This window comes from Paenibacillus sp. N3/727 (assembly GCF_022637315.1).
GTDB classification, from domain to species: Bacteria; Bacillota; Bacilli; order Paenibacillales; family Paenibacillaceae; genus Paenibacillus_AQ; species Paenibacillus_AQ uliginis.
On sequence record NZ_CP093336.1, the window covers coordinates 5,477,501 to 5,535,171 of the forward strand.

57 protein-coding genes, 1 pseudogene and 1 riboswitch (1 of these 59 cut by a window edge) are annotated in these 57,671 nt (G+C 46.5%); of the genes and pseudogenes, 11 read left to right on the forward strand and 47 right to left on the reverse strand.

What is annotated here, in order from left to right:
- Positions 1 to 272: 272 nt before the first annotated feature.
- Positions 273 to 1,151, reverse strand: a complete 879-nt coding sequence (locus MNQ98_RS25580) for a nucleotidyltransferase-like protein (RefSeq protein WP_241930727.1) — start codon at positions 1,149 to 1,151, stop codon at positions 273 to 275.
- A gap of 120 nt (positions 1,152 to 1,271) precedes the next feature.
- On the opposite strand from MNQ98_RS25580, the gene MNQ98_RS25585 reads away from it, so the two are divergent.
- Positions 1,272 to 1,706, forward strand: a complete 435-nt coding sequence (locus MNQ98_RS25585; protein ID WP_241930728.1) for a YgzB family protein — start codon at positions 1,272 to 1,274, stop codon at positions 1,704 to 1,706.
- Between the two features lie 107 nt (positions 1,707 to 1,813).
- On the opposite strand, the gene MNQ98_RS25590 is transcribed toward MNQ98_RS25585, so the two are convergent.
- The 19 genes from MNQ98_RS25590 to uptA all read right to left on the reverse strand — a co-directional run bounded on the left by MNQ98_RS25590 (position 1,814) and on the right by uptA (position 17,542).
- Positions 1,814 to 3,526, reverse strand: a complete 1,713-nt coding sequence (locus MNQ98_RS25590; protein WP_241930729.1) for a glycosyl hydrolase family 18 protein — start codon at positions 3,524 to 3,526, stop codon at positions 1,814 to 1,816.
- 110 nt (positions 3,527 to 3,636) lie between these two features.
- Complete coding sequence (perR, locus tag MNQ98_RS25595; RefSeq protein WP_208917791.1) at positions 3,637 to 4,056, reverse strand: Fur family transcriptional regulator; 420 nt, start codon at positions 4,054 to 4,056, stop codon at positions 3,637 to 3,639.
- 89 nt (positions 4,057 to 4,145) lie between these two features.
- Positions 4,146 to 6,035 carry a DUF4097 family beta strand repeat-containing protein gene (locus tag MNQ98_RS25600; RefSeq protein ID WP_241930730.1) on the reverse strand — a complete coding sequence of 630 codons (1,890 nt, stop codon included), beginning with the start codon at positions 6,033 to 6,035 and terminating at the stop codon, positions 4,146 to 4,148.
- Positions 6,036 to 6,225: 190 nt separating this feature from the next.
- Positions 6,226 to 6,939 (reverse strand): MgtC/SapB family protein, encoded by a 714-nt coding sequence (locus tag MNQ98_RS25605; RefSeq protein WP_241930731.1) that lies wholly within the window; start codon positions 6,937 to 6,939, stop codon positions 6,226 to 6,228.
- Between the two features lie 52 nt (positions 6,940 to 6,991).
- The gene (locus tag MNQ98_RS25610) at positions 6,992 to 7,450 is read right to left on the reverse strand and encodes a GNAT family N-acetyltransferase (RefSeq protein ID WP_241930732.1); all 459 of its coding nucleotides are present in this window, start codon (positions 7,448 to 7,450) and stop codon (positions 6,992 to 6,994) included.
- Between the two features lie 177 nt (positions 7,451 to 7,627).
- The gene (gatB, locus tag MNQ98_RS25615; RefSeq protein WP_241930733.1) at positions 7,628 to 9,067 is read right to left on the reverse strand and encodes an Asp-tRNA(Asn)/Glu-tRNA(Gln) amidotransferase subunit GatB; all 1,440 of its coding nucleotides are present in this window, start codon (positions 9,065 to 9,067) and stop codon (positions 7,628 to 7,630) included.
- 29 nt (positions 9,068 to 9,096) lie between these two features.
- Positions 9,097 to 10,551 (reverse strand): Asp-tRNA(Asn)/Glu-tRNA(Gln) amidotransferase subunit GatA, encoded by a 1,455-nt coding sequence (gene gatA, locus MNQ98_RS25620; RefSeq protein ID WP_241930734.1) that lies wholly within the window; start codon positions 10,549 to 10,551, stop codon positions 9,097 to 9,099.
- Between the two features lie 23 nt (positions 10,552 to 10,574).
- Positions 10,575 to 10,862: an Asp-tRNA(Asn)/Glu-tRNA(Gln) amidotransferase subunit GatC gene (gene gatC, locus MNQ98_RS25625; RefSeq protein ID WP_241930735.1), complete on the reverse strand. Its 288-nt coding sequence runs from the start codon at positions 10,860 to 10,862 to the stop codon at positions 10,575 to 10,577.
- A 238-nt stretch (positions 10,863 to 11,100) separates the two neighbouring features.
- On the reverse strand, positions 11,101 to 11,484 hold the full coding sequence (locus tag MNQ98_RS25630; RefSeq protein WP_208917785.1) for an ATPase: 384 nt from the start codon (positions 11,482 to 11,484) through the stop codon (positions 11,101 to 11,103).
- A 145-nt stretch (positions 11,485 to 11,629) separates the two neighbouring features.
- Positions 11,630 to 12,400 carry an ABC transporter permease gene (locus MNQ98_RS25635; RefSeq protein WP_241930736.1) on the reverse strand — a complete coding sequence of 257 codons (771 nt, stop codon included), beginning with the start codon at positions 12,398 to 12,400 and terminating at the stop codon, positions 11,630 to 11,632.
- Positions 12,397 to 13,320, reverse strand: coding sequence for an ABC transporter ATP-binding protein (locus tag MNQ98_RS25640; protein ID WP_241930737.1), 924 nt, complete (start codon positions 13,318 to 13,320; stop codon positions 12,397 to 12,399). The genes MNQ98_RS25635 and MNQ98_RS25640 overlap by 4 nt, the downstream gene beginning before the upstream one ends.
- Positions 13,317 to 13,511, reverse strand: coding sequence for a PLDc N-terminal domain-containing protein (locus tag MNQ98_RS25645; RefSeq protein WP_208917782.1), 195 nt, complete (start codon positions 13,509 to 13,511; stop codon positions 13,317 to 13,319). Before MNQ98_RS25645 ends, MNQ98_RS25640 begins: the two co-directional genes overlap by 4 nt.
- A gap of 33 nt (positions 13,512 to 13,544) precedes the next feature.
- Complete coding sequence (locus MNQ98_RS25650) at positions 13,545 to 13,751, reverse strand: hypothetical protein (protein WP_208917781.1); 207 nt, start codon at positions 13,749 to 13,751, stop codon at positions 13,545 to 13,547.
- Positions 13,744 to 14,076 (reverse strand): YxlC family protein, encoded by a 333-nt coding sequence (locus MNQ98_RS25655; protein ID WP_241930738.1) that lies wholly within the window; start codon positions 14,074 to 14,076, stop codon positions 13,744 to 13,746. Before MNQ98_RS25655 ends, MNQ98_RS25650 begins: the two co-directional genes overlap by 8 nt.
- Positions 14,069 to 14,605 carry an RNA polymerase sigma factor SigY gene (gene sigY / locus MNQ98_RS25660; RefSeq protein ID WP_241930739.1) on the reverse strand — a complete coding sequence of 179 codons (537 nt, stop codon included), beginning with the start codon at positions 14,603 to 14,605 and terminating at the stop codon, positions 14,069 to 14,071. The genes MNQ98_RS25655 and sigY overlap by 8 nt, the downstream gene beginning before the upstream one ends.
- 746 nt (positions 14,606 to 15,351) lie before the next feature.
- Positions 15,352 to 15,543, reverse strand: a complete 192-nt coding sequence (locus tag MNQ98_RS25665; RefSeq protein ID WP_241930740.1) for a hypothetical protein — start codon at positions 15,541 to 15,543, stop codon at positions 15,352 to 15,354.
- Between the two features lie 188 nt (positions 15,544 to 15,731).
- Positions 15,732 to 16,358, reverse strand: coding sequence for an MBL fold metallo-hydrolase (locus MNQ98_RS25670; protein WP_208917777.1), 627 nt, complete (start codon positions 16,356 to 16,358; stop codon positions 15,732 to 15,734).
- A gap of 6 nt (positions 16,359 to 16,364) precedes the next feature.
- Positions 16,365 to 16,931, reverse strand: coding sequence for a thioredoxin family protein (locus MNQ98_RS25675; protein WP_241930741.1), 567 nt, complete (start codon positions 16,929 to 16,931; stop codon positions 16,365 to 16,367).
- 2 nt (positions 16,932 to 16,933) lie between these two features.
- A complete protein-coding gene (uptA, locus tag MNQ98_RS25680; RefSeq protein WP_241930742.1) occupies positions 16,934 to 17,542 on the reverse strand; it encodes an undecaprenyl phosphate transporter UptA in 609 nt (202 codons plus the stop codon).
- Positions 17,543 to 17,697: 155 nt separating this feature from the next.
- On the opposite strand from uptA, the gene MNQ98_RS25685 reads away from it, so the two are divergent.
- Positions 17,698 to 18,012 carry a hypothetical protein gene (locus tag MNQ98_RS25685; RefSeq protein WP_241930743.1) on the forward strand — a complete coding sequence of 105 codons (315 nt, stop codon included), beginning with the start codon at positions 17,698 to 17,700 and terminating at the stop codon, positions 18,010 to 18,012.
- Between the two features lie 13 nt (positions 18,013 to 18,025).
- Here MNQ98_RS25685 and MNQ98_RS25690 read toward each other — a convergent pair whose 3' ends face one another.
- From MNQ98_RS25690 to yyaC, 5 genes are all read right to left on the reverse strand, one after another.
- On the reverse strand, positions 18,026 to 20,371 hold the full coding sequence (locus MNQ98_RS25690; RefSeq protein WP_241930744.1) for an O-antigen ligase family protein: 2,346 nt from the start codon (positions 20,369 to 20,371) through the stop codon (positions 18,026 to 18,028).
- Between the two features lie 388 nt (positions 20,372 to 20,759).
- Positions 20,760 to 21,935, reverse strand: a complete 1,176-nt coding sequence (locus MNQ98_RS25695) for a class I SAM-dependent methyltransferase (protein ID WP_241934042.1) — start codon at positions 21,933 to 21,935, stop codon at positions 20,760 to 20,762.
- 100 nt (positions 21,936 to 22,035) lie between these two features.
- A complete protein-coding gene (locus tag MNQ98_RS25700) occupies positions 22,036 to 22,713 on the reverse strand; it encodes a DUF6483 family protein (protein WP_241930745.1) in 678 nt (225 codons plus the stop codon).
- A 162-nt stretch (positions 22,714 to 22,875) separates the two neighbouring features.
- The gene (locus MNQ98_RS25705; RefSeq protein WP_241930746.1) at positions 22,876 to 23,667 is read right to left on the reverse strand and encodes an alpha/beta fold hydrolase; all 792 of its coding nucleotides are present in this window, start codon (positions 23,665 to 23,667) and stop codon (positions 22,876 to 22,878) included.
- Positions 23,668 to 23,724: 57 nt separating this feature from the next.
- Positions 23,725 to 24,264 (reverse strand): spore protease YyaC, encoded by a 540-nt coding sequence (gene yyaC, locus MNQ98_RS25710; RefSeq protein WP_241930747.1) that lies wholly within the window; start codon positions 24,262 to 24,264, stop codon positions 23,725 to 23,727.
- Between the two features lie 184 nt (positions 24,265 to 24,448).
- Between yyaC and MNQ98_RS25715 the strand changes: the two genes are divergently transcribed.
- Positions 24,449 to 24,673 carry a DUF1128 domain-containing protein gene (locus MNQ98_RS25715; RefSeq protein WP_208917768.1) on the forward strand — a complete coding sequence of 75 codons (225 nt, stop codon included), beginning with the start codon at positions 24,449 to 24,451 and terminating at the stop codon, positions 24,671 to 24,673.
- Positions 24,674 to 24,822: 149 nt separating this feature from the next.
- On the opposite strand, the gene MNQ98_RS25720 is transcribed toward MNQ98_RS25715, so the two are convergent.
- Complete coding sequence (locus MNQ98_RS25720; RefSeq protein ID WP_241930748.1) at positions 24,823 to 25,827, reverse strand: asparaginase; 1,005 nt, start codon at positions 25,825 to 25,827, stop codon at positions 24,823 to 24,825.
- 265 nt (positions 25,828 to 26,092) lie between these two features.
- Between MNQ98_RS25720 and MNQ98_RS25725 the strand changes: the two genes are divergently transcribed.
- Both MNQ98_RS25725 and MNQ98_RS25730 read left to right on the forward strand, forming a co-directional pair.
- A complete protein-coding gene (locus MNQ98_RS25725) occupies positions 26,093 to 26,476 on the forward strand; it encodes a YtxH domain-containing protein (protein WP_241930749.1) in 384 nt (127 codons plus the stop codon).
- A 159-nt stretch (positions 26,477 to 26,635) separates the two neighbouring features.
- Positions 26,636 to 27,097, forward strand: a complete 462-nt coding sequence (locus MNQ98_RS25730) for a DUF5665 domain-containing protein (protein ID WP_241930750.1) — start codon at positions 26,636 to 26,638, stop codon at positions 27,095 to 27,097.
- Positions 27,098 to 27,367: 270 nt separating this feature from the next.
- On the opposite strand, the gene MNQ98_RS25735 is transcribed toward MNQ98_RS25730, so the two are convergent.
- The 10 genes and pseudogenes from MNQ98_RS25735 to MNQ98_RS25780 all read right to left on the reverse strand — a co-directional run bounded on the left by MNQ98_RS25735 (position 27,368) and on the right by MNQ98_RS25780 (position 37,807).
- Positions 27,368 to 28,138, reverse strand: coding sequence for a sigma-70 family RNA polymerase sigma factor (locus MNQ98_RS25735; RefSeq protein ID WP_241930751.1), 771 nt, complete (start codon positions 28,136 to 28,138; stop codon positions 27,368 to 27,370).
- Complete coding sequence (rsbW, locus tag MNQ98_RS25740) at positions 28,135 to 28,587, reverse strand: anti-sigma B factor RsbW (RefSeq protein ID WP_241930752.1); 453 nt, start codon at positions 28,585 to 28,587, stop codon at positions 28,135 to 28,137. Before rsbW ends, MNQ98_RS25735 begins: the two co-directional genes overlap by 4 nt.
- Positions 28,588 to 28,603: 16 nt before the next feature.
- Positions 28,604 to 28,942, reverse strand: a complete 339-nt coding sequence (locus MNQ98_RS25745) for an STAS domain-containing protein (RefSeq protein ID WP_241930753.1) — start codon at positions 28,940 to 28,942, stop codon at positions 28,604 to 28,606.
- Between the two features lie 167 nt (positions 28,943 to 29,109).
- Positions 29,110 to 30,333, reverse strand: a pseudogene (locus tag MNQ98_RS25750) (ATP-binding response regulator); the annotation flags it as partial.
- Between the two features lie 18 nt (positions 30,334 to 30,351).
- Positions 30,352 to 31,221 (reverse strand): CheR family methyltransferase, encoded by an 870-nt coding sequence (locus tag MNQ98_RS25755; RefSeq protein WP_241930754.1) that lies wholly within the window; start codon positions 31,219 to 31,221, stop codon positions 30,352 to 30,354.
- A gap of 64 nt (positions 31,222 to 31,285) precedes the next feature.
- The gene (locus tag MNQ98_RS25760) at positions 31,286 to 34,939 is read right to left on the reverse strand and encodes a response regulator (RefSeq protein WP_241930755.1); all 3,654 of its coding nucleotides are present in this window, start codon (positions 34,937 to 34,939) and stop codon (positions 31,286 to 31,288) included.
- On the reverse strand, positions 34,929 to 36,110 hold the full coding sequence (locus MNQ98_RS25765; RefSeq protein WP_241930756.1) for a PP2C family protein-serine/threonine phosphatase: 1,182 nt from the start codon (positions 36,108 to 36,110) through the stop codon (positions 34,929 to 34,931). Before MNQ98_RS25765 ends, MNQ98_RS25760 begins: the two co-directional genes overlap by 11 nt.
- Positions 36,111 to 36,276: 166 nt before the next feature.
- Positions 36,277 to 36,624, reverse strand: a complete 348-nt coding sequence (locus MNQ98_RS25770; RefSeq protein ID WP_241930757.1) for a YflT domain-containing protein — start codon at positions 36,622 to 36,624, stop codon at positions 36,277 to 36,279.
- 76 nt (positions 36,625 to 36,700) lie between these two features.
- On the reverse strand, positions 36,701 to 37,234 hold the full coding sequence (locus MNQ98_RS25775; protein WP_241930758.1) for a hypothetical protein: 534 nt from the start codon (positions 37,232 to 37,234) through the stop codon (positions 36,701 to 36,703).
- A gap of 60 nt (positions 37,235 to 37,294) precedes the next feature.
- Positions 37,295 to 37,807: a DUF948 domain-containing protein gene (locus MNQ98_RS25780; protein WP_241934043.1), complete on the reverse strand. Its 513-nt coding sequence runs from the start codon at positions 37,805 to 37,807 to the stop codon at positions 37,295 to 37,297.
- 230 nt (positions 37,808 to 38,037) lie between these two features.
- Here MNQ98_RS25780 and MNQ98_RS25785 point away from each other — a divergent pair, with 230 nt between their 5' ends.
- Together MNQ98_RS25785 and MNQ98_RS29960 are read left to right on the forward strand one after the other, a co-directional pair.
- Positions 38,038 to 38,202: a DUF1328 domain-containing protein gene (locus MNQ98_RS25785; RefSeq protein ID WP_208917756.1), complete on the forward strand. Its 165-nt coding sequence runs from the start codon at positions 38,038 to 38,040 to the stop codon at positions 38,200 to 38,202.
- Positions 38,203 to 38,695: 493 nt separating this feature from the next.
- Positions 38,696 to 38,902: an IS3 family transposase gene (locus MNQ98_RS29960; protein ID WP_481856678.1), complete on the forward strand. Its 207-nt coding sequence runs from the start codon at positions 38,696 to 38,698 to the stop codon at positions 38,900 to 38,902.
- 198 nt (positions 38,903 to 39,100) lie between these two features.
- Here the strand turns inward: MNQ98_RS29960 and MNQ98_RS25790 are convergent, their stop codons facing one another.
- Positions 39,101 to 39,676, reverse strand: coding sequence for a hypothetical protein (locus MNQ98_RS25790; RefSeq protein ID WP_241930759.1), 576 nt, complete (start codon positions 39,674 to 39,676; stop codon positions 39,101 to 39,103).
- Positions 39,677 to 39,910: 234 nt separating this feature from the next.
- Between MNQ98_RS25790 and MNQ98_RS25795 the strand changes: the two genes are divergently transcribed.
- Positions 39,911 to 40,315, forward strand: coding sequence for a hypothetical protein (locus MNQ98_RS25795; RefSeq protein WP_241930760.1), 405 nt, complete (start codon positions 39,911 to 39,913; stop codon positions 40,313 to 40,315).
- A 56-nt stretch (positions 40,316 to 40,371) separates the two neighbouring features.
- Here MNQ98_RS25795 and MNQ98_RS25800 read toward each other — a convergent pair whose 3' ends face one another.
- Positions 40,372 to 41,241, reverse strand: a complete 870-nt coding sequence (locus MNQ98_RS25800) for a cation diffusion facilitator family transporter (RefSeq protein ID WP_241930761.1) — start codon at positions 41,239 to 41,241, stop codon at positions 40,372 to 40,374.
- 254 nt (positions 41,242 to 41,495) lie between these two features.
- Between MNQ98_RS25800 and MNQ98_RS25805 the strand changes: the two genes are divergently transcribed.
- Complete coding sequence (locus tag MNQ98_RS25805; protein WP_208917752.1) at positions 41,496 to 41,681, forward strand: hypothetical protein; 186 nt, start codon at positions 41,496 to 41,498, stop codon at positions 41,679 to 41,681.
- Positions 41,682 to 41,852: 171 nt separating this feature from the next.
- On the opposite strand, the gene MNQ98_RS25810 is transcribed toward MNQ98_RS25805, so the two are convergent.
- The 5 genes from MNQ98_RS25810 to MNQ98_RS25825 form a co-directional block, all read right to left on the reverse strand.
- Complete coding sequence (locus MNQ98_RS25810) at positions 41,853 to 43,478, reverse strand: ABC-F family ATP-binding cassette domain-containing protein (RefSeq protein ID WP_241930762.1); 1,626 nt, start codon at positions 43,476 to 43,478, stop codon at positions 41,853 to 41,855.
- 208 nt (positions 43,479 to 43,686) lie between these two features.
- Entirely contained in the window at positions 43,687 to 44,694 is a 1,008-nt protein-coding gene (locus MNQ98_RS25815) for an MBL fold metallo-hydrolase (protein ID WP_241930763.1), read from the reverse strand.
- Positions 44,695 to 44,801: 107 nt separating this feature from the next.
- On the reverse strand, positions 44,802 to 44,903 hold the full coding sequence (gene cydS / locus MNQ98_RS29965; protein ID WP_481856679.1) for a cytochrome bd oxidase small subunit CydS family protein: 102 nt from the start codon (positions 44,901 to 44,903) through the stop codon (positions 44,802 to 44,804).
- Positions 44,904 to 44,908: 5 nt separating this feature from the next.
- Entirely contained in the window at positions 44,909 to 45,940 is a 1,032-nt protein-coding gene (locus tag MNQ98_RS25820) for a cytochrome d ubiquinol oxidase subunit II (protein WP_241930764.1), read from the reverse strand.
- Positions 45,937 to 47,289, reverse strand: coding sequence for a cytochrome ubiquinol oxidase subunit I (locus MNQ98_RS25825; RefSeq protein WP_241930765.1), 1,353 nt, complete (start codon positions 47,287 to 47,289; stop codon positions 45,937 to 45,939). The genes MNQ98_RS25820 and MNQ98_RS25825 overlap by 4 nt, the downstream gene beginning before the upstream one ends.
- Before the next feature lie 355 nt (positions 47,290 to 47,644).
- Between MNQ98_RS25825 and MNQ98_RS25830 the strand changes: the two genes are divergently transcribed.
- On the forward strand, positions 47,645 to 48,778 hold the full coding sequence (locus MNQ98_RS25830) for a virulence factor (RefSeq protein ID WP_241930766.1): 1,134 nt from the start codon (positions 47,645 to 47,647) through the stop codon (positions 48,776 to 48,778).
- A 93-nt stretch (positions 48,779 to 48,871) separates the two neighbouring features.
- A riboswitch (Lysine riboswitch) is annotated at positions 48,872 to 49,063 on the forward strand.
- A 109-nt stretch (positions 49,064 to 49,172) separates the two neighbouring features.
- Positions 49,173 to 50,621 carry an amino acid permease gene (locus tag MNQ98_RS25835; RefSeq protein ID WP_241930767.1) on the forward strand — a complete coding sequence of 483 codons (1,449 nt, stop codon included), beginning with the start codon at positions 49,173 to 49,175 and terminating at the stop codon, positions 50,619 to 50,621.
- A gap of 55 nt (positions 50,622 to 50,676) precedes the next feature.
- On the opposite strand, the gene MNQ98_RS25840 is transcribed toward MNQ98_RS25835, so the two are convergent.
- The 4 genes from MNQ98_RS25840 to xylA all read right to left on the reverse strand — a co-directional run.
- Positions 50,677 to 51,819, reverse strand: coding sequence for a transglutaminase domain-containing protein (locus tag MNQ98_RS25840; RefSeq protein WP_241930768.1), 1,143 nt, complete (start codon positions 51,817 to 51,819; stop codon positions 50,677 to 50,679).
- Positions 51,820 to 51,957: 138 nt separating this feature from the next.
- Complete coding sequence (locus MNQ98_RS25845) at positions 51,958 to 54,294, reverse strand: YcdB/YcdC domain-containing protein (protein WP_241930769.1); 2,337 nt, start codon at positions 54,292 to 54,294, stop codon at positions 51,958 to 51,960.
- Between the two features lie 635 nt (positions 54,295 to 54,929).
- A complete protein-coding gene (xylB, locus tag MNQ98_RS25850) occupies positions 54,930 to 56,426 on the reverse strand; it encodes a xylulokinase (RefSeq protein ID WP_241930770.1) in 1,497 nt (498 codons plus the stop codon).
- Positions 56,427 to 56,551: 125 nt separating this feature from the next.
- On the reverse strand, positions 56,552 to 57,671 hold the 3' portion of the coding sequence (gene xylA, locus MNQ98_RS25855) for a xylose isomerase (protein ID WP_241930771.1). Its footprint extends 197 nt past the window's final position; 1,120 of the gene's 1,317 nt are visible here — the last part of the coding sequence; the start codon falls outside the window, past its right edge; the stop codon is at positions 56,552 to 56,554.

A 57,671-nucleotide genomic window follows, 5' to 3' on the forward strand; every position in this document is an offset into this window, starting at 1 on the left:
GACATTTTCTCAGGTAACATTGTTATAATGCCTCTCGAAAGGGGCGTTTATTAAATTACCATAAATAATAGTTAGTCGTCAACCTAATTTTATAACTTTTTTTAAAACATCTCTTAACAAAAACATCTATCGGCGTACTTCATAAGAAGACAGACCACACTTAGCGGAAGTTTTTCTTGCGAGATAAGGATGCACACTACTCCGAAGTTTATTCTTTCTTATCTCTTAAACAAACAAAAGAAGGGCCTTCCGCCCTTCTAATGTCATTTATACTACTCTGCTAAATAACGGATGTGTTCGTATCCATACAGAATTGTTTCTTTCCAAGCCGACACTTCTTTAACTAGCGAATAATAAACAAGTTTACGCAGAATTAGCGGCAGCTCGCTGCTAACAGGTTCAAGTTCCGGGTGCTGCATTAGTTCCTGGACCGTCCATGGTGTTCGTCTATTTCGCAGTATTCGGAGAAGAATGGCTGAACAATCTGCCATTTTTGAAATTATACAAAACTCACAAGCCAGCATCACAAGCTCAATCCGCTGTCCGAGTGTCTCTGTGCTCACCGTTAGCTCTTCATACAATTTACGGACGGGAGTATTCAAACCCGACATCTGCTCCCATACCGCAGACTCCGGATGAATTCCCCGCTCAATCAACTCAATCTCGGCCCAGTGGTACAGCCCCCCGAGAATACTCTGATAAGCATCTAAGACCCGCCCGTCTTTTATATGTACTTTTGCGTCGACGTATTTTTGAAGAAAACGGGCAAATCCAATAAATAGCTGCTGCTCCCGCTTCGAACCGGCAAACCGTAAAAAATCACGCCTTAAAACAGCTAATTGTCCATCCGTGTCGCTAATGATATCCCCTTCCAGGAAACACTTTAACAACACATTATCTTCTCCAGATAGAAGACTCTGCTGTAATTCGTCTATTCCAACACTCAGCACCTGACAGTGTTCTCCGCGCAGAATAGTATGCTGAACGGCAGGTTCATCGAACTTACCTACATAAACAACGACGACACTGATATCAAAATCATGAATCAGTGAACCGTGAAACGTATTATCCAAGTTACGATAAGCGATTGCTCCTACTGCTTCCTCGTCAACCGAATTGCTATAGTAAAAAGAAAAGTTGGTTAGTTCCACGATTCCCTCCATACATTCCTTGGCGAATTTAGGTCAATTCAGTTATAATGTAATTCTACATGTCCATGTAAGTTCCTTCTTTTATAGAATAACTATTTGAATGACAGGAGCACTTAATCCATGATCTTTAAAACCGCAAAGATTAACGCTTTTCGCACCTGGGGTTTGCTGCTGACTATGATCGGCATGGGGCTGATGGTGCTAGGGACAGCCGGTATCGTCTTTTGGGGACAAGCCGGTAAAGTGGTAGCTGGTATAGGTCTTGTGCTAGGTCTGATTACGATGATGGGCAGCCTCGGCATTTACTTCTGGGCAGGCATGCTTTCTACAAGCGCTGTACAAATCCAGTGCCCAGATTGCGCGAAGCAGACGAAAATGCTAGGAAAAACCGACCGCTGTATGTTTTGTAGAACGATGCTCACGCTGGATCCTAACATAGCAAATGTGACTGCAGAGGAGCTTGAAGCTCAGCATGCTACAGCTAAATCGTCCGATGCATCCGAAACTACAGTGATTGGCACTGAATCTGGCAACGGGAGCACACAGAAAGTTTAAGAACAAAACACCTTGATGGCAACTAACAGTAATTCTGAAATAACAAAGAACCGACTCACCAAATGGTGGCCGGTTCTTTTCATATACATTTATAATGATTATTGAGTTTACTTATGAAGCCCATTTAAAACTTCCCATGCTTCCGGAACAGCAAGATTTCGGTTCCAAGAGGCCAGCCCACTCAGTTGTAATGATTTTGCCAGTTCTACTCGGGCTTTGAGCGAGGTCTCATCCTCAATCCAAATCTTCTTTAATGTTTTTCCTTCTTTATACTCTACATAATTCTGTCCCGTAGCCTCATCGAACCGAGGTTTTAGCTTCTTCTCTTGAATTAAATTCCGGATCTTGTCCATACCGACGGCTTTCGAGGACACCTTGCCCCCTCCGTTCTCACCCTCTTCCGTCCATATTCGAGTATATAATGGAACAGCGAGAATCAACTGGGAAGACGGTACATCATCTTCTTCAATTATTCGCTGTATTGTACCTTCTGACCAAGACAGTGAAGAAACCGATCCTGCTTTAGGACTGGAAGCCCAATGTTCGTCGTAAGACATCACAATCATATAATCCACAGCCTGAGCAAGCTCACGGCGATCCAGGAAAGCGGACCACATCTCACTGCTGGACTTTGGAGTCACATCAATAGATATAATTAGTCCTTTAGCATGTGCAAGAGGCTTCATTTCCCTTATAAACTGAACCAGATTTTCTTTATCTTTGGTATATACATTTTCAAAATCAATATTGACTCCGTCCAGCTTGTACTTCTCGGCATATTGCAGCATTTGACCGATAGCACGAGACCGGCTGTCAAATGTAGATAGGACCGTTGTGGTGATATCCGGGTCAAAGCTGTTGCTTAGGAGTCCCCAGACCTCCATATTTTGCCCATGAGCCCATGTTACATATTCCGGGTCCGCCTTCGACTCAACTTCCCCTTCCCCATCCACAATGCTGAACCAAGTGGGACTAACTACATTAATACCAGGAAGCTTGCCGATCGCTTTCGGATCGGGTTTTCTTGAATAAACAGCTTCCCACACCAAATTAACAGGCTTCCCCTTCCAATCCGTATCCGCCCTTGAGGAAGGAACAGCTACATCTGCAATCTTTTTCTCACCATCCAACTCGGTTTCGTCTATCTTCACATAACCCGTAAAACCATTATCCGTCTGTGCAAAATACCAACCCTGCTCTTGGCTCCACACACGGATCCGCTCTGCCTCAGGCATATCCATGAGAATCGGAGCTTTAATGGTAGGACTCTCCCGCAGAGCAACTGTTTCTCCGCTCTTGTCTGGCTGTGCTTTTGCAAGCGATATTTGGTCTCCGGCATTCATAAGAATAACCGCGCCTGTCTCCGCATCCTGATGTACAGCAATACCGTAAGCCTCTTTCAGAGGGGTGATCGGGACATAGACCACTCCATCAGTTTGTTCAGGAGCTTCGGAAAAAGATACGGTTTTGCCATTCTTCTTCCCCTCCTTATTGTCCAGCTTCATTTGTACAACAGACGAAGCGGTCGTTATAATGACCGTTTTCGTTGCTTTTTCGTATCGTATATGTGAATCAACCGCTTCTTGCAATACAGGCAGAGGCAGCTTCAAATCCTCTCCCGAGCCTATGGCCGAATAATCCATCAGGTTGCCCTGTACAAAAATAGGTTGATTTATGCCGCGCCAGTCTGGCTCCGTATGACTTGAGTTCGGAAGCAGATCTGTTACCACCCACCAAAGTCCGGCCGCGATCAGAATTACGCCAAAAAATAACGACTTCCTTCCGCTGCGGCGCCTCCTGGGTCTTCTTCTACCTGTCAATGAATGTTCCCTCCAATACTTTACCCAATACTCTTAGTTACTACAATTTCTACATTAAAACAAAAACGTGTGGAATCTGTCATTCCGCACGTTTTATTGAGAACAGATATTTATTTGCAGGACTTGCAGATCCCATACAGTTCCATTCGAAGTCCTTTAACCTGAAATCCTGTGCTCTTCTCAGCCTGATGTTCCACATCCGCTAGAGAAGGATAACTAAAGTCCTCTATTTTGCCGCATTCTTCGCAAATCACATGATAATGGTCAGAAACATTGGCATCAAATCGGCTGGAGTTATCGCCGTAGGTAAGTTCACGTACCATGCCCGCTTCGATAAACATTTTTAAGTTGTTATATACAGTAGCTACACTCATACTTGGAAATTTCGGTTCCAGAGCGCGATATATATCATCAGCCGTCGGATGACCCATTGATTCCACTAGATAAGCTAAAATCGCATGACGTTGCGGTGTAATGCGGACACCAGTAGTTTTCAATTGCTCCAGTGCGTGCTGCACGGATGTTGCCATGTATGTCCACCGCCTTAAGTTAATCTAGGTTCTCAAAAGAAAGCTGATACGCAGCTTTTTTTCATTGTACGGCTACCATCTGAATTTTGTCAATGCGGAAGCGGAGTCAATCCCCGTTCAGTATGTCTGTTTTCCACTGTGGGATAAGTCTTATAAATATTAAGATCACTATTCCCTTCAATCTTTATACTGTACTCACCGGTTCCCGCCGTACCTATAATGGACTTTTGCTCTACCGTGAGGTTAGGTAGTTCCGTCTGAATGCTTCCGTAGCTGATAACACCTTCCAGTTCATAGTCCCCTTCTACAGGAATCCGTACATTCATCACACCGACAGCACTGTAAACACTCCAATCCCCGCCGATTGTCCCTGATCGCACATCAATACTTCCGTTGAGTGACTCGGCTGTTAGATTCTCTTCTGCACCATAAACCATAATATTTCCATTTCGGGTCTTTACATCGATCTCCTTCGCAAACCTCTTAACAATAATGTTACCTACTTGCGTGGTTAGGGAGCCTTTTCCTGAAACGTCATATGCCTTCACACCTCCACGGTTGGTGGACAGCTTGATGTCACCGGTGACCCCTCGCACATTAATATCACCGTTTAGCGTTTTTCCGGTAACGTCACCATAAACACGGCTTAAAGTTATTTGCCCATTTCCACTCTCCAACGATATATTGTCAATTGCCTCTACATTCAGCAAGGACAAATCACCGTTCATCGTCCTGAGCTCCAGATTAAACCGCCGATCATCAGGGATTGCAATTTCCATGTTCATTTTCGGTTGTCTTTTTCCGGATTGACCATAGGCCTTTCCCTTAGCCCGAATAATGACGGTATTGCCTTCGTCCGCTTCAACCGTTGACTGTTCTGCAATCGCCTCGGCCAGCCCCTTCTCCTCCTGATCTACCCAAACCTCTGTATTTACAACAATATGCTCAACATCTGACCGGTACATCGTTATGTCTCCGTTTAAGTGATCCACAATAATCTTACCGGTGTTTAGCGCTACCGGAATTTCCAGCGTTTCCTTCTGAAACTTGTTGTCTGCCGCTTCACTATAATCCACCCCAGCCGCCGTCAAATTGAGACTAACCCGGTTCCAAAGATGCAGAAAGTGCTCCTGTTGTGATATGACGAAAACAGAAGCCACGAGACATACGGATAGGATAACTCCCCGAAAGTCAGGACGTAAACGAATATTACCCTGGCGTCCTAATGCACGGGATATCGTGTATCGCAGCAAATATTCGATTCCCCATATGATGAACAGTAACGGCCACCATTTTAACAGCAAAAAAATATGATCTGTCCCATTCCATTCATCTGCGAGCAAAAGGGCTCCTGTAAAGATGAGCAGCACGGCAGCTGTATATCGTCCGACTCTGATTTTGTGCTTCATCGCGATCACAATGCCACATATAATGAGCAGCACAGCTGAAATCATTGTACCGTAATCACGAATTCCGATTTGCAGCCACTGTGGTTTTTGGTGAAACAGAATAAGAAGCACCCCACCGCCAACGAGCATCAGTCCAAATGATAGCCCCCGTTCTCCATGAAACGGATTTCTTCCTCTCGTCACTTCAGCATCATGAGTTGATAAGGTCGCGGTTTCCCCCCGGCGACGCCGGGACAGTATATAATCCGCTGCCTGAAGTACATCAAAAACATTATAGAAATATCCCAGAGGAATCAGCAGACCTAGCAAAATAAGCAAAGGTACATTAATCTGCATACCAATGGAGGAGAAGTACAGCAAGGCCGATATATCGAGCATCAGCAGCATGATAAATGTAATTCCCTTACGATACAAACCAAGGTAGACATGTCCCATCCCCGGAAAGAGCGCGGCAAGCAGCAGAGCAGGGAATTTCCGCCTTCTTCGCAGCAGCCCAGGATGCCTTTCCACAGTCATCCTTCTGCCCGGCTTCTTTTTGTTCATTGGTGCTTGATGTTCTGGCACACTCATGAGACTTCTCCTTCCCGCTCATTGGCAAGCATTCTTTTCTTGATAGTACCCCATTCTGAGTCATGAGTAACTGTAAAAAACTGGTTACTCTATACAAAACAAATCATTCGTCCTATCAAGGTTCATTATTGGTTATGACAAAAAAAACGCCACTGCCCTTGTTAATCAGGGGGTGGCGTTTCTTTGTGATCTATTCTGCGGTCACCATCGTCACTCCGCCGATATCACGGACCTGCTTCGTCAGTTCTACGGGATCGAAATTCCGGTCTGTCAGCACCTGAATTGAAATTTCCACACCTAGAACAGCCGGTTGAATCTCGCCATAGGGGACTGCGCTTCTTTCGTTCACAATCAGTTTCTTAATAATGAAGCCCTCATCTTTAAGCATGGCTGATAAACCATCAAGAAGTCCTGGGGCATTCGCTGCGTGTATCGTAATCAGATGCAGTTTACTGCCCCGGATATAACGCTGCTCCAGTTTATTAAATACGATCAGGTTAAGTAGAATAAGTAACGTGGAGACGATCGCTGCAAAATAAAAGCCCGCTCCTATAGCCAACCCAATAGCACCAACCACCCAAATAGACGCAGCCGTGGTGAGGCCGGTTATTGATTTACCGGTAAACAAAATCGTTCCCGCTCCGAGGAAACCGATTCCTGTAATGACAGCTGTAGCCAGACGCGCCGGGTCAATCCGGACATTCACTTCATCTATAAAATCAACAAAACCATAAATCGAGAGCAGCATGATGAGCGTTGAGCCCAGACATACTAAGATATGTGTCCGCAAACCCGCCGCATGATTGGAGCGTTCGCGTTCCCATCCAATCAATCCACCCATCAGCATGGAGAGCAGCAGACGCAGCAGGATGTTTAAATTATCAATAACCCAAGGATTACTCAAAAATAATGCCTCCTTTCCCCCGATGTTAACTCTCCTCTTCTGAGCAGAAGCTTCACTTCAATAAAAGATGAAACTCCGTTAATTCTACCCCAGGCGCCACCTCAAAAGCGTCTTTTGGCTGAAATCCGAACCTCTCATACAAACGAACGGCTGGGGTGTTCTTTGTACCGGTCGATACAATAAAGAGTGGGGCATCACAATACGTGTCCAGTACATGCTGAATAAGGCCTCCGGCAATCCCTTTTCGGAAGTGGCCAGGGTGCACCATCATTCTTGAAATGGTTACCTGATCTTTTTCAAGTTCCACCGCGATAGCACCGATTAATTCTCCATCATCACTTACATTTCCATAAAAAACTTCGCCAGAGGAAGAAATCGTTTCGAATGTGTCCAGCAGCGGCGGTAGATCTGTAAAACCGATCAATTCTGCCTCTAGTGGATAAGCCATATGCTGCAAAGCCCATATTTGCTGAACCGTGTCACGATGTTCCAGTGATAAAGTACGTATCATTTCCTCTTCCCTCCTACAGTACGTCGACTCCTTTTGAAGTAGGCCAGTACTTAATATATAGTCCCATTGAAGACAAATCATTTCTCTAAAATAAAAGACTTTAAAGTCTGCAATCATCTTTGTTCAGAAAAAAGAACTCGCCTGATGACAGGCAAGCTCCTTTTTCACATAAAATCATCAGCTGTTCAGCACATCAGCCAACAGCTTATTGACGAGTGCTGGATTCGCTTTACCTTTACTTTCTTTCATAACTTGACCGACCAGGAAGCCGATGGCTTTCTGTTTACCGGCTTTATAATCCTCTACCGACTGCGGATTAGATGACACCACCTGCTCAACAATGGCCTTGATGGCACCTTCATCACTGATCTGAACAAGTCCTTGTTCTTCCACGATCTGCCCAGGGAGCTTACCTGTCTCCAGCATCGCTTTAAAGACGGTCTTTGCAATCTTGCTGCTGATTGTCCCTTTCTCAATAAGACCGATCATTTCACCCAGACCTTGTCCGGTGATTTTCACCTGCACCAGCTCAAGGTTGTTAGCATTGAGGTAACCCATCAGTTCACCCATGATCCAGTTGGATACGGCTTTTGCGTCCTGTGTGTAGTTCAAGCTATCTTCAAAAAAATCAGCCAAAGGTTTAGAAGAAGTAATAACTCCTGCATCATAGTCAGGCAGCCCGTATTCCGATGTATACCGAGCCTTACGGGCATCCGGCAATTCTGGAATAGTCGCTCGGATCTCTTCCTTCCACTCTTCGCTAATGTGTACAGTCACCAGATCCGGATCCGGGAAATAACGATAGTCATGAGCCTGCTCCTTGCCGCGCATCGACAGCGTTTTGCCCTGTGCTTCGTCCCAGCGGCGGGTTTCCTGAACGATGACTCCTCCTTCGTTGAGAGTCTCGGCCTGACGATATTGTTCATATTCCAATCCGCGCTGAACGCCACGGAATGAGTTCATATTCTTAAGCTCGGCCTTCGTGCCCAATTCTTTCTGTCCCCATGGACGCAGACTGATATTGGCGTCACAGCGTAGCGAGCCTTCCTCCATTTTGACATCAGATACGTCACAGTACTGCATAATCGCTCGTATCTTCTCAAGATAAGCTTTTGCTTCTTCCGGTGAAGTGATCTCCGGTTCAGATACGATCTCCACAAGCGGGGTTCCCACCCGGTTGAAATCGACAAGCGATGCATATCCTCCGTCAACATGCGTCAACTTGCCCGCATCTTCCTCCAAATGGAGGCGTGTGATGCCGATCCGTTTTGTTTTGCCGTCCACTTCGATATCAACCCAGCCGTTCAAACCAATAGGCTGATCGTACTGCGAGATCTGGTAAGCTTTTGGTGAATCCGGATAAAAGTAGTTCTTACGGTCAAACTTGCTGATATCTCCGATCGTGCAGTTGAGTGCCATCGCCGCTTTCATGGCATATTCGACAGCCTGTCGGTTCAGTACCGGCAGTACACCGGGATGCCCCAGACAGATCGGACAAGTATGTGTGTTTGGCGGGGCGCCGAATTCCGTGGAGCAACCGCAAAAGATTTTGGAATTCGTATGCAGCTCAACGTGCACCTCAAGCCCAATCACCGTTTCATATTTAGATGTAGACATGTCTCGTTCCCTCCTTCTCTGCCGTCACTTTACAGCGCAGGCCGCTGTTTGTGGTGTTCTGTATTTTGTTCATAGGCGTGTGCAAAACGCAGTACGGTGGACTCGTCAAAGGCTTTACCGATCACCTGCATTCCTACAGGCATTCCTCCAGCAAAACCACACGGCACACTAACAGCCGGAACGCCAGCAAGACTGACCGGAATTGTCAAAATATCATTTAAATACATCGTCAATGGATCATCTACCTGCGCACCCAACTTAAAGGCGGTCGTAGGTGCTGTTGGTCCAATGATGACGTCATATTGTTCAAACACTTGGTCGAAATCCTGTTTAATCAGAGTACGGGCTTTTTGGGCCTTCAAATAATACGCATCATAGTAGCCTGAGCTCAGCGCGTATGTTCCCAGCATAATCCGACGTTTTACCTCATCGCCAAAGCCCTGGCTGCGGGATTCGTGGTACAGATCCAGTAAATTCCCCGTATCCACACGCTGACCGTAGCGTACTCCATCAAAACGGGCCAAGTTTGAGGAAGCTTCTGAGGAAGCGAGCAAATAATAGGTCGCTACAGCGTATTCTGTGTGAGGCAGGGATACCTCTTCCCAAACCGCACCCAATCCCTCAAGAACCTTCAGTGCATTTAGCACAGTTTCTTTCACTTCGGCATCAACGCCTTCACCCAAGTACTCCTTAGGTACCGCGATTCGCAGGCCGGAGATATCTCCAGTCAAAGCGCTCGAATAATCCGGAATGTCGACTTTTGCCGAGGTCGAATCCATAGAGTCATACCCTGCAATCGCCTGAAGCACATAAGCGGAGTCTTCCACATTTTTAGTGATAGGTCCGATCTGATCAAGCGACGATGCAAAAGCGACCAAACCGAAACGTGATACAAGGCCATAGGTCGGCTTCAAGCCAACAACACCGCAATAGGAAGCAGGCTGGCGGATCGATCCGCCGGTATCCGATCCTAACGTAAAGTAAGCTTCGCCCGCAGCAACAGCAGCTGCAGATCCGCCGCTTGAGCCTCCAGGCACGCGCTCCAGATTCCACGGGTTACGAACCGGATAAAAGCTTGAGTTCTCGTTGGATCCGCCCATGGCGAATTCATCCATGTTCAGCTTGCCGATCGTTACCGTATCAGCCGCACGCAGCTTAGAGGTAACCGTTGCATCGTAAACCGGGTTAAAGTTGGATAGAAACTGGCTTGCGCACGTCGTGCGGAGCCCTTCTGTCACAATGTTATCCTTAATGCCAACCGGCAAGCCGAACAGCGGACCACGGGCTTCTCCCGAGGCCAGCTTGTCATCAAGCTGCTTCGCTGCGGAGCGAGCTCCGTCCTCATTCAGGGTAATGTAGGCTTTCACACGGTCTTCGCGTTCTTGTATATTCTGAAATGCCTGGTCCACCAAATCGCTAACCGACAGTTCCTTCTCTTGCAGCTTGTTATGTATCTCCGATAATTTATAATCAAACAGACTCAAGTTGAGCATCCTCCCTTCAGGTTCTATTCCAATACCGCCGGTACTTTAAACTGTCCATCTTCCTCATCCGGCGCATTGAGCAGTACCTTCTCAATCGGCAGGCTTTCACGGACCTTGTCCTCACGCATCACATTGTTGAGATGCAGAACATGAGTTGTTGGCTCCACGCCATTGGTGTCCAATTCTTTTAACTTCTCGGCATATTGTAAAATCGCGTTCAGCTGGCCGGTGAACATTTGCTCTTCTTCCGGCGTCAAATTCAGGCGGGCCAGCTTGGCCACATGCTGAACGTCTTTCGGTGTAATACTCATGAAATTCACTCCTCTTTCTTCCCCTTACAAATTAAAGGGATAAAGTCTGCGGATAACTTTTCTCATTATATTGTAGAAGCATGGACAATTCAATCATCAGGGGGAGATTCAAGTAGAAACGACTTCGGCGTCCTTTTCAAAGGTCGACGACGTTTCTGCGAGTAATATAAGCCAAGTATAAAATTCAATTTTATACTGGCTTATATTTCAAAAAAGAGCCGGCCCTAGGCCGACTCTCTTAAATCCAAGCTCGAAGATTTACTTGTTTGATAAAGTCTGCCTGTGACAGAGTTTCTTTAGTCTCTTCCTCTTCCTCTTCAGCCGATTCCAACTCGCCGTTCATCACTTGATAAAACAACTTTTCATTATATGTCGACAGAGCGAAATCGATGAGCGCTTCCCGCTCGATCCGCTCGGCTTCCTGCTTCAACACGACGGATTCCAGTTCGATATCCTCAGCTGGAACGAAAAAATTACGGTTGAGAAACGGAATCCTAATCACGTAATCGAACACGTTGTCCGGATTTCGGTCGTATGCAATTATATAAGCATGCTCACCGATCGGAAGATTCTGCTCAAAGGTGTCCTCGACGATTGTAATCTTTTCCCCTAAACGCAGCATCGTCTTACCTCCTGAGATGTCATTCTTTTATCTCAATAGTCTACTAAAAAGTGATAGAAAAGTCCATGTTGTTATAAAAGAATATACAACCCGAAAGACCCAGATGGTAAGACAGATCAGTCCCAAGTCTAAAAAGTAAGCTTAACTATCCGGGAAGAGTGTTTCTTCTGAGCAGTAAAGCGGCTACAGCTATCGATAACAGCATAATCATGATAGCAAATGCTGCTGGTACATAAGCGGATCCCGCTCCTCCGATAAGCCACTCGGCCGCGAGGCTGCTGAGACGTCCAGGACTCCATTTCATCTGAGATGGGAATAATCCGGAAAGGAGCGATAAAAGAGCTGCCACCGCCAAGCTGATAAACGCTGCTGCCGGTCCTTTCAAGACAGCGCCAAGCGGAAGAACGAGACTGAGTATCCCGCCAAGCCACAGTGTATACAGTCCGCCTGAAGCTGCGATGCGGCTCCATTCCAGCGGACCTATCAACTCGGCAGTATAATAAGCCGATCCGGCTAAACCAAGTCCGAAGGAGATCACAAGCAATGTCATCAATGCTCCCCATTTGGCGGTAATCATAGCTGCTGGAGATATGGAACGGGCCAGCAGCAGCTCCCCGGTCCCAGAAATTCGTTCGCCGGCTACGGTATTCATACCAGCCAGTACAAGCACAAGCAGACCGATCAAGCTGTACTGACTGAGTGTCTGTACCACAACTTCACTTGGCGCTGGCATCTTAAACAAAGCCAAGGCTTCTTCCGGCATATTTGCCGACATCGACAATATTTCGGGCATATAATAAGTAGAAATCGGCTGCATGATGCCGAGGAGCAGGAATACAACCGGAACCCAGATGAATTTATAACTGCGAATAATTTCGAGCATCTCTTTTTTATAACATATCCATAAACCTCTCACCCGCTCACCACCTTCATGAACATATCCTCTAGTGATGACGTTCCCGCTTCAAAACGCACAAGAGGGAGAGCCTTCGTTGAAATCTCTTCCATCAACGTACTTCTAGCAGCTGTTACATCATCCACAGTCAGTTTCGCCCAATCTCTACCGATCTCGGCATCTGTCACAAAGCTTCTTGTTGTAAGAGATTTCAGCCACTGTGTTCCATTACCTTCAGGCTCAATGGCGACATAAATAACCGGCTGACGGTATTTGGCACGCAACTCATTCAATGATCCCTGTTCCGCAATCATACCGTCAACCATGAACACCATCTCATCACAGATTTCTTCAGCATCATGCAGGACATGGGTGGAAAATAAGATGGTTATCTTGTCGCCACTCAGTTCACGGATCATATCCATCACTTCCCTGCGACCAAGCGGATCGAGAGCTGAGACCGGTTCATCGAGCAAAAGAAGTTCCGGCTCATGTACGAGAGCCTGTGCAAGTCCGAGCCGCTGCTTCATTCCACCGGAATAACCAGATATCCGCCGCTTGGCAGCATCTTTCAAACCTACTAGCGCAAGGACCTCATCCGTCCTCTCCGATGCCTTTCTTCCTCGGAGACCTGATATTTCCGCGCTGAAAATGATATACTCTCGTCCTGTCATCCATCCGTAAAATTTAGGATATTGCGGTAAATAACCGATCCGGTTCCGCCAGCTGTCCGTCTGCTGGTTTCCCGCATATTCTACCGATCCGCTGCTCGGCTCCATCAAACCAGCCAACATACGAAGCGTCGTCGTTTTACCCGCTCCATTCGGTCCAAGGAGTGCTGTGCATGAGCCCCGCTCAATTTGAAATGATATTCCCTTCACTGGCGAAATGCTTCCGAAATTCTTTTTCAAATTTCGTACTTTTAACAGACTGCCGTTCATGTATTCTTCCTCCCAGCAACAAAATACGCAACACTTCCGAAAATACTAATCAACAAAATAATAAACACCCACATCAGCTTGCTACCTCTTATATCTTCCGGCTCCGCTTTGTACAATGAGATTAATGCCGTCACCGCAAGAATGATCTGAAGTCCAATAAGAGGCCATATCAATCCCCAGTTGATATCCATGTTAAATCCTCCTTTTTTCAAATCATGAGATCTCTATTTCTTTCGTCTTGGCCTAATGACAATGAACCAGTAAAGAACAAGCGGCAGCGGCATTGTCGTGGAACCCCATATTCCCCAGAACCAGGCCATTTTTCCCAGCCCACGTTTCCTTGCATCCGTAAAAAGGCATAGCCCCTGTGAAAGAACAAGGATTGTCATTCCAACCAGAACCCATACAGGTACCTCACTTACATCATTCATGAAAATCCCTGCTTCCTCTGGAAGTAAGCGATACCATTAAGATCACAGCACCAATCAGCATACTACTTCCGTGGATCAACAACAGCACAACAGGATCCCACCATGCTGCAACAAAAATAGCGCTGACGATAAATAAAGCTACCAACAGAAAAATAAAAAACTCTTTTCTCCATCTCCGCTTCTGATTCGCCAGTGTATGGACAGCCAATTCATTAAAATCAGCTAACGAAGGTGTAGGCTCATCAAAAGCAGAGTCCATACGGTTCAGTTCTACCTTCAAGTTCGCAATAAATTGTTCATCTTCTTGATCCGGTATTTTAGACATCCGAGTTCATCTCCTTCCGCAATGATTTGATGCCGTAGGCTGTTCGTGATTTTATCGTTCCCGCGGGAACACCTAGCATATCCCCAATCTCCTCATAGCTGTAACCGTAATAATGCTTCAGTAAAATGGCTATCCGATGGTCATCAGATAATCGGGATAGTGACTCCAGCAGATCGTTCCACTCTTCGTCGCGGCTTTTAAGCTGCCAGCGCATCCTGCGGATTCCCTGTTCCCGTTCATTCAGTAGCCACTTTTGTTCCCGCTTCTTCCGCCTAACTTTATCCACATAAATACGGGTAGCAATCGTAATCATCCATGAGGAAAAGGAAGATGAGCCATTGTAACGCCCTATATTCTCCATGCAGCGGATAATCGTATCCTGTGCTGTATCCTCAGCAACTGACGGATTCATGGTGACTTTAAGCAAATATTTATATAAAAAGGAATAATGCTGCTGAAACAGCTGCGCCATAGCTGTGGTGTCGCCCTTTTTCGCCAGACGGATTACTTCCTCATCTTCACCTTTCATACGAACTTGATCACCTCTTTCGCATTCCTATGGTAATACGATTAGCACCCTGAAAACGTTCAATGCGTGAGAGAAAAAAATAGGGGTCACGTTCTCATGAATACCACCATCGTAAAATAATCAGTATAAAAGGCACACCCTCTGTTTGTGAGACGCTACGAATACAAATCGTTCCTACAATCGCTCTTGCCCCCGAATTTCTTGAACTATTTCATACCGGAAGAATTTCGGGGACAAGAGCGTATACTTCCGAAGCAGCTTTCCTTTGGAAAGCTTTTAGCCGAACACTCCGTTTTTCCGAAATCGCTTCGTCCTCTCCGCTGCTGTGTGCATATAATCTACCTTCAAGAACAAAAAGAAACCTTTACTTAGGGTGTAAGTCAACAGTCCAGCACCCTTCGTTATTTTATCCCTTTCATGGAGGTCGGTGTTCTACATCATTCTGCTTTGATACGATACCTTTTCCGTAACCTTCGGATGAATGAGGTTGGAATCATGTTTCGACAACAATAAACCGTAAAGGATTATGTCGCTTCCTGCTTCGAGGGCTAATTAATGTTAACCTAATAAGTAAGCTGGCTGTTCGCGTCCACTCATGTTGCGTAAGAAACAAACCAAGTATTACAAAACCAAAGCAGGCCACCCCAGAATAAATATCCTGAGGTAGCCCGCTTTTTTTCTAAGAGATGTCCCTGTAACTAATTTTAAAATCCCATTTCCGGACAATCCCGTTTACTGTATGTATTTCACTTATTCTGACGAAGCTTCTCCAATCTATCCTGCCATGGCTGAGACCCAGATTCATTCCCCCGGAACAATCTGTGCCATACCACAGATTTCGTCAACTGAATGTCAGGACTGTTTACAGCTGAGCTTTCATTTTCGACATGCCTTATAGCACTAATCTCCACAAGCTGCAGTAACCTATTATCCTTCATTCCTAATCCCCCTAATGGTAGACCACACCCCAAAAATGGCCACAAAAATAAAAGAACGCAAACCGGGATTATAATTCCACAGTCTGCGTGCTTCGCAAAGGTAACATTTAGTTAACATTATTGTATCAATCTTGTCTTACCTTGTCCAGACAATTCTCTCGAATTTTGTCGTTTGAGTTCATATAACATCAATTGACGTATGGATTTTGTTGTTTTTCGAATCCTATCGTCGTCCGGGGGCCATGGCCTGGATACACAATTACATCATCTGGAAATTTGTATAGCGTATTCTGGATAGAATCCAGCAGATCCCGCTCTCTCCCGCCAGGCAAGTCTGTACGCCCTACTCCCATACGGAACAGAACATCACCGGAAAACAGATGATTCCCATTTAGAAAGCTGACGCTTCCCGGCGAGTGTCCCGGAGTATGGTACACCGTAAAGGTGTGACCGATCAGGTTCAGCTTCTGTCCGGCAGCCAGATCATATTCTGCAGGATCTGTAGATAACGGCGGGCTTACTTGCGGCCACATTAATGAACCGTTCAGCTTCGGACTGCCCAGCCAGTCCCTTTCCAGATCGTGGAGATAAACCGGACAACCCTTCAGCTTCCGAATTTCCTCCACACCGGCCATGTGATCAAAATGAGCATGGGTCAGCAAAATTGCTTCAATCTCGAGATTCGCAATCCGCTTAAGCAACGGTCCCGGATTCATGCCTGGATCAATGATCACAGCTTTACCTTCCTCCGAGCCAGTTAAAAGATATGCGTTCGTCTGCAGGGGTCCAAGGTTGAATGTTTCAATCTTCAGCATGTCTTCTTAAAACCCTGAAATCAGCTCGCGCAGTTCGGCTATGATAACCGCATGAGCTTCATTTCCTTCCCCATAAGCCTTAATAATATCTTGACGGACAGCCCCAAGCTTCTCTTGGTAGTCCGGAGCCTCACGATCACTGTTGTCCTTCTTGAATTCAATCATAAACCGCTGCACGTGCTCAGGCCGGGGCCCCCACTGACCAAGAACATGTCCTCCGGTATCGGCAAAAATGACAACGGGAACAGAACGTCCACCCATGATAAGAAACTGGTCCATCACATCCAGATGCTGCTCCATAACGAGTACTTCCGTCTCCATCCCAGCCGTTTCTAGCGCCTGGAAAACAACCGGCACATTACGAACGACATCACCGCACCAATCGGCTGCAAGAATGAGTACTCGAAGATCATCCCTGAAATTCAGACTTTCAAAAAATTCCCGGTCCTCTTCGCTGTTCCAGGTGAATTGGTCATACCCTGCTTGAAAAGCTTCCTTGTTCTTCTCCATACCTTCCATAAACTGCTTTGGTGAAATGCCGGTACCGAATTTATGAGCCAGATTAACTGCCATGTTTATGACCTCCTTTTTTTTGATTTAAACCACTTGATCACAAAATAAATTATCATTAATGCCAAGGCACCGAGCAGGAACTCACGTACAAACGGAGATGCTTTTTCGTCGATATGCTCCCATTGGTCACCCAGCAGCAGCCCTAGATATAAAAATAACGCTGTCCAAGGGATGACTGCAAGTGTTGTCAGTAACGTAAAGCGCCATACATTCATTTTGGAAATACCCGCCGGAATGGATATCGCATGCCGAACGACAGGAACAAAGCGCGCTGTAAATATAACACCTGTACCGTATTTCTTAAACCACTCTTCGGCATAATCGATATGTTTCTTCTTAATTAATATGTACTTCCCGTATTTCTCCAAAACAGGCCTACCGCCGTAGCGTCCGATCCAATAAACAAACAGCTGTGCAATGACTCCCCCAACCGTACCGAATAACATAGCCCCAAAGAAGTTAATTTCTCCAATGGAAACCAGATATCCACCGTATGCGAGCACTATTTCGCTAGGGATGACTTCCATCATTAGACCAAGCATAATGCCGAAGTAACCCAAGCTCTGGATCCAATCAAACAAACGGCCAACCAAATCGTAAACAAACTCCACGATTTCCCCCTCTTCCTAAAGCACCTTTATCCTTACCTTAATAATAGCCTATTCTAACATAGCCTTGGACATGCGTTCCAGTCCGCCCAATTGATCTGACGCCTGTGACTTTCGCCCGGACTTTCACATATGGTGAAGTAAAAGGAGTGAGCAACATGCATTCATCGCACGCCAAGCAGGTTGGTAGTCGCCCTCCGACACCGAGGGGTATACGCCGTGCTTGCAGCAAAGAATTGTATCGTACAACTAAGCGGCTGAAGCAATATATTTCACCGGAGTTGTTGAAGCAGGGCGAAGATCTTTATTACCGGAAAGTGATAGGCAATCTGATCTGGATCCACGATAACTATAGTAATAAAAAAGTTCTATGTGACTGGTGGGAAAAAGAGGTTTGCGGTGAGCTTGCCGAGCTCTGGCAAATACCTGAAAAACCACTCGCATCCGCCTTTAGGGATGCTTTTGGCGGATAACTAACGGTTTTTATCATCTCGTATTGGGCGTGAGCAGTACGGGAATGTCCATCGCGTTAGCGTTTATTCGAAGATTGGATTCCGCAATCCGTTGCTTCAATTTCCTTCCTTCCTGCTCGGCTTGAATCGTCATTCTGAAATCCCTATCATTTCTGACAAGAGGATTTCTTACCATCACTTCTACCGATTGTCGATACAAATCGTAAATCTCCAAAGCGGAATAAGCCGTGTGTATAGCAGCTCTGTTTTTTCCCGAGGCCCACTGGTTTCGGGCCATTTGAGCCAGGGAGAGAATCGCTCGAGTCTGCTTCACCGTATGATGACGATCTCTGTCTATACTGATCTTATACCATACAGCCGCCTGTCTGGAATTTCCGCTCATCGCGTGTAATTCGGCCATCTGCCAAGTGAGTGCCGGATGTCCCGGTGAGCGGACGAGACTTCGATTCAGCAGGTCAGCCGCTTCCTTCGGAGGCAGCAGCTCTGCGAGCAGTACAGCTGCTTCTGGTGAAGCAGGGTTCCAGCGTATCGAAGTCTTCAGAAGCTGCTTGCGTTCTTCCCTATTTGCTGTGTATAGCGCCTGTTCGTAATAGCGGTTTCCTATCCAATAGGATGAAGCAAGAGCCGTCCATGCCGTTAGACATACCATACCTGTTAAAAAGAGAACATGGTGCAAACGGAATTTTCGGATAAAGGAGATCAGACGAAAACGGGATGTACGGGATACTTCCGTCGTACGTTTCAAGACTGCTGCTTGTGAGGCATCTCTGCTGGTCTGCCCCGATCCCATCGCTGCCAGCCAAAGTATAAGAAGCCACACCAGTCCAAAACTCCAATCAAAGTCAATGATGCTGTGAATCATCAGAACGGATAGAGAAGGCACCAAAGACGGACAAGTTGTTCTTAATCGAATTGCCGACATCAGCAATAAAATGAATACCATAAGTGAACCAATCACTCCGGTATTTAGCAGCAAATCGATGTATCCGCTGTGCACTTCAGCCCCGACGTAAGGCTGTGATTGAATGGAGCGGTATGAAAGTCGCCATGTGTCACCACCGCGTCCAAGCCAAGGCGCTGATGAGAACAACCCCCACGCATCGTGGTACATCAATTGACGGGCACTCATCGTCTCTGCTCCGCCAACGAGGCGGGCCTTTACACGTGATAGAACCGTTGCAAAAGCAATGACATAGAGAGCGGATGACATGATTATTACAATCAGCTGACGATAGCCAGTGACAGAAGCCGGGACGGAGATGATACCGGATGCAGCGCCGCAGCCATTGCCAAGAGACGTGCTGGTGGTAGTGTCGGTTACGGTGCCTTGAGCGGTATCGTTGGACAGTCTGTCGGCGGGGACGAGAACCTGATCGGGGGCAGTGCCCTGGATGATGACGGATGGCAGGTTAAGTGCTTTGTCATGAGGCCGGCCGGCGATGGTGTCGGGGGCAGAGACAGGGGCTGGGCCGGGATAGCTGCGCAGCCCCCGCCACAGCAGCAGGCCGGCGAGCACGCTGCCGGCCCAAAGCCCGGCCAGCCATAGCAGGCCGGGCAGCACTGCCGGAGCCAGCTGGGCATCAGCCAGCTGGCGATAGAGCAGTGCCGCGCCTGCGACGGGCGCGGCACTTGCCGCCAAGAGCGGCGCTACCCAGCGCCGCTCTGCGGCCAGACCGGCCGCGCACGCTAGTAGCGCCGCAAGCCAGGCACCGCGCGACTCCGTCAGGAGCAGCGCGGCGGTGTAGGGCGCGAGCGGCAGCAGTGCTGCCGCGGTGCGAAGCGGGCTTGCCCGCCCCCGGAGCGCGGCGGGCAGTGCAAACAGCCGCTCGAGGAGAAATGCGGCCATCACTGCCCCGAACGTGTTCGGGTATTGCAGCAGGCCACCCAGCCTCGCGCCGGTTGCACTTGCCTCAAGATTAGCCGAACGAAAGAACGCGTGCGGCAAATCCACCAATCCATATACGGCCAGCAGAGCGCTGCCGCATAGAATTAACCCCGTCATATGCCACACCAAACGCAGCATTCTTCCTCCTTCCTGCTCTCTGCTAGCCATCCAGAGAGCAGTTCCAACCGATCCGAACAAGCCCCAGCGTATGATCTCATTTCCTGTACCCTCTGCGGATATCGAACCGTTCATCCCATGCCATATATAGATGATTACTATTCCACCAACGCACACTAGAAGGGGAAAGAGGGGGTTTTTGTGCTGCATCAAGAAGCGGGGCTTATTGCCGGTAAGCACATATCCAGCAGTCAACAGCATGCAGGATATTCCCCACATGATACTTACTCCATGTAAATCCTCATCAAAAAACAGACCTGCTCTCAGGCTGGACATACCCATTACTAGTATCAGCATTATTATTCCACACCGTCGAACAAGGAGGTTTGTCATTACCCTTTCGCCCTTTCCCCGGGTTATTCGAATGAAGCAGATAAGAATCCTGTTCGGTTTCTTACCGTGTCCTTATCCCAAACCCCGTTAAGGAAAGTGGGATACCTCCCCATTGTGGTCGAGCAGCAAACAATGTATTCCCTAAACATCTATTTGTGCAAACCACCGTACTTGTCAGACGAATTTACCAAAGCTGGTGTGGCGTTGCTTAACAGGGGGCGACCACAAAAAATAGGCCAACCAGAAATCTCTGGCTGACCTGATCATACGAAAAAACGGCTCGCACCTTTGGAGCTTACACTCCAAGGCCGGACCGCTTAAGCTATCAGTATTGTACGTGAGCTTATTCCTATCAAGACTTCGGTAGCAAATCCCGGCATGCATTCTCCAAATACGGCGAGGCACTAAGGAAGTCTCTAAACGCCGTATATTCCTGCCACAGCTTGTTTTTATCTCCGGCTGTTCCCTTGACCGCACGAATCAAAATGTTCTTCGGAGTATGCTCCAAATCAATGAACTCCAGCAGTTGAGTACGATATCCCATCAAATCAAGCAGCTTGGCACGAATACCATCTGTTGCGAGCGCCGAGAAACGTTCCTTCAAAATTCCATGCGACAGGAGCGGCTCCATCACAGGACTGTCCACCTGGGAGAACAACTCATGCTGACAGCAAGGTACCGATAAAATAACAGATGCACCCCAGCGGACTGCTTTTTCCAAGGCGGCATCCGTTGCCGTGTCACAGGCGTGAAGCGTTACTACCATATCAACCTGCTCTAATTCATCATAATCCGCAATGTCGCCGACAAGAAACCGCAGTTGCGAATAATTCAGTTTTTTCGCCAGCAAACTGCAGTGTTCGATAACGTCCGCCTTTAGATCCAATCCGACGATTTTCAGCGATCTTCGCGCGGTGACCGCCAAATAATGATAAAGTGCAAACGTCAGATACGATTTACCACAGCCAAAATCAACAATGGTGAGCGGCCGATCTTCTGGCAGATGAGGGAGTACATCTTCTACCATTTCCAGAAAACGATTGATCTGCTTAAACTTATCGTATTTCCGAGCAAAAACTTTACCCTCATCGTTCATAATACCGAGCTCCACCAAAAATGGAACAGGTGTACCTTCTTCAAGCACATACGTTTTTTTACGATTGTGGGCCAAGTCACTTTGAGTTTTAGTTGGAGACTTGGTCAGAATGGATACCTTGTACTTTTTGGATATAAGCACTTGGTAGTCTGCTTCCGGTGTACAGATAATCGCTTGACGAAACGTCTCTTCCAAAAGCTTGATCAGAGCAGCCTCCGCTTCATCGGAGGGCACGTTCTGATGTGTCACCTTGTTTCCAGAAAAATAGGCAAACTGATAATGAAGCTTGTTTTTCAATTCGACGGGTTTGACCGTCACCTTCGTATAAGAAACCCCTTCCCGCTTACGCAGCTGGCTGAGGGTGGCCGTAATCAATGATGTGTTATCAATGATTTGGTGAACAAGTTTACGCAGTGCATCCAAAACGTACATCTCACTTTCATGTTGTATTTGCAGCCCGTTAAACCACATTATTTATGATAACATCTCCGGTCAATGCTGCCCAATCAGGTGACTTGAATGCAGAGAAGCATTAATAGGGGTTCTGGGACTTCGTTACATGAGAATAACGCAGTTTCAGTTCTTCAAGTCCTTCCTGAACTTCCGTTATAGGAAGTCTTCCCCGTTCCAACTCATCCTTATCTACGGCCAGAAGACGTTCATAAAAAAGCCTTCCCTCCCGATAATCTGCCGCTTCTCGTTGCAGAAGCCGGTAGAGGCTGTCCTCCGCTGCCGCATATTCACCTTCTCTTTCCGTGTAAGTAAATAAAAGGCGTTCTGTCTCGTCAGGCAAACCATGGGGGCGTACACGTTCCAGAAGTTCATTGATCCGGCGCGGCATGTCCAGCAAATGTCGATCTCCACCATGCATAGAAGCGGATAAGTATAAATGAAGAACCTTTACCAACAGAGTATTCCCATCCTCCAGCCGATCCATATCCAGATAAATATCAGCTTCTTCCTCCAACAGCCTTGCCGCACTTTGCAGCTTATCGGCCTCAACGATCCCACCGCTGCGGAACAGCTGAACGATATCCTCTGCTGACAATGATTTCAACAATTTAGAATTTAGAGGAAATTGGCGGCTCAGCATTTCGTTAATTTCCAAAAGAGCCTCGTTATGCTTTTTCTGCTGCTTTAAGCCAAATACTTTGGATATCATCTGCGTCATTTCCTCCACAAGACGGAGGAGATAATCTTTCCGATACATTCCGCTTCCCCATTTCTTGACTAATCTGTTATTTCAATCTAGATAGATTGTAAAAGATCGCCCATCATTTTACCAGTACCAGCAATTCCCCTTCATTACCACGAAAAAGCCAGAGGCTTTTCTCCTCCGGCTATAGCTCTTTAATCCGTGATTATATGATGTTTAAGACGAATGAACATGATCTAAAAATGAATGAATGACTTTCCCCAGCTCCTCTGGTTCTTCCATCATACTCATATGACCCGCTTCTTTGATTACACTCTGGGTTACGTTCGAGTGGTCTGTTGTAAAGACACGCTCTGACGGTATGAGGCCGTCTTTCTCTCCTGCAACAAGCAGAACAGGGAGTGTTGTTGAAGAAAGTACATCCCTCCGGTCAGGCCGCTCACGCATCGCAAGCGCTGCGCCGATAGCTCCTTGCGGTGGCGTTAAATATCCGATTTCTTTCGCTTTCTGAATGCATTCCGGTTTTCTATTCTCCATTTCGGGAGCAAATAAGCCAGGAATGAGCCCGTCCACAAAGTTTGTGATTCCTTCTCCCTGAATGACGCTTACTGCCTTCACTCTCTTCTCCTTGGCTTCATCCGAATCCGGGTAACCTGTAGAGTGAATCAGGCCACACGCATTCAACCGCGAAGTGTATCGCTGAACAAATGACAACGTAATGTATCCACCAAGCGAATGTCCAAGCAGCGTTGACTTCTGAATATCCAGCTCATCCATCAGCAGCAGTACGTCATCAGCCATTTGTTCAATGGTATAAGGTCCCACCGGTGCGTCAGAACGTCCATGACCTCGAAGATCCGGTACAATGACCCGGTAACCGTTCAAATATGGCAGTACCTGTTCCCAGTAAGAAGAGCTTCCGCAATAACCATGAAGCAAAATAACCGGCTCTCCGTGTCCCTGTTCCAGATAACATATCGTATTGCCGTTGCATTTTACTTTTTCCATTACGAAACCCTTCTTTCTATAGATAGGCACTTCGTTAACCCTGCTGAAACGCCTGTCTCAAGTACTAAGGCCAAAGGCGGATGCGGCAGCATGTGCAATTTCTTCGGCCATTGTCATAACCAGATGAAGAGAGGTAACCTGCAAAGTCCAGTAAGGCTTAGGCCCCTGTACATTAACAACCGCAGCTATACTGTAGTGACCAACCGAAGGAAGCGGCTTGCCCACAGACTGGGCTGGATGGATCGGACCTGCAGATCCAAAGAAAAAGCTAACGGAGGAAGACTGGCCCAAGCAAGCATCAATCGCAATTATAGTACTCCCTTTCGGAATGTCCTGCAGCTTGGTCTCCAGATTACAAGCGTCACAAGGGTCGGAAAGTGTGCCGATAACGTGAGGAAATCCATATTCTAGCAGTCTGCTTCCTGTCAGTGGTCCTAGCGCATCACCTGTTGAACGGTCAGTCCCGATACATAAAAATGTAACTTGGTCCATTGAATGCTGCTGAGAAATGCCTGTAAAAAAACTTTGCAGTTGCTCTCCCGACAATTTGGTTTTCGTCACAGGCGGAGCCTGTTGAAAACCCACATAATCGCCCATTGCCTTCCCCCTTCACGTTATATATGTTGTGTTTGCTGCGAATCTCACTATAATCTGCGAATCCGTAGTTTCCCTGATTTTACCCTAACCGGAGCACTGTGGCAAAAACATTGGTTCGTCTGGCAGCAACATGGTACAATACAGGACGTAAACCCGTTATCAAGTGAGAGGAATGGTGCCAATCATGGATCTAAATGAGAAATCTCAGGAAAACATTGAGTATATGATCGAACAAATCAAATTAAAGCTACGCATGGCTTCAGCGGCTGCTATGCAGGCCTCGGCCTTCTCCAAGGATCAATATGAAGATATCCGTGATTTGTATGATATGGTTATGAGCAAGAACACATTGAGTATATCCGAAGTTGAAGCGCTCGTATCCGAGTTGGGACGCCTGCGTGGAAATTGATCACGTCTTTGTCATTACTAAAAAGCCCCCACACGACTCTCCTACTACAGAGAGACGTATGGGGGCTTTAAGTATCATTTCTTAAGGCATATCAATAACGATAAATTCTGTTTCTTCATCGCTGTTTCCTTTGAAGATAACCTCTTCGATCAAACGTAATTTAAAGTGAATGCTGTTTCCGCTCGGCCTACCTTTTTACCCCCATCATTGTACAGATCTTTCGTAAAAACTTTTCTTAAAGAATCAATTGTGGCCCGGTTGTCGTAACCGAGTTGATCAAGGATAGACTCCACAATGTACCCCCACTCTTCTTCCGAGCCATCCAATATTTTGAAGGTAATGCCGAGTCTCTCCTTTTTCAGGCCAAAACAGTAAACTCCTTTGAAACCGCCTTTGGCAACGATATTTTGATCCTGAAGCAGCAGAGTATCCACTCTTCCGCTCCCCGCCACCATAAAGGGATGGGAGTTCATCGTCTGTACAATCTTTTCAACCGCGCTTCGAGTCGGTTCGTCCTCTATCCGGTCAGGACAAGCCAGTTTCATATAAGCAGTAGCCAATGCTTGCAAGGGTAATGCAAATACCGGAAGACCACAACCGTCTGTACCGAGTATGATTTCATCCTTCGACAGACCACACATATACGCTATGGTGCTCAGAATTTCCTGCTGTACAGGATGATTGGGGTCCTCGTACCCTGCAAGGGGAAGTCCCCTCATCTGACTATAAGCAAGCAGACCCAAATGTTTTCCTGAACAGTTATGATAAATCTTATTTTTATTTCCTCCACTGCGGATTAGAGAATCTCTCGTTTCACCATCGAGCGGATAACTCGAGGCACATACAAGTCGGCTTTCTCCGATTCCCGTCTTGTCCATTATAGAGATTAGCGTCTCTTGGTGTTCATGTTCCCCTCGGTGAGATGCAGTCATAATGGCAATTTCCTGATCCGTCAGATGATAACGGTCTGCTAAATGCGCACGTATGGCCGGAATAGCCTGCAAGGGTTTCGCAGAAGAACGGGTGAATGTGACATAATGCGGGTCGCCGGCAAACGCCTTAACCTTTCCCTCATCGTTTACGATACATATATGTCCACTGTGGGAGCACTCCATGACGTCCGCACGATATTCCTTAACCAGAACAGTTTCCATGATGTTCTCTCCTTCTATACTAATCCATATATTATTGCCCATACCATAGGACAAGATTTAAGTTAAACGTAGCTTAATAATTATAGTACAAAAAGGAGTACATATCAGCAGGCAATTATACTCTAATATAGACATCACTTTCTCTATATCTGACATTTCTTGTTTCACCGTCTTCCTTCACGTTTAAATACCAGATAAGCAAGCCATACCTAATCCTAACAGATTAGAGATACTGAATTATATTAATCTAAAGGAGTGAATGTTCATGAATCATACAGAACAAGAACATCCGATACAGAGTGGATCAACTTTCTTTAAGGGTGCTTTTATTGGTGCATTGGTCGGCGCTGCAGCAGCTCTACTGTTTGCACCGAAGCCTGGCCGAGAACTTCGTGGGGAGCTTTCAGACAAAATCACGCTGGTTACAGATAAAACCAAAGAGGTTGCAGGCGTTGTCGGCGATAAGGCTACTGAGCTTGCCAAAACAGTAAGCAGCAAGGCTTCCGACGTCATGACAACTGTAAATGAAAGCCGTGGTAACATCATGTCGAGCGTTAAACAGGCTTCGATGGATGTGACGGATGAAGTAGCGACTGCTTCTGAAGACGTCAAAAACGTGGCGAAAGATGCTTCCTCTGACGTTAGATGAAGTCGACGAGATACTAAAGCCGCGATAGAAGTAATAGCCAGCTGACAATAGCTGGCTTTTTTATTTAAGTCCCAAATACTTTGTGCCTACGTGAAAAATTGCCGTAACTTTAATTATAGGAAGCCGTGTGCTTCCCTTTTAGGAAGGCGGGGATATGACATGAGTAAAGCAAATCCTTATAACGGCAGTCCGAGGACTTTTGATCGATTGGAGCGTCATGAACGTTCGCGGGAACGGGACCGTTCACGTGAACAGAAGCGTGACCGGGTATTGGAGAAACGCGGACGGTCAGACCAACAACTGCAGAAGCGTAGCGTTTATGATGTGGACGAACATCCCTTTCAATTGAGACATGAAATCAAGAGACTGAACAGCCGATTGGATAAAATTGCTGATTTCCTTGAAAGATTAGACTTTATAGACATTGTGGAGAACTACATGAACCCGAAAAAACGAATGATTACCAACTTTACAGCCGGCCTCTCCCGCGGCCTCGGCATGACGATTGGGACTTTCGTTGTTCTTGGTTTGCTCGGTTACATCTTAAGCCTTTTCGTGGATATGCCGCTTATTGGTGATTATATTGCGGAATTACAAGGCTATATTAATAAATCCAAGTAGTGTTTAGCATAAAGAAGTCCGGACTCCTTCTAACGAGCTCGGACTTCTTTATGCTCCATTATATGTACTATAAGAAAAACGTCTATCGACGTACCTCAAAGAAAACAGACCGCACTTAGCGGTAGTTTTTCTTGCGAGATAAGGTTGCAGTTCACTCCGATGTTTATACTTTATTATCTCTATTAAAAAAGCACGCATATCCCTCTCCTAGGAATAGCGTGCCCTTATGTAGACCAGTCCTCACACCGGATACAGAGAAGCTTGTCCATATCAATACGATGAATTAGACATGATTTGTTTCAATTTCTCTGTTGCTCTCTTCTGGATACGGGATACACTCATCTGTGAAACACCGAGCTTCTGCGCAATGGCGCGCTGGGATTGTCCGTCCTGGAATGCCAAGAGCAGCACTTTCTGCTCCTGCTCCTTCAACTGACTTAATGCCTGCTGTAAATCCATTCGCTTCTCAACAGAATCAAAGTCGTTCACATCAGAGCTGATAAGTTCACCGAGCGTAGCACCCGTTTCTTCTTGAGATAATGGAGAATCCAATGATACATAATGATAGCATTCACGGCCGGCCAGAACTTCTACGGTTTCCTCAACTGTCAGATCCAAGTATTCCGCAATCTCATTAACATCAGGCGATCGTTCCAGCTTCATCATCAATTCATCGATAGCCTGCTGAACAAGTGCGCCCTTTTCTTTAATCCGACGAGGAACCTGAATATACCAGGATTTATCGCGTAAAAAGTTTTTCATATGACCGATCATACTCTTCATCGCGTACGGCTCAAATGGAATTCCTAGACTGATATCATACTGCTGAAGCAACCGGATCAGGGACATCTGCCCCACCTGATATAAATCTTCGTAAAGGTCAGGACGATTACGGGCAATTTTACCCGCAGCCATTTTAACCATCGGTTCATATTTTTGAATTAAGACGGTAGCGATTTCGTTATCCTTCGTCTGTTGATATTCCCTAATCAGACGAATCGCTTCATCTCTGGACTCTGGGGGAGTCACTTTATCGCTCATACAGGCTCCTCGCTTTTCGCAAGCCGTTTGGTAAGAATAACTTGTGTACCCTTTCCTCTCTGATTCATCACACTCACTTCATCCATGAGCGCCTCCATCAAATAAAAACCGAGGCCTCCAATCTGGACTTCGCTGAGCTCTTTATCATGGAGGGTTCCACGACCGTCTGCATTATCATCACTCTCGAAACTCTCCCCTTCGTCTCTGACTGTGATGGATAATGATTCACTAGTGATTTCATACACGACTTCCACCATTCCGCCCTCTTGTCCATAAGCGTATAAAACGGAGTTATTGCATGCTTCTGATACAGCTACCTTCATATCTTCAATCTCTTCATAAGTGAAGCCCATTTTGGAAGCTATTCCGTAAAGATTCAATCGAACAATATCAACATACTCCGCATTGGCAGGTAAATTTAGCGTTATTTTTTGTACTTCAGCATTCATTCTTTTCTTTCCTTTCCTATTGGGAATTCTCCTGGGGGGCAAAGAACTTCGCAATACCAGTCATGTCAAACAGCTTCTGGATTTGCTGAGGAACTTCCTCAACGGCAAAGCGGGCTTCCATACCATGTCTTGCTTTTAAAATAGACAACAGAATTCCGATACCCGTACTGTCGATATATGTAATTTCCTTCAAATTGACGATCAAATCCATGTCCGAATTGCTCACAAGAGGTTCCATAACCATTCGAAAATCAGGTGCAACGGACAAGTCAAGCTCGCCGCTTAAAAACACTGTGCATACACTGTCGTTCATGTGAGTCTTGGCATTAAACTTATCACTATTGTTTGTATTCATAGACACACTCTCTCCCGAAATTTGTTTTCCTTACAAATAACCCGTTATTCGATGTGTTGAAACAACTCAGCAACCAGATTCATCATAGTAACATTTGAGATATTGAGCATGGTGGATGTTCATTATCGACTTTTGCCTATGGCATAGGGATGAATCTTGAAAGGTAGCTTATCCCGACCTAGCAACTGATCTTCCTCTTCATGCTTATGAACCTTAATGGTAAAGACAAACGTTGCCCCCATCTCTTCAGTGGATTCGACCCGGATTTCTCCACCCATCATCTGCACCAGTGACTTACAGATGGCCAGACCGAGTCCAGTCCCCCCATACTTACGGGTCATGGAAGAATCCAGTTGTGAGAATGGTTTAAAAAGCCTGTCAATCTTGTCCGCTGAAATGCCTATTCCTGAATCTTTTACGTTAAAATCAAGAGTTAAGGTTTCGTCCTCTCGCTCAATCAGTGAAATAACCAAATATACCCCGCCTTGGTTAGTGAACTTAATCGCATTGGAAACAAGGTTCATTAACACCTGACGCAGGCGTCCCATATCGCCATAAACCATGCGCGGGATCTGATCTTCTATGAAATAGAGAAGCTCCAGATTTTTTTTGTTAGCCTCAGCCGAAAAAAGCCCAAAAACCTCCTGCACACAAGATTTCAACTCAAATGGATGCTCCTCCAGCTCCATTTTTCCTGACTCCATTTTGGTAAAGTCCAAAATATCATTAATAATCGAGACCAGCGCATCAGCGCTGTTTCGGATAATATCTACATACTCCTTCTGTTCATCCTGAAGATCGCTATCCATCAATAGATCAATCATACCGATAACCCCATTCATGGGTGTGCGAATCTCATGGCTCATCATCGCCAGAAACTCCGTCTTGGCTTTGGCCGCAATTTCTGCCGCTTCCTTGGCCTGTATCAGCTCATGATTGATTTTCTCCAGCTCCTGCGTCTTCTTGTGAAGCAGCATGGATTGAGTCTTCAGCCTTTTATTTGTCAGGTACATATCCACAAATCCCTCAATCTTAGATTTCAGAATTTGGGGGATGAAGGGCTTTACCATATAATCAATAGCTCCGGCAGAGTACCCTGCAAACAGATGTTCCGCTTCCTTGCTGTTAGCCGAAATAAATATGATAGGAATATCTTTCGTCTTGTCTCTCGCCTTTATTAGCCGCGCCGTTTCAATTCCATCCATGCCCGGCATCTGAACGTCAAGTACAATCACGGCGAACTCATATTTCAAGAGATATCTTAACGCTTCTTCCCCGGAAATTGCTTTGACAAGCGAATACTGTTTACTGTCGAGCACCGCTTCCAGTGCAAGCAAATTCTCAGAGCGGTCATCTACCAGCAAAATATGAATCGGATCGTGAACCCCCATGGAATCCTCCTAAAAACACTATTTAATCTTTCGGTATATCTTCTCTACCCGGTCCAGCGGTTCGTACGAATCACTGTAACTTGTAAAATGGATCGACTCTTTCGCCCCCAGTACAAGAATACCAAAATGACTTAAGCTCTCATGAAATAGTCCATGTACGTGATTGCGAAGTTCATCATTAAAATAAATCATCACATTTCTGCAAAAGATCACATTAAATTCGTTGAAGGAACGATCTGTCGCTAAATTGTGTTCTGCAAAAATTATATTTTTCTTCAGGAACGGATGAAAGATAACAGAATTGTATTTAGCCGTATAATATTCGGAGAACGAGCGAGTACCGCCCGCCTCCAAGTAATTTTTAGTGTATTGTTTCATGCGTTTTATATCGAAAACGCCTTCCTTAGCCTGCTGTAACGAACGTGAATTCATGTCGGTTGCATAAATACGTGCCTGATCGTACAGGCCTTCCTCATGCAGTAGAATTGCCATGGAGTATACCTCTTCGCCAGTCGAGCAGCCGGCATGCCAAATCCGGATGTACGGGTATGTTCTCAGAAGCGGGACCAACTTTTTCCTGAACGTCAGGAAAAGATTCGGATCCCGGAACATTTCCGTAACCGGAATGGACAAATTATAGATGAGGCGTTCAAAGCAAGCTCGTTCATGCAGAACTTTATCCTGTAAAGCTGAAATGGAAGATAGCCCTTCTGCAAAAACATGGTGCCAAATTCTTCGCCTCAATGAAGGGAGAGCATAGTTGCGAAAATCATAACCATAGAATCGATGAATGCCTTGAAGTAGTAGCTCAATTTCGATTTGTTCCAGCTCTCGGTCGTTCTTATCTTCCAGATTCCATTCGATGTCCGTATGGTCAGTTGATGTCATTGTTTTGCACCGGCTTTCTCCCTTACCATTTTTATATTCGTTATTCATTACCCAAAAGTGTCACTTACGAATACAGCCACACGCGCATTAACGAAAGAAGTTGTTCAGTTTGAATCGGCTTCTTCATATAATCCGAAGCACCTGCCTCAATACATTTCGCTCGATCTTCTTTCATTGCTTTTGCCGTGAGGGCAATGATCGGCATTTTCTCGAATTGAGGCATTTGACGCAATCTCCGCATCGCCTCGTAACCGTCCATTTCCGGCATCATCATATCCATCAGCACCAAGTCATAATCCGGGTTGGCTTCAAGAAGTTCTAAAGCTTCTCGTCCATTCTCGGCGAAGGTTACTTCCATGTTATAGCTTTCAAGCACACTTGAGAGGGCGAACACATTCCGGATGTCATCATCCACAAGCATGATTTTCTTGCCATCAAAGAGCACTTCTTTATTATGCAACTTCTGGAGTATTTTACGCTTATCCTCTGGCAAATTGGCCTCTACCCGGTGCAGGAACAACGTTGTCTCATCAAGCAGACGTTCCGGTGACTTCACATCCTTAATAATGATGGACTCCGCATATTTCCGTAGGCGGGTTTCTTCCTTACTATTTAACTCTTTACCTGTATAGATAATGATTGGCAAATCAATGAGTTTCTCATCGTCACGAATCTGATCAAGCAGCTCAAAACCGGTCATATCTGTTAAGATCAAGTCCAGTACCATACAGTCATAACGCTGCTTCCTCAATTCTTCAAGTGCTTCCCTTCCTGTCGATACTGCGGTTATCGAGACATCATCATGACCAATAAGCTCAATGATGGAATGCCGCTGGATGTCATCATCCTCTACGATCAGCAGATGCTTCACGGACTGCTCGGTATAAGATTCAATATGAGAGAAGGCACCTTCTAGTGCTTCACGTGAAGAAGGTTTTTTCAGATAAGCGATAGCACCCATCATCAGGCCCTGCTTCACTTCATCCATAACCGATATGACATGTACAGGTATATGACGGGTCGATGCTGAGCTTTTAAGCTCCCCAAGTACTGACCATCCGTCCATTACCGGCAGATGAATATCCAGAATGATAGCATCAGGCTGATAAGACTGGGCCATTTTGAGACCCACATCACCTTGCAGGGCAACCACTCCTTTAAATCCACGACCTCTTGCCATATCCAGCAAAATCTTAGCAAATTTGTCGTCGTCCTCAACAATCAAAAGCACTTTATCCGTTGGCCCAATCTGATCCCGGTCGTCCTCAATACGTATCGCCTTAATTGTCTGCTTAGATGACAGAAAGCTTCTGGACAGTATAAATTCGGAATCTGGTGTTTGCACCGTAGCGGCTGCTTCTTGTTCAGCAGAAGCTTCTGTTCGCCGGCTAGGCAGATAGAGCGTGAAGCAACTGCCCTTGCCCTCTTCTGTCTCCACATGAATGGCGCCGCCAAGAAGGCGGGAAAGCTCCCGGCTAATGGACAATCCAAGTCCGGTTCCTCCGTATTTGCGGCTCGTCGTTCCGTCTACCTGTTGAAATGCTTCGAATATAAGGTCAGTTTTATCATCAGGGATACCAATACCCGTGTCTTTTACAGAGAATACGATATAGTCGCTTTCACAATTCAGAAAATATGGAAGTTTCTCTGGATCGGCCGAAGCAATATCCACTTTAACAGAACCTTTGCTTGTAAATTTAAAGGCGTTAGACAACAGGTTGCGCAAAATCTGTTTGACCCTGTGACCATCAGTTACGATGCTCTCGGGAATCCCATCTTCTATTTCGACTTTTAAGTCAACGCCTCTCTTAGAAGCGACCGGCGCAAAGTTCTGCTGTACAAATCCTTCGATTTCCGTCATATGCACAGGCTCGTTGTTGATTTCCATTTTGCCGGCATCCACTTTGGATAAATCAAGGATTTCATCGATCATCTTCAGTAGATCCGCACCCGACATATAAATCGTCTGAGCATACTCAATCTGCTTAGAAGATAAGTTTCCGTCCTTGTTCTCGGAAAGCAGCTGAGACAAAATTAGCAAGCTGTTAAGCGGTGTTCGAAGCTCATGCGACATATTGGCCATAAACTCGGACTTGTATTTGGTCGTGACAGAAAGCTGCATGGCCTGTTTCTCCATCTGTTCACGTGCTTTTTCAATCTCGTCGTTCTTCTCTTCCACTTCCTGAACTTGTTCCTCCAGAGCCCGCGTCTTAGCAACAAGTTCTGTATTGTAATGTTCCAGTTCTTCCTGCTGCCGCTGAAGCAGTTCCTCGGACCGTTTAAGCACCTCGGTCTGCTCTTCCAAATTCTCATTGGAACGGCGGAGCTCCTCCTGCTGAGTCTGCAGCTCTTCCGATTGACATTGCAGCTCTTCCGTAAGTGCTTGAGATTCACGCAACAGTTCTTCTACCCGCATACGACCGGTGATATTATTCAGGATAATACCAAGAGACTGACTTAGCTGTGACAACAAATGTTCCTGAAGTGACGTAAACTGTTCGAATGAAGCTACCTCCACAACGCCGAGGATTTCGTTCTCGAACATGATTGGATAAATCATGATGGCCCCTGGTTTGGATGAACCCCATCCAGACTGAACCTTCATATAACCTTCCGGCGGACTGTCCAGCGAAATTGGCTTCTTGTCGAGAGCCACTTGACCTACAAGACCTTCGCCAATCACAAAGAATTGTTTAGGGCTTTCACTGCCTTCAAATGCGTAGGAACCTCTAACTTCAAGTTTATTCGGATTCTTGTCTTCCTCGCGGATATACAGTACTCCGTAGCGGGCACCCAGTACCGGTGTAAATTCGCTAATAAACCGTTGACTAACCTCTTCCAGAGAATTGATCCCTTCGAGCAGTTCAGTCACTCTGGCCATGTTGGAATTAATCCAGGATTGGTCCCGTTGAGCCTGCAGATAGGTCTGCTCAAGTCTCTGTTTTTCTTCAATATCCTCAGCCATTTCCTTGAAAACTTGCGCTACTTGTCCGATCTCATCCTTCGAGGTGACCTTGATCCGGCGGACCGCTTTTATTCGGCCCTCACCAAAGCCCTTGATCATCATGGAAACAACGTTAATTCCACGAGTAATGCTTGGAACCACCCATAGAATAACGATCAAGCCGATCAGAAGCCCTGCAGCCATAAAAAAGGTCGTAATCTGAATGGAGCGCTCGTAAGCCGTCTTGGCATCCTCTATATCTTCGTTAATCTTAGCGTTCTGATAGCTCGAAAGTGCATTCAGACTGTCCAGCATTTCTTCCTGAACAGCTTGACCCGTCGTAATACGGTAAGAGTTAGCTCCACTTAAGTTGCCTTCAGCCAAAAGTTCCAATGTTCTGGATTGATATCCTGCATATTGTTCTCTGGCCTTTTCAATCCGATCAAGTAGCTGCTGCTCTTCCGCTACATTTATGCTTTTTATCAGTCCGTCAAAATAAACGCCTACCTTTTGATCCATGGCTTCAATTTCTACCCTTGCCTTGTCTGAGGTCGCTGTTTCCTCACTCAACATCATATTGGTAAGCGCTCGGGCCATGTCGTTCACTTGCCCGCGCATAGCGCTGGAATCCCGAACTTTCAAGTAGCGTTCACTATAAATCGTCTCGAGCTGCTGGTTCATAAAACTGATCCGATCATATCCGATCAAAGTCAAAATAAGCATAATCGTAAGCAGTGTTGTAAATCCTACTACCAGCTTGCTTTTAATCTTCATTCGTTCCCCCCACTCCCCCTTTAAGCTTTATCCATACGAGGCATTTATCATCTTCACGCTCCCCGACAGGATTATCTATAAAAAATTGTTCCTTCATTTCATCTTCTCTCCACTCGCTGGAGCCTCCTAAATGCTGCTTCAAATAATCAAGCTTATCCTCGTGGCTACCCTCAACAAGCTCCAAAATACCGTCCGTATACATCGCAAGATGAGCGTTGCCTTCATAATAGAAGCTGCGCGGTTCCATGTCATCAATGCGGTCAAACAGTCCTACCGGGCAGCAGCCTTGATCCAGAGTCATCACCGAACCGTCCTTCTGAAAGAATAGCGCCGGCGGATGGCCTGCATTAACGTAATTGACCCGCTTCATGCGTGTATCCACGACCACGTAAATAGCAGTAAAATAATATTGAATCAATTGATCACCAAGATGGAGCTGATTGAACCTGCGGTTTAATTCCTGTATAACCTTCTCAGGTTCCACATAAGTGGTAACTGTGTCTTTCAAAACCGAGGCAATGAACATGCAGAAAAGAGACGAGGAAATTCCATGTCCCATCATATCAAGCAGTATTATGCCATATCGGCCGTCACCCAGTGGATACCATGCATACAAATCTCCGGCTAACTCGGCTGATGGCTGGTACAGGGCGTGAACCTCAAAGAGTTCCTCTTCAATGGGAGAACTCAGCACAGCATTTTGAACCATGGCTGCCAGCGTTAATTCATCCTTGATTCGCTGTTCTCTCTCCTTATGCCAATCCTTCTCATGCTTCAAGCGAAGCGCCAAGCGAATTCTCGCCATAAGCTCCACTTTGTTAATAGGCTTAGTTACATAGTCTACAGCTCCAGCATCAAGAGCTTCAGCTAACTTTTTAGAATCGCCGACTGCTGTCACCATAATAATAGGAATATCTTTCAAATGTTCGTACTGTTGTATGATCCGGCAGGCTTCAATCCCGTCCATCTCCGGCATCATCATATCGAGCAGTATTAAATCTATATCAACACGCTTGGGACTGAGGTCTGTGGTACGTTCTCCGATACCGAGGTCGTCCAGCATTTCCAAGGCCGAAGACGCCGTTACAATATCACGATATTGTTCTTTCTTTAAGATTTCTCGGATAATTATGACGTTAGTCGGATTGTCATCAACAATTAGTATTCTCATAACCCTCTCCTTAACGTTGCTCTCAATGCGCATTATACTATACTCCACCCCATGAATATTTCACCTATTTAAAAACATAGATAAGGAATGAGACGGTCTTCGTCCCATTCCTTATCTATTTTTCAAGACCTATTTCCCATCGCGGAAATCTTCCGAAGGAACTGCCTCATGGCTGATCTTTTTTGGCAATAACAAGAACCTTTCCAAGGTCCAGCTGTTTTTCATAAAAATCTGCCTCAGCCTCTGTAAATCCCAATGAAACGATCTTGGCGCGAAGCTCATCCCCACGTGACCGGAATAAATTCGCTATGGAGTCAAACACGCCTTCTTCCTTTATCCCAACTTCTTTAGCTTCCGAAGCTTGTGCTATTCGCTCCGTTTTATCAGAGTCATGAGCCAATACATAAATATGATCGGTTATATAATCCGTAGTCTGTAAATTTTGAATTTCCTGAACAGCCAAAGTACCGTTCTCGACGATTTTTGCGTAGGCTTTTGCATTAGTAGATTCCAAATTGAATACCTCCTATAGGATATACTAGGTTTGTAGCCCTAGATTATTTAACCTTATTTCAAACAATTGAAACAGGTTATTCGCTATAATCGAAAAATAAATCTACACCGGTAATTTCCCCGGAACTTCGATCTTTAAAAACTTTAATGACTTGATGATCCTGTACGTACACATCTCCATCCTCGGCCTTGAAATCAGGATCACCGAGAGATGTTGAGATGTAACCAGTTGTAAGTAAGATGGACTGATCATTCACCTGGATGGATCTAGCCGAAGGCTTCACATGAATATACTCCGTTAACCCGTCACAGAAACCGACCGACATATCCTTATAGTGGTACTCGATCATTCCTAATAATGGATCATGTGTTACTTCAAGCGGTTCCCCCATTTTACGAACCACATCTTCCGCACGGTCCGTCAAGTCGATTCCATTTAAAGTCTCATATCCCTCAATCACTTCTTTCTGCTGAACAGAAACTATAGAATTCAAGGACATCGAGGCATGGACTACAGGTGCAGTCATTCCGGCAGCGGAAACAGGCAGGACACCTGCTCCGCCACTGTAGGGCGAAAGCATACCCATCAACAGCAGCACGACAATCAACATGATTCTTCACCCTTTCTTTTTCCTTACAGACAACCGGCTATATCAGCACTAATGCTTGACTTACCGGGCTTTCTGACGACGGAACTTACTCCAAAGACCAACTGCCACATCGACATAATTCAACCATTGGCCTGAATTCGAAGCTTTAGGTTCATTATATACAGCATCATAAGACTGGAACGTTCGGTCTTGTGCCGTTATCGGCACTGTGGATTGCCGCAGCTCATGTTTCTTTTTCTCTACTTTAGTTTGTCTATAACGGCTGACGACACCGGAAGAAACCTGCTTCACTGCATAGGTCACTTCGCTTAGTGCTTCGCCCAGATTTTTGACTGTATCCATTACGGGATCAATCTGTTTCATCTTGTGCTGGACGTCCACAGTTATATCATTCGTGTTGCGGATCGTCTGCTTCACTTCATAGCTCAACTCATCAATTGTCTTTTGAACTTCCTGAAGCGTCTGAGTTACCTTGTCCAAAGAGTTTGTCGCTGCTTTTAGTGTCTTTATTAGAAAAAAGACAAGGATTGCAAAGGCAATGGCGATAATCGCAACACTGATCTGTGTTAGCATAGACACGACCTCACTTTCCGTTTGTTTGTCTCGATATTCCATAGTTACCCTCACTCTTCCGGTACGAAACAAAGAACAAATGGCCGATTTGTTTCATCACCAGCTTTGTTTCAAGAGAAATAGTCACGGTTAAAGAGAACTACGAGGGGCCAGGATGAACACTCAAGCTCTTCGAAGGACAAGAGATACACATCCAATCCAAACTCATACGGAAAGCAGGGTGATTTATTATGTTAAGATGGTCTGTCATATTGCTCGTCATCGCACTTATCGCAGGAATTTTTGGTTTCTTCGGTATCGTGGAAGCTGCGGTAAGTATCGCAAAGGTCCTCTTCTTCATTTTCCTGGTACTGTTCGTTATTTCTCTCTTTACCGGACGCAGACGATCAATGTAACTAGGGCAGCATAAATCATTACCCGCATACACATATAAAGAGTAAATCAAGGAAATAAGGATACTTCTCAGAAAAAAGAAAAACCAGGCCGCCCGAGGATTTTGATATGCTCCCATCATAGTAGACAGTAGAAAAAACAAAAACTTCTACTTCTACCATGATGGGAGTTTTTATGATGTCCAAAAGGATTCCAATTTCTTTAGAGGTAAAAGGACCATCGCGGCCGTAACAAGCCTGCGGAAGAGCTGGATGATCATGAACGCCTTAAGCTTCGGATCAAAGAACTGGAAGCACGGAACGAATATTTAGAAATGGAAAACGCCCTCGCAAAAAAGTTGGCAGAGATCAAGCGACGAAATACACGCTAACGTTAGTCCGGCATGTGGACTTGTACCAAGCTATCCAAGAACTGCACGCTGAGAAAGGCTATGCCCTCACGAAACTGTGTGAGATGATAACTCGACTTCAGGTTAAGTGCGGTTTTGCTAAAAGTATGTCTCGTGTGAGCCGATGCCTGGATAACCAACCTATTGAACGATTTTGGGGTACATTGAAGGCAGAAAGCTTTTATCTGACGAAACACGACACCTATGATGACGTCCTCGAAGACGTGAGAAATTATATCCGCTACTACAACAATTACCGCTATACAGAGCGATTAAATGGCTTGTCTCCCAACGAGTATCGACGAGCTGCTTAACGATGAGAAAAGAAAATAAACCCTCAGCTCTGTACTTGAACTGAGGGAAATAATCTAACCTTTTTTTGTTTTTTCACACTGTCTACTTGACAGGGGGCACTTCAATCCTTGGGTTGCCTGCTTGGTTGAGAGATATCCCTATCTCCTAATTTTATAAATCAATTTTTGGGACATTTCTACTTTTAGAATTTTATGCATTCACCATAACGACGGAATGGAGAACCAATCGATCTTAAACGTCAGCTTCATGCCCTCTTCCAAAAAATCAACTTCCTTAACTGTAACAATGTCAGGCAGATAGTCCTTCAATGATATTTCAATGGGTTCCAACTTAAAGATGGACAATGGAATGTCCGCACTACGGATTTTCGTGAATTGATGCTCCAGTATAAGCTTGCTTCCGTTCGAAGTCATATGGAATTGCAAAGTGGCTCCAAAAGGAAATACGCCCCACTTCCCGTTCACTTCTGCCTTCATCATTTCGCCATTCATTTGGAAATCAGCACCTGTTATATCCACACCGACATCATGTGTGCTCAAATATTTGATCAGGTTTTTCTTGCTCATCTGCGCTACTTCGTCTTTATTCAAAACCATCTGCGGTTGGCGCGTTTCCAACATGCTCATGATTTTACCTTTCGTATCGATTGAACGATATTTTAAATCCAAGTTTTTTGTCGGTGTCACATACCAGATCCCTGCTCCAACAACGACGATAATAAGCATTAATAGCCCAAGCAGGATCCGCCCGCCTTTCTTTTTGCGGCGACTCATTCGGCTTCCCTCCTCCGAGTATGTATCGCATGAATCGATCATGAATACTCGTCCAAAAGTATAGCTGAATCCGTCCTCCTTGTCACGTAACTCACAAGCAACAGCTTATGTAAAACCTTACAATTCTTGTTGACTTAAAAAATATTCCTTCTTAATTGGTTCATTTTACCTTTATAATGGTTATATCGTTAATGTCGATACATATTACATCCAATTTCAAGGAGGAGACAAACCATGAAAAAAATTCTAAGCGTTACAGCAGTACTCGGCCTTACTCTATCAATGGCGGCGATAGCAGCAGCCGATCCGGTTGAAACTGTAGAAACAACTCAATCTACTACTACTACGACAACAACAACCACTACCCCGGTAGTTGAGGTTTCTGCAACAACTTCAACTTATTTTGAATTTAAAGAGCCTACCATTAAAGCGGCAGAGTTTCCGCTGATTCCTATGAAGCTCATTCAGCTCACCGAGAAAACTTACTTCTATGATATGCCAAACGGAACCATCCAAGGTGTTCTGGCACCTCAAATAATCGATTCAACTAGGACCAGCACGCAAGTGGTTGCGGACGGTGAGTGGGTTGAAGTTTACACCTGGATCGGTAAATATTGGATCTTCATGGGCGATAATTAATCCCAAAAAGGGGCTGCAATCATTTGCAGTCCTTTTTTTATTTGTAGGATGAGACCCTACAGATCCTTCGGCTCCACGTGAACATGAACGTTCATAATATTATGATATTTTACCATCCGCTCTTCAATCGTTTCGCTGATTTCGTGTCCCTCAATAACGCTTAATTGCGGGTCAACCTCAACGACAACATCGACCAGTACATGATTACCATGAATTCTGGCTTTCACATCTTTGATTCCTTCAACACCGGGAGTGCGTGCTATGGTCCTACGGAGATCCAAAAGCCGCTGCTCATCAAATCCATCTGTCAGGCTATGCGTACAATCGCGGAAGATTTCCCACGCGGTTTTGCAGATCAGCAATCCAACTCCGAGTGCCGCTACCGTATCCAGCCAAGGAAGCCCGAATTGAGCTCCAATAATACCTATCGCTGCGCCTATACTGACCATTGCATCTGAAAGGTTATCCTTCGCCGCAGCCATCAGCGCTTGGTTGTTAATCTGACGTGCCAATCTGACGTTATATTTGTAAACGCCAAACATAGCAATAGCACACAACCCTGCCACGCCGGCTGACCATAGGTCTGGTGTACCCTTGCTTCCCTCAAAAAAGGAACTAACCGCTTCAACCAGCACCTGTATTCCGACCACCGCCATAATAAATGAGGCGATAAGTGCCGCTACCGTCTCGGCTCTGAAATGCCCATAAGCATGATCTGAATCAGGAGGCTTCCGTGATATCTTCAGACCGATCAGTACAGCAACCGAGGCCACAATGTCCGTCAGGTTGTTAAAACCGTCAGCTAGCAACGCGCTCGAGGCGAATAGATAACCGCTGATTAATTTAAACGCAGATAGTACCAGATAAGCAGCAATGCTGATCCAGGCTCCACGCTCTCCCTTTTTTATATCATCATATACATTCACCGTGCATGTCTCTCCTTCGCTGCTTCTCTCTTACTAAGGGGCCGCTTCAAAACTTACTTACCTATCCTAGCAAAGGCATACCTTGTGGGTCTAGAGAAACCTTGTGAGACAAGAGAAACCTTGTAAGACAAGAGAAACAGAGTTGCTTAAGGCAAAAAATAGGCCCATAACCGAATATATTTATTGTTACCCTTGCCGTACGTTTTAAAAACGAATAAAATGAGGACAACTCATAATCCGAGGAGGAAGCCGTCATGTCGGAAAATAACGATTCACGCAAGGTGAGTCTGGCCGATGCGATCCGTCAGAAGCTGGAACAGAAGAAACAACAAAATTCATCTGGCAAACAGGGTTCATATCAGCCCGGTACTACGCAAAAAATGAAGAGCCAAAACAACAAAAAACCGAACAACCAACGCCGTCGTACCGGCGGATCGTAACAACGCCGCTTAAATGCAAAAAAAGCTGCCCCTTCAAACGAAGGGTGCAGCTTTTTCAAAATCTAAGAAAGTATAAGTTCAGCACCATACTTTAACCTTTGATTTCTCCGCGAAACGTAAGCTTGCCTGTCAAAGACAGGCAAAGCCGTTTACGCTTAAAATCTAAGAAAGTTAAGCTTCAACCGGATACATGCTCTCACGAAGGGCTTTAATCTCTTCGCTCTCCAGATATTCATCATAACTCATCGTACGGTCGATAACTCCGTTCGGTGTGATCTCAATGATCCGGTTCGCAATGGTCTGAATGAATTGATGGTCATGCGATGTAAATAGGATCGTACCGTCGAAATCGATCAATCCGTTATTCAGCGCGGTGATGGACTCGAGGTCCAAGTGGTTCGTAGGCTCATCAAAAATAAGCACGTTCGCACCGTTCAGCATCATTTTGGCCAGCATGCAGCGGACCTTCTCACCACCGGACAGAACACTCGCCTTCTTCAGCGCTTCCTCGCCGGAGAACAGCATACGTCCGAGGAAACCGCGCAGGAACGTTTCATCCTGATCGTTGGAATACTGACGCAGCCAATCTACCAGGTTCATATCCACACCGTCAAAATAAACGGAGTTGTCTTTCGGGAAGTACGCTTGGGTCGTTGTTACGCCCCAGCTATATTCTCCGGCTTCCACTTCCGTTTCACCGGTAACAACCTGGAACAACGTTGTCTTCGGCAGACTGTTCGGTCCGACAAAAGCAATCTTGTCACCTTTGTTTACGACAAAGCTGACGTTATCCAGTACTTTCTCGCCTTCCATCGTCTTCGTAATGCCGTCCACCGTCAGAAGCTGCTTACCTGCTTCACGTTCCGGTTTGAAGTTAAGGAACGGATATTTACGGTTCGACGGACGAAGGTCATCCAGCGTAATCTTATCAAGCTGCTTCTTACGGGATGTCGCCTGCTTCGATTTCGAAGCATTTGCCGAGAAACGCTGAATAAAGGCTTGGAGTTCCTTGATCTTCTCTTCTTTCTTCTTGTTCGACTCACGCTGAAGCTGAAGCACCAGCTGACTAGACTCGTACCAGAAGTCATAGTTACCGACATACAGCTGGATTTTGCCGAAATCAATATCCGCAATGTGCGTACACACCTTATTCAGGAAGTGACGGTCATGGGATACAACGATAACGGTGCCTTCATAATCCATCAGGAAGTTCTCGAGCCATTGAATAGACTCCAGATCCAAGTGGTTGGTAGGCTCGTCAAGCAGCAGGTTGTTCGGGCGGCCGAACAGGGCTTGTGCCAAAAGGACACGGACCTTTTCGTTACCGCTGAGTTCTGCCATTTTCTTGTCATGAAGTTCACGCGAAATACCAAGACCGATCAGGAGTGCAGCCGCATCCGGCTCAGCATCCCAACCGTTCAGCTCAGCGAATTCACCCTCCAGCTCACCAGCACGCATGCCATCCTCTTCGGAAAAATCAGCTTTTGCATAAAGGGCATCCTTCTCCTTCATGATCTTGTAAAGGCGTGCGTGACCCATGATAACGGTCTCCAGAACTGCATATTGATCATACTCATAATGGTTCTGTTTGAGGACAGCCATCCGTTCGTTCGGTGTCATATGAACTTCACCTTGGTTCGGTTCGATTTCACCGGACAAGATTTTCAAGAAAGTGGACTTACCCGCACCGTTCGCTCCAATCAAGCCATAACAGTTGCCAGGAGTGAATTTTATATTTACATCTTCAAATAGTGCTCGTTTGCCATAGCGGAGCGTAATCCCGCTTGTACTGATCATTAAGCATTACCATCCTTTTATACTATTGGTTTCCCAGCACATTATAGCATAAGAAATCCTTTTAACGAAGCCTTACCGCTTAAAAACGTCATTATGATGCATTTAGAGTAATAAAGGCCTAAACAAAAGGAAAAAACCTCCTGAAATGACCCTGCCCGGCTGACAGGCATCAGAAGGTTTCTGAGGCTTGCTGAGACTTGCTTACATGTCATGAGGATTCTACTTTCCTCCGCTCCGGCTGCACCTTAAAGGTCTCGCCGTGCTTTAGAATGCGAATCTGCTCTTCACCGATTCCGAGTCGCTTACGCTCAAGTTCCATCCGCTCCAACGCTTCCTGCGCCGTATCATCTGCGAGCCGGAACGTGCCGTAATGCATTGGAATCATCGTCTCGGCCTTCACGTCCAAAAACGCCTGCAATGCTTCCTCCGGATTGACATGCTGTGAGGTCATAAACCATTCAGGCTCATAGGCCCCGATTGGCATGAGCGCAATATGAATATTAAATCGATTACCGATTTCTTTAAATCCCGGAAAATAGCCGCTGTCTCCGGCAAAATACAAATTCGGCGGAAGAACACGAGAGGTATCCTGTGAATCTGCCCCCTCATCACGTGTCTCCTTCTGCTGAAGCTCCGGTTCCAACACAAAGCCACCCCAATGGGAAGTGTTCGTATCAAACGGTGTGCGCCGCGTCCAGTGCTGAGTTGGAACGAATGTTATGGTGACGCCGCCAATCGTCGTCGATTCCCACCATTTCAGCTCAACCACACGTCTGAAACCCTTGCTGAGCATTTTACGCCGCAGACCGACGGGAACAACAATGGTCGTCTCAGCCCGATACAGCTTACGTATCGAGGCGATATGCATATGGTCATAGTGGGAATGCGATATGAGAATAATGTCCAGTGGCGGAATTTCGGCGATCGGAAGCCCTGGCTCTCCAAGACGTTTCGTGAACGCCATCCTCCGTGCCCATATCGGGTCAGTTACGATATTTAAGCCCTCATATTGGATGAAAAATGTCGCATGCCCAACCCAAGTAACGGAGGTTTCATGCCGATTTCCGTGTAAATATTCGAGATCGGGCTCCAGATTCGGTATGACATACGAATAGTCTTTTCTCTTGTTACGGCGTTCGTCACGCCATTGCTTGAACTGTTTCAATGTTTTATCTGTACTGACGTTATCGATATTGTTATAGCGGATTTTTGGCATTCTGCCTCCTCCTTCCATTACCATATATTTTACCCCATTTTTTTATAAGTCCTCAACCGAGCTCACATTTTACCATCTATATTTCATACAGTGAAGCAATGTGCGTCCTATTCTGACGGGTCTTTATATTTCAATGCGTACACCACCATGAAAGCTACAGAGGCCGCCACCGTCAGCATGGGAGCAATAAAAATAGTGAAATCGTCCATTTCCTTCACCCCTTTTTGCCGGATTTGCCGAGAATGTAGTTGGCATCAAACAGAAACAGGCGCATCAACAAGATCAGTGATGGAATCAACACGCACAGGCCAAGGACAAATGCCGTGATCATGGTAATAGCCATCGTATCGTTCGTTACGCTCTCATGGATATTGATATATTTATACAACACATACGGTAAATGCGAGCGGCCATATCCGTACCATGCAAAAGCAAACTGGAGCATAACCATGATGAAAGACAGACCCAGCCATCTCCGCTTCCAGACGCCGTAAACAGCAAACAGGAAGCAAAGAAATGATGCGATAAACATCCACGATATATCGAGCATCGCCTCAAAATGCTCTGGATTCTGCCTGTTTAAAGTTAAAAACGCAAAGAACGAAAACAGAATCGTCGGTCCGCTCCAGATTAATGCATATCTCCGGACGACACCAAATGCGACTTCGTCTCCAGCCCGGTTCGCATAGTAAGACAAGAACATCGCGGATATATATAGAACACTTACTAGAGCCAGCACAATTACAGACCATGTATACGGGTTCGTGAAAAAATTATTCCAATCCAACTGCACCTTGCCGTCGGCCAGGTAAATGATTCCGCCCTCTGAGATGGCCAAAACCGTGGAAAGTGCAGCCGGAATCAACAGCCCCGTTGCTCCATATAGAGCCATGTAGATTTTGTTATTTTCCTTGCTGCTGCCGTAGGTGTTGTATGCGTAATAAGCTCCCCGGATGGCGAGCAGCACAGTAGCCAGACTGCCGGGAACGAGTAACGCGGTACCGTAATAGAACGCCGCATCCGGAAAAAATCCGACGAGTCCAACGACGAAAAAAATGAGAAACACGTTTGTTACTTCCCATACAGGCGACAAGTATCTTTGAATAATGTTGTGTATTTTGTTCTCATGGCCTGTCAGACCACTGTAAAAGCTGAAAAATCCAGCCCCAAAATCGATGGACGCCACAATCAGATAGCCAAACAGAAACGTCCAAAGAATTGCGATAGCCACTAATCCGTAACTCATTGTCCGCTGCCTCCCTTGCTATTCAGTCCAAGCATCGCAAGCTCTTCCTCTGCATTTTTGTTGCGAAACAGCTTGGTAAGCACCCGAATGGCAGATACCGACAGCACCAAATACAGCAAAATGAATAGCAGCAGCATCCATCCCACATTTGGTGAAGTTGTCGCCGCATCCGCCACCTTCATATACCCTCGCAAAATCCACGGCTGCCGGCCGACTTCAGCCAAAAACCAGCCGAGCCAAATGGCTACCAAGGCCATTGGACCAAGCGCCAAAATGCCTATGAGCAACCATTTCGGATAAGCCTTCTTGCCCGGAAGCCATTTGCGAAACATATACAAAAGCGGAATCGCGACAAGCAAAACGCCGTTCGTTACTTTTAAATCGAAGAAATAATGAATCATGAGCGGCGGCTGTTCGTCCTCCGGAAATTCATTCAGGCCGATAACCTCGGTATCCGGGCGGTTTCCCGCCAGGATACTTAGCGCATACGGAATTTTCAACGCATATTTAATGTCCCGGTTCTCATCCAATACACCGCCATAAATGAGCGGGGCCTCTTTCATGGTCTCAAAGTGCCATTCCATTGCCGCTAGCTTTTCGGGCTGGTACTTTGCCAGAAATTTTCCGGAGAAATCACCGATCATTACCGTTGCTACTGCAAATACAAACGTGGAAATGACCGTTAGCTTTAAAGCCTTTTTGAAGTAAGTGTGCTTGTTCCCCCGCAGCAGGCTGTACGCGGCAATACTCGCCAAAGCGGCGGCGCTGGTCGTATAGGCAGAAGCCAGCACGTGACTCACTTTTGTCGGCGTAGCCGGATTGAACATAGCGACAAAAGGATTTACATTCGTGAACACCCCGCCCACCAGTTCAAAGCCTTGCGGCTGGTTCATAAACGCGTTCATACTCGTAATGAAAATAGCTGAGAAGGAAGCGCCGATGGCTACGGGAATGAGCAGCAGCAAATGCGTATATTTACTTTTGAACCGGTCCCAGGTGTACAGATAGATTCCCAGAAAAATAGCCTCGACAAAAAAAGCGAACGTCTCCAAAAAAAGCGGAAGCGCAATCGCTTTGCCCGCTACGCGCATAAACGTCGGCCACAGCAAGCTGAGCTGAAGCCCGATTGCTGTGCCCGTCACGACACCGACCGCTACGGTGATGACGTACCCCCTCGCCCACCTGCGGGCAAGCAGCGTATAATGCCCATCCCCCGTATGTATGCCCCGCCATTCCGCCAGAGCAAGCATCACAGGGATACCTACTCCGATTGTGGCTAGAACGATATGAACGAACAATGTTAAGCCAGTTAACACCCGGCTCATCAAAACAGGATCCAGGGAAGACATCAGGTTCACTCCTTGTTGTTATTCATCTTTTGAGAGGGAGAAACTATCCGAAATAACGCATATAGCGTATAAAAGCCTTTACCGTGGCGTACAACATAACCGCAGCGGCTACAAAACAGACGATAGCCAATTTTTTGTCCTGTTTCACATTCATGCTGTAAAGCCTCCTTTAATTAGAAACCTTAAAAAAGAGTTCTCGACATATACAGTTTGACAATCCCTTCCTCTTTTTATCCGGGATTGTTGAAAATCCTGATTTTCGAGGAATATTCATGATGAAGATAAGACGGGTTATGTTTTTTCCTGTCCATAAAAGAGGTACAATAGATTAGATGAAAAGGAGGTAGCGAATGAAATGAAAATTACGTTTATCGAACCTACTCCGAGTCCGAACTCCATGAAACTTCATCTAGATGAGTCTCTGGAACCCGGGATTCGCAAGACATATACCACGGATAACGAACGTTCTGCACCGGCGTGGATCCGTGAGCTGCTTCATATTCCCGGTGTAAAAAGCATTTTTCACACACTTGACTTTATTGCGCTCGACCGTAAAGGAAATGCCGATTGGCCCTCCATTCTGGGAGAAGTGCAGGAAAAGTTTGGCCAAGAAGGATTGAAAACAGGCCTCGAGGAGAATGAAAACGACGGTGCAGGATTTGGGGAAGCCCAGGTGTTTGTCCAGCTGTTCCGCGGCATTCCGATGCAAATTCGTGTAAAAGGTAAAGGTCGTGAGGAACGCATCGCTCTTTCCTCCCGCTTCACGCATGCGGTAACGGAAGTAGCTTCCACTACCTTGATCAAGGAACGGAAGCTTAAAGATTACGGCGTGCGCTATGGTGAGCTTGAGGATATTGCACGTGAGGTGGAGCAAGAACTGGAAGCCGCATATCCTCAAGATCGGCTGGATAAAGTCGTTGCCCAGGCCATTGCCCATGGCGCAGACGAGGAAGAATTTGTGGAGCAGCGCCGCAAACTGACCCATGAGGAAATGCTGTCAGCAATGGAAGATCCGGACTGGCGTGTACGGTATGCTGCCTTTGATGTGCTGGAGCCGACAGAGGCACACCTTCCTCTGCTTAGCGCCGCACTGAAAGATCCCAAAATGCAGATTCGCCGTCTGGCAGTGGTCTATCTTGGAGACTTGCGCACGCCAGAGGCGATGGAACTTTTATATGCCGCGATGTCTGACGATACGCCGGCCGTACGGCGTACTGCCGGGGACACTCTTTCCGATATCGGGGACCCTGCAGCAACTCCGGTCATGATGAATTCGCTTAACGACAGCAGCAAACTTGTGCGTTGGCGTGCAGCCCGCTTCTTGTATGAAGTTGGAACCGAGGAAGCCCGCCCTGCACTGGAAGAAGCCGCACAGGATCCAGAATTCGAAGTAAGTCTGCAAGCCCGCATGGCGCTGGAGCGAATCGAATCCGGCGAACAGGCCGCCGGTACCGTATGGCAACAGATGGCCAAACGTTCACGGGATTAACATGTAATGTTATAAATATCCATTGCTTGTATCGTGAAAAATGCTATATACTTAGGCTCTATTAAACAAAATAAAGATAGCCTCATCATTCCTAGATGAGGTAGAGGTTGCGAATGTGATTAGTAAACGTGCCGAGGTGAAGAGTTACCTGTGACGCACGCTGAATGGCACATTCGCCGAAGTGGACGTCTGCGCTCTTGCATCGTCTGCTGGGTCCGATCCCGAAAGGGACGGAACTGTCACGGGAGCCAATCCTTACGCTTCCCGTGTTGTGCTATCTTCATGGAGGTATGGTGCGGTTATATTCAGGGCCGCAGTGTATACTGCGGCCCTTTTGCATTTATCCATGAACGTGTTTATAGATCATTTTTAGTGAAAGAAGGAGTGTTTCACCATGAGACGCAAGAAAGCACCTGCGACCTCACTCAAACCCAGTTTTAAAGCCCGTCACATGACCATGATTGCCTTGGGCGGTTCCATCGGAACCGGCCTGTTCCTCGCCAGCGGCGGCGCAATTGCTGCCGCCGGACCGGGTGGCGCATTGCTCGCTTATTCCGCTGTCGGACTAATGGTTTATTTCCTGATGACCAGTCTCGGCGAGCTGGCCACCTATCTTCCCGATTCTGGGTCCTTCAGTACGTATGCGACCCGTTTTGTCAGCCCGGCATTCGGTTTTGCGGTCGGCTGGAATTTCTGGTACAACTGGGCAGTCACCATTGCCGCAGAGCTTGCTGCCGCAACGGTAATTATTAAGTTCTGGTTCCCGGACAGCCCATCTTTCCTGTGGAGCTTGTTATTCCTCGGCATCATGTTCGGTCTGAATGCGTTGTCGGCTAAAGGTTACGGCGAATCGGAATATTGGTTTTCTATTATCAAAGTTGTCACCGTCATTATCTTCCTGATCGTCGGCGTCATGATGATTTTCGGAATTCTCGGCGGAGAGGCAGTCGGATTTTCCAACTTCAATATGGACGGGGGCTCGATGCACGGTGGCTTCTTTGCCCTCGTCGGTGTCTTCATGGCCGCAGGATTTTCTTTTCAGGGAACCGAGCTCATCGGTGTTGCCGCCGGAGAGAGCGAAAACCCACGACAAAACGTGCCGCGTGCCATCCGTCAAGTATTCTGGCGCATTTTGATCTTTTACATTTTTGCTATTCTCGTCATTGGTTTGCTTATACCGTACACGCATCCAAGCTTGCTGCAATCGGGCGTGGGTGATATCGGTGTTAGTCCGTTTACGCTCGTGTTTGAAAAAGCCGGACTGGCCTTTGCCGCTTCCGTGATGAACGCTGTTATCTTGAGTTCCGTTCTATCCGCAGGAAACTCCGGCATGTATGCCTCTACCCGCGTGCTCTATGCGATGGCAAAACAGGGAATGGCACCAAGATGGCTGAGCCGTCTGAACAGCCGCGGCGTTCCCATAGCAGCTCTTATTGTGACCTCATCTGTCGGTATACTCGCCTTCCTCGCTTCCTTTTTCGGTGATGGCGTCGTGTACATCTGGCTGCTGAACGCCTCTGGTATGTGCGGCTTCATTAACTGGCTTGCCATTGCGGTCAGCCATTACCGCTTCCGGAAAGCTTATGAGGCGCAGGGCCGGGATCTCAAGGATTTGCCTTTCCGTGCCCGCTGGTTCCCGTTCGGACCGATCTTCGCCTTCCTGCTCTGTCTTGTGGCTATCATCGGCCAGGGGAACTTCGGTGGCGAAACAGACTGGTATACGATTGTTGCAACTTATTTCAGCATTCCGCTGTTCCTTGCAATCTGGTTCGGCTACCGTCTGGTAAAGAAAAGCAAAATCGTTCCGCTGCAGGATTGCGACCTCAGCACGAATATCCAATAAGTATTTGTAATAAGCAAAAAACAGCTTCTTCCTTTTGGGAAGAAGCTGTTTTGATTTACCATGAAATGTGAACCTTCAAATCGTTCGTATCTTCAAAAAGATTATGGTAATAACGGATAGCCCCGACACCCGCTTTGCGCTGCAGATCCTGAAGTACCTTTAGCAGATCATTTTCCTTGCCGCCAAATCGGAACACAAGCTCTGTCTTTCCAGACTGCTTCGCGGCTTTTACTTTGGAGTTCAAGTCAAGGTATGTACGCACAACCGCGTTACTCTCGTACAAATGGTACTCCAGCTCATTCGTCAGCGTCCGATAAACACTGGATTTTGCTGACTTTTGAGCGGCCAGCGTTTTAAGTGTGCTGCGGTAAGTCGTATTCGCCGCCGGGTAAGACTTCGTCCATGTATGGTCTTTTCTCATCTGGACATCACTCCGGAGGTAGTAGGTATAGGATACGGCACCGTCCCGGTCAGGTACCGGATCGTTCCACGTCGTGTCCAGATGATACCATTTACCATCTAGAAGAACCAGATTCCATGCATGCAGCTGACCCTGCGGATTCCCCTCAGGATAAGCGGTTCCTTCCACGATTTTATTTTGGATCCCTGCCTCTTTCAGCAGCTTATGTGTTAATAGCGAGTATCCCTGACAAACCGTGCTCCCTGTACTTAACCCGTCATAAGCCGTGTACTTTTCAAGTGTCGTGTCATACTTCAAATTCAGTACAACCCAGTCATTAATAGCCTTGACCTTCTCGTGATCATTCATACCAGACTTCATGATGGAACCCAGTACACTCTTGACCCGTTTGTTGACATACTCGGTTTGACTTCCGGTTTCCCGGTAGGTAAGCCGTACTGTCACATCGGCCGAGCTTGAAGTTCCCCGGTAATCATAGCTATAACTGGCTATTGTGTAGTGAATATAAGGATCGCTGTCCATCGCTTGGTCCAGCGCCTCCTTAAGCTGTGTCTTGAGCGACTCGGTCTGGCCCTGATACACAAAACGAACGGTTGACTCCCTGCTGTTCATAGCTGAAAGCAGCTTCTGCTGGATCTCGCTAACAGACTTTACAACCGCTTTATCGGAATTGGCATATACATTGCTGACTTCAACCGGTTCAGGAATGGCAGCTACGGTTACCGCCAAAGTCCCAACCAACAGCAGTTTCACAAATGTCGACCGTTTTCGTTTCATGGGTACACCCGCCCTTCGTCTTCCACATTCGTTTGCATATTTATTGTATCATAATAACCCAGGCCCTGAGGCTTCTAGTTTTGTCGACCAAGCACGAAACACGATAGCGATGGTGTTGCTACTACCTACTAGCCGCTTTTACCACATCATATACTCATTCAGAAACGAGTCACTTTTACCAACCATTTCCGATAAACGCAAAAGTACTTCAGCCGCCTCTGCACGTGTTACTACCCGCCCCGGCATAAACTTTCCGTCAATAGCCTGAAGTAAGCCTAATTTCATCGAGATGATTGCAGCTCCCCGGTTCATAACCGAAGACGAATCGCTGACTCCCGGAATCTCGTCACCCTTGGTAAAGGAAAGCCCTAACTTCTCATACTTCAACATTTGGGTAAGCATTAAAGCCAGTTCATCCCGGGTTAACTTCTGATCCACACTAAAGGTAACTGCCGGTTCATACGGGAGCCAACTCTGGGGAATCAAAGTCTGTATTGCCTTGTAGTAAGGACTTGCTGGTAGCAAAGTACCATATGGTTCCGAACTATCCTCGTAATACTGATCAATTGATGGATTCAGAGCTCTGGCAACGAATTGGTACCATTCGCCCGTCGTGATTTCCTGATCCGGTAGAACCTTGCCATCTGCATCAGGAATCATCACACGATACTGCACCATTTTATCGAGGGCAGTCTGAGACTTGTGACCCTTTGTATCCTTAGCCGGGATAATATCCTTGCTGCTATACTCAGCCGGTACCATCTCATGCCATTTTCCTGTTATTGCATCCAGAGGCAGCCCAATGCCATAATATTGGCCCATATTATCTTTCCGAACCGGAGAATACACTAGCTTCGTAGTAAATTGAAGCGATTCATTACCTGACGTATAACCCCCATATTGAGCAAACTTAAGCTTTAAATCCGTTTCCTTTAAAAATTGTGCCTTTGCTTGCTCTACCGAAACAACCGGTTTACTGTTCGGCAGATCAGAGAAGTCTACATAAGAGTTATTGGTGAAGTGGCTAAGCAGGCCCTCTGTTCCGATCGAAATTGAAATAGATTCGTTCAAGATTGATATACCGCCTGCATAACGATTAAATGAGAACTGATAACTCTGATATGGTTCATTCTTCCCTGGCTCGGCAACATTCGTGAGCTTCCACTCCTTTGCCGCATCCGGGGCCAGCTTCGAAATTATGTTGAATGCCATTTGTTCCGCTTCCTTCTTCGAAATGCTTGTAGAAGGTTTATCCTGTTTCACTTCCATTCCCATACGGAATGGATAATGGCTGTATGAGTAAATCTTGCCTGTTGTTGCATCGACCTCCGCCATGATCTGGTCACCGCCATAAGGAGAGTCGGAGCCTTTCCAACTGATATTCCAGACTTTCGACTCCTTATCATTCCAACGCTGACCGAGCCTTTTGGATTCTGACTTATAACCCTTCGGAATATTAATATGGGATTCCACCCATTTCACCGCGTCATTTCCATTGGTTAAAGGCTTTAAAGAAGGCTTGAATACATCTGACCCTGCCGTAATCTCCGTAAGTTTGAATTGATCCGGTTTAAGCAACTCTCCTGAATAGTCCAGCTTGCTGCCTGTATTGGCATCGATAACGAGACTAGACTCAGTCTTCGGTACATACCCTAAAAGATAAGGACCTTTAGGCGCGCCATTCACCGAGGTAGGGATGTATGAAAGCTCTACTGTGAATGATTCCTCATATAGCTTTCGTGCCTCTTCCGCTGATATTTTGGCTTTAGCAGATGGTATTTTCGCTGTGAACTGTTGTCTGTTAAAGGAAGTCACCCGCCCCTGTTGATCTACACTCATGCTGATCTGATCCGCATCAGACGGTATGCCGTCAATAGACATATTGTAATAGAAATCGTATGTTGTCGGGCTAAACAATGATTTCGTCATGCCTAAGTAGAGCGAATTTTCAGTCAAGTTGCTCACATTAACGCTTTTTATATTTTGCTTGATCCATTCCAGTGCTTTTTGGGAAGCCTCTTCCCGGCTCAGCTCCGGCCCGGTTTCTCCCCCAGCCATCAACAGCAAATTGCGTGGAAGATAGACAGATACAATATCGCCCGTTACTGCATTTACTGAAGCACTGAAACCGGAGTTCGTATTCCCTCTTTGATAAGAAAACTGAATATCCCATACTTTTATGCCGGAGCTTGCAATGTTCTGTTCACTGAATTCGGCATTCGTTACTTTCGCTTTTTTCAGCAGCGGGAACAATTTCTTGATGGTTTCTTCCGCTTGTTTGGAAGATATTTTGGCTCCATCAGGAACATCCGAATTCGTTACCTGCGCCATGTTTTCTAAATCTCCTGCGGCTTGAGCTGGGGTAACGCTCACGGTGCTTGCCTCCCCCCATACGGGCTGAGCAAGACAGAGCATGGCTGTAACGGCACATACGGTAGACTTGATTTGAACCGATCTTTTAGACTTGTTTTTCAATCCTTTCGCTCCCTTCACTTGGTTGGATCCATACCTTACTCTTACATGCAGCGGTGTGTTGTACGTCTAGGAAAGAATATTCAGTGCAGCAAGGACATAACAGGTCTCCTAAAGTAGAAACGGTTTTTAGGACGGTCTAGTTACGCCCCGTTCCCACGATAATTTTTCAACATAAAAGAATCACATAGGATTCACTCTATTTCATATGTCTCCCGCCATAAAAAGATGACCTATCCTGTCCAAAAATCTTAAACTGACGCTGCGCGTACGAATCGTTCCTACAATCGCTCTTGCCCCCTAATTTCTTGAATTATTTCTAAAGGAAGAAATTCGGGGACAAGCGAATGCTTTCGATGCGAGCTTTCCTTTGGAAAGCTTTTAGCCGAACGCTATCGCTTCTCCGGAATCGTTTCGTCCTCTCCGCTACTTCGTGCGTATCCTCAAAAAAACAAAACAGATCGTGCATTCAGCCATTTAGAAACCCATCCTTATCGTGTGGCTTGCTAGTCAACAGCATCTTTTCACAGCCTTTAAGCACTCTCATCACAAAAAAGCCAACCAAGGATTCATTCTTGGTTGGCTTGCTTCTTTACTTTTTTTGAGAGATGTCTCTTTCACAGACAACGCTATTTACTTTAACCGCGATATTCTGACAATTGGCCGCTCAGCTGACGGGTTGCCCCGTACACGCTTTGATACAACGGAAACAGCTTCTCGTAATTCTTGGCAGTCTCCGGGTTCGGTACGTATTTCTGTGCAGGACGTAAAAATGCTGATGCACAAGCCTGCAGACTCGGGAACCAGCCGCAGCCGTAAGCCGCCAACATCGCAGCACCCATTGCAGGCCCCTGTTCACTTTCCAGCTTCACAATCTCGGCGTCCAAAATATCCGCCTGCATTTGGAGCCAGCTCTCGTTCTTCGCCCCGCCGCCGATCGAGATGACAGTGTCGATCTTTTTGCCAGATGCCCGTAGGATGTCAATCGACTCCCGTAAGGAGAACGTAATCCCTTCAAGGACGGCCCGTGCAAAATGCGGGAGCTTGTGTCCCGCGTCCATGCCGATGAAGCTGCCGCGGATATTAGCATCCGGATATGGAGTGCGCTCGCCCACGATATACGGCGTGAACAGCAGGCCACAACTTCCCGCGGGAATGTCGCTGATACCTTCCAGCAGTTCATCAAAGGAAACACTAGGAGCAAACGTCTTCTTGAACCACTCCAAGCTGTATCCGGCTGCAAGCGTAACGCCCATAATGTAGAAAGCATCTTTCTCACTGTGGTTAAAAAAGTGAACCTTTCCTTCAAAATCGACCTCTTTACGTTCCTCGTAGGAAAGTACCACGCCGGAAGTACCTACGCTGCACATCGTCTGGCCTTCTGCTAGGATACCTGCACCAATCGCTCCACAAGCATTGTCAGCACCACCCGCAAACACCTTCGTTTCCGGCAGCAAACCGGACTGTTCTGCAATTTCAGGCAGCAGCGTACCGCACAGGTCGAACGATTCAACCAGCGGCGGGCAAATCGAGTGTGGCAGCTGGAATGCATCCAATATCTCGCTGCTCCAATCTTTGCCTGTCACATCCAACAACAGCGTGCCTGCCGCATCCGAATAATCCATGGCGTACTTCCCGGTTAGCCGGTAGCGCACATAGTCTTTCGGCAACAGGAACAGCGCCGCTTGATCCAGCAGCTCCTGCTCAAACTCCTGAACCCACAGAATTTTTGGCAGAGTAAAGCCTTCCAATGCCCGGTTTCGAGCGATACCAAGCAGTTTGTCCTGCAATGTCTCCTCTATCCGTCGGCATTGGGCTGTCGTTCGGGTGTCATTCCACAGAATCGCCGGACGAAGCACAGTCCCCTCTCCATCGATCAGCACCAAGCCGTGCATTTGGCCGGAAAAGCTCAATCCCTCAATCTCCGACGGCTCGATAGCGGTCTCTTCCATTAACCGCTTCAAGGACAACAAGGTCTTCTCGACCCAATCCTCGGGCCGCTGCTCACTATATCCCGGCTTGGGCTGGCTCAGCGGATATGACTCCGAATGCTCCGCCACCACTTTGCCCCTGCGGTCTACAAGTACAGTCTTTACCGCACTTGTACCAAGATCGACTCCGATCACATAACTCATCATCATTCCTCCTCAAGGTTGGCCGCAGCAGGAGCAGATCATGGCTCTGCTGAAACCTTAGGGTGAAACAACTTCACCGGCCACCCTTCCGGGAGCCGGTGAAGTTTTTATTTATCCGTTATCACTTAGTCAGCAAGAATGTACTGGTTGAGCAAGCCTTTAAGCATTTCTTGACGTCCAGATTCATTCTTTCGTGGATTCTCGTTGTTCAGCGCATATTCGGCCAAGGAGGCTAGAGTAGCTTTACCGGATACAACATCTGCTCCAATGCCTTCAGTGAAGCTGCTGTAGCGTTTCGCGATGAAGTCTTCGAACACACGATCCTCGATCAGCTTGGCAGCCACTTTGAGGCCTTTAGCATAAGTGTCCATACCTGCGATATGTGCCAGGAACAGATCCTCAGGCTCGAAGGAAGGACGGCGTACTTTAGCGTCAAAGTTTACACCACCGCGACCGAGGCCGTCATTCATGAGCACTTCATACAATGTCAATGTTGCATCATAAATGTTAACCGGGAACTCGTCGGTATCCCAGCCGATCAGCATGTCGCCTTGGTTCGCATCCAGCGAGCCGAGCATACCGTTCAGGCGGGCAACACGAAGCTCATGCTCAAATGTGTGTCCGGCCAAGGTTGCATGGTTTGCCTCAAGGTTCAGTTTGAAATGTTTGTCGAGGCCGTATTTTTGCAGGAACGCAATCGTAGTAGCCGCATCAAAATCGTATTGGTGTTTCGTAGGTTCTTTCGGTTTAGGCTCAATCAGGAATTGGGCGTCAAAGCCGATCTCTTTCGCATAGTCGATTGCCATATTGAATAGGCGTGCGAGATTATCCAGCTCAAGACCCATATCTGTGTTCAGCAGTGTCTCGTAGCCTTCACGGCCTCCCCAGAATACATAGTTCTCCGCTCCAAGGCGCTTACCCACTTCTAGACCTTTCTTCACCTGTGCAGCGGCATGTGCGTACACATCAGCATTGCAGGTTGTAGCTGCACCGTGCATGTAGCGCGGGTTCGTGAACATATTAGCTGTGTTCCACAGCAGCTTCTTACCGCTGGACTTCATGTTCTCTTCGATCATGTCCACGATCGTGTCGATGTTACTGTAGAACTCACGCAGATTGTTTCCTTCCGGTGCAATATCTACATCATGGAAGCAGAAGAAAGGCATATTCAGTTTGTCCATAAACTCAAAGCCGGCTTCAACGCGAGCTTTAGCGAGGTCCATACCGGAAAACTTACCCCAAGGA

Excerpts from the sequence above, each read along its gene's own strand:
- perR (WP_208917791.1), bottom strand. The coding sequence starts at position 4,056 with ATGGCAACATCCGTGCAGCACGCACTGGAGCAATTGAAAACTACTGGT.
- MNQ98_RS25730 (WP_241930750.1), top strand. The coding sequence starts at position 26,636 with ATGAGTAAAGCAAATCCTTATAACGGCAGTCCGAGGACTTTTGATCGA.
- MNQ98_RS25700 (WP_241930745.1), bottom strand. The coding sequence starts at position 22,713 with ATGTATCGGAAAGATTATCTCCTCCGTCTTGTGGAGGAAATGACGCAG.
- MNQ98_RS25630 (WP_208917785.1), bottom strand. The coding sequence starts at position 11,484 with ATGCTGCGTTTAGGGGAAAAGATTACAATCGTCGAGGACACCTTTGAG.
- MNQ98_RS25655 (WP_241930738.1), bottom strand. The coding sequence starts at position 14,076 with ATGTCTAAAATACCGGATCAAGAAGATGAACAATTTATTGCGAACTTG.
- MNQ98_RS25805 (WP_208917752.1), top strand. The coding sequence starts at position 41,496 with ATGTCGGAAAATAACGATTCACGCAAGGTGAGTCTGGCCGATGCGATC.
- MNQ98_RS29960 (WP_481856678.1), top strand. The coding sequence starts at position 38,696 with ATGTCTCGTGTGAGCCGATGCCTGGATAACCAACCTATTGAACGATTT.
- MNQ98_RS25650 (WP_208917781.1), bottom strand. The coding sequence starts at position 13,751 with ATGAATGATGTAAGTGAGGTACCTGTATGGGTTCTGGTTGGAATGACA.
- MNQ98_RS25600 (WP_241930730.1), bottom strand. The coding sequence starts at position 6,035 with ATGAGTGTGCCAGAACATCAAGCACCAATGAACAAAAAGAAGCCGGGC.
- MNQ98_RS25675 (WP_241930741.1), bottom strand. The coding sequence starts at position 16,931 with ATGGCAGTTAATCTGGCTCATAAATTCGGTACCGGCATTTCACCAAAG.
- MNQ98_RS25830 (WP_241930766.1), top strand. The coding sequence starts at position 47,645 with ATGAAAATTACGTTTATCGAACCTACTCCGAGTCCGAACTCCATGAAA.
- MNQ98_RS25640 (WP_241930737.1), bottom strand. The coding sequence starts at position 13,320 with ATGAACGGCAGTCTGTTAAAAGTACGAAATTTGAAAAAGAATTTCGGA.
- MNQ98_RS25705 (WP_241930746.1), bottom strand. The coding sequence starts at position 23,667 with ATGGAAAAAGTAAAATGCAACGGCAATACGATATGTTATCTGGAACAG.
- rsbW (WP_241930752.1), bottom strand. The coding sequence starts at position 28,587 with ATGAATGCTGAAGTACAAAAAATAACGCTAAATTTACCTGCCAATGCG.
- MNQ98_RS25795 (WP_241930760.1), top strand. The coding sequence starts at position 39,911 with ATGAAAAAAATTCTAAGCGTTACAGCAGTACTCGGCCTTACTCTATCA.
- MNQ98_RS25715 (WP_208917768.1), top strand. The coding sequence starts at position 24,449 with ATGGATCTAAATGAGAAATCTCAGGAAAACATTGAGTATATGATCGAA.
- cydS (WP_481856679.1), bottom strand. The coding sequence starts at position 44,903 with ATGGACGATTTCACTATTTTTATTGCTCCCATGCTGACGGTGGCGGCC.
- MNQ98_RS25745 (WP_241930753.1), bottom strand. The coding sequence starts at position 28,942 with ATGAATACAAACAATAGTGATAAGTTTAATGCCAAGACTCACATGAAC.
- MNQ98_RS25725 (WP_241930749.1), top strand. The coding sequence starts at position 26,093 with ATGAATCATACAGAACAAGAACATCCGATACAGAGTGGATCAACTTTC.
- MNQ98_RS25840 (WP_241930768.1), bottom strand. The coding sequence starts at position 51,819 with ATGAAACGAAAACGGTCGACATTTGTGAAACTGCTGTTGGTTGGGACT.
- MNQ98_RS25820 (WP_241930764.1), bottom strand. The coding sequence starts at position 45,940 with ATGAGTTACGGATTAGTGGCTATCGCAATTCTTTGGACGTTTCTGTTT.
- MNQ98_RS25585 (WP_241930728.1), top strand. The coding sequence starts at position 1,272 with ATGATCTTTAAAACCGCAAAGATTAACGCTTTTCGCACCTGGGGTTTG.
- MNQ98_RS25765 (WP_241930756.1), bottom strand. The coding sequence starts at position 36,110 with ATGAGAATACTAATTGTTGATGACAATCCGACTAACGTCATAATTATC.
- xylB (WP_241930770.1), bottom strand. The coding sequence starts at position 56,426 with ATGAGTTATGTGATCGGAGTCGATCTTGGTACAAGTGCGGTAAAGACT.
- MNQ98_RS25760 (WP_241930755.1), bottom strand. The coding sequence starts at position 34,939 with ATGAAGATTAAAAGCAAGCTGGTAGTAGGATTTACAACACTGCTTACG.
- MNQ98_RS25720 (WP_241930748.1), bottom strand. The coding sequence starts at position 25,827 with ATGGAAACTGTTCTGGTTAAGGAATATCGTGCGGACGTCATGGAGTGC.
- MNQ98_RS25780 (WP_241934043.1), bottom strand. The coding sequence starts at position 37,807 with ATGCTAACACAGATCAGTGTTGCGATTATCGCCATTGCCTTTGCAATC.
- sigY (WP_241930739.1), bottom strand. The coding sequence starts at position 14,605 with ATGAAAGGTGAAGATGAGGAAGTAATCCGTCTGGCGAAAAAGGGCGAC.
- MNQ98_RS25685 (WP_241930743.1), top strand. The coding sequence starts at position 17,698 with ATGCATTCATCGCACGCCAAGCAGGTTGGTAGTCGCCCTCCGACACCG.
- MNQ98_RS25665 (WP_241930740.1), bottom strand. The coding sequence starts at position 15,543 with ATGAAGGATAATAGGTTACTGCAGCTTGTGGAGATTAGTGCTATAAGG.
- MNQ98_RS25690 (WP_241930744.1), bottom strand. The coding sequence starts at position 20,371 with ATGCTGATACTAGTAATGGGTATGTCCAGCCTGAGAGCAGGTCTGTTT.
- MNQ98_RS25695 (WP_241934042.1), bottom strand. The coding sequence starts at position 21,935 with ATGTACGTTTTGGATGCACTGCGTAAACTTGTTCACCAAATCATTGAT.
- MNQ98_RS25825 (WP_241930765.1), bottom strand. The coding sequence starts at position 47,289 with ATGTCTTCCCTGGATCCTGTTTTGATGAGCCGGGTGTTAACTGGCTTA.
- MNQ98_RS25835 (WP_241930767.1), top strand. The coding sequence starts at position 49,173 with ATGAGACGCAAGAAAGCACCTGCGACCTCACTCAAACCCAGTTTTAAA.
- gatB (WP_241930733.1), bottom strand. The coding sequence starts at position 9,067 with ATGTCTACATCTAAATATGAAACGGTGATTGGGCTTGAGGTGCACGTT.
- MNQ98_RS25735 (WP_241930751.1), bottom strand. The coding sequence starts at position 28,138 with ATGAGCGATAAAGTGACTCCCCCAGAGTCCAGAGATGAAGCGATTCGT.
- MNQ98_RS25790 (WP_241930759.1), bottom strand. The coding sequence starts at position 39,676 with ATGAGTCGCCGCAAAAAGAAAGGCGGGCGGATCCTGCTTGGGCTATTA.
- MNQ98_RS25775 (WP_241930758.1), bottom strand. The coding sequence starts at position 37,234 with ATGTTGATTGTCGTGCTGCTGTTGATGGGTATGCTTTCGCCCTACAGT.
- gatC (WP_241930735.1), bottom strand. The coding sequence starts at position 10,862 with ATGAGTATTACACCGAAAGACGTTCAGCATGTGGCCAAGCTGGCCCGC.
- yyaC (WP_241930747.1), bottom strand. The coding sequence starts at position 24,264 with ATGGGCGATTATGTGGGTTTTCAACAGGCTCCGCCTGTGACGAAAACC.
- MNQ98_RS25755 (WP_241930754.1), bottom strand. The coding sequence starts at position 31,221 with ATGACATCAACTGACCATACGGACATCGAATGGAATCTGGAAGATAAG.
- MNQ98_RS25645 (WP_208917782.1), bottom strand. The coding sequence starts at position 13,511 with ATGGATATCAACTGGGGATTGATATGGCCTCTTATTGGACTTCAGATC.
- MNQ98_RS25610 (WP_241930732.1), bottom strand. The coding sequence starts at position 7,450 with ATGATACGTACTTTATCACTGGAACATCGTGACACGGTTCAGCAAATA.
- MNQ98_RS25810 (WP_241930762.1), bottom strand. The coding sequence starts at position 43,478 with ATGATCAGTACAAGCGGGATTACGCTCCGCTATGGCAAACGAGCACTA.
- MNQ98_RS25670 (WP_208917777.1), bottom strand. The coding sequence starts at position 16,358 with ATGCTGAAGATTGAAACATTCAACCTTGGACCCCTGCAGACGAACGCA.
- MNQ98_RS25785 (WP_208917756.1), top strand. The coding sequence starts at position 38,038 with ATGTTAAGATGGTCTGTCATATTGCTCGTCATCGCACTTATCGCAGGA.
- MNQ98_RS25815 (WP_241930763.1), bottom strand. The coding sequence starts at position 44,694 with ATGCCAAAAATCCGCTATAACAATATCGATAACGTCAGTACAGATAAA.